This window comes from Pseudomonas sp. S30_BP2TU TE3576, from assembly GCF_050436025.1.
Lineage (GTDB): Bacteria > Pseudomonadota > Gammaproteobacteria > Pseudomonadales > Pseudomonadaceae > Aquipseudomonas.
Window position 1 is genome coordinate 5622995 of the sequence record NZ_JBNDLK010000001.1, and the last position, 53901, is coordinate 5676895.

Annotated in this window: 59 protein-coding genes and 4 pseudogenes (1 of these 63 running past the window's edge); 33 read left to right on the top strand and 30 right to left on the bottom strand. The window is 58.8% G+C overall.

Annotation, left to right across the window (positions count from 1 at the left end; genetic code table 11):
- Positions 1-54: 54 nt before the first annotated feature.
- On the top strand, positions 55-627 hold the full coding sequence (locus ABIA48_RS25710) for a hypothetical protein (protein WP_429492267.1): 573 nt from the start codon (positions 55-57) through the stop codon (positions 625-627).
- A 70-nt stretch (positions 628-697) separates the two neighbouring features.
- On the opposite strand, the gene ABIA48_RS25715 is transcribed toward ABIA48_RS25710, so the two are convergent.
- A complete protein-coding gene (locus ABIA48_RS25715) occupies positions 698-976 on the bottom strand; it encodes a DUF2790 domain-containing protein (protein ID WP_429492269.1) in 279 nt (92 codons plus the stop codon).
- Positions 977-1517: 541 nt separating this feature from the next.
- Between ABIA48_RS25715 and ABIA48_RS25720 the strand changes: the two genes are divergently transcribed.
- Positions 1518-1970, top strand: a complete 453-nt coding sequence (locus ABIA48_RS25720; protein ID WP_429492271.1) for a cupin domain-containing protein — start codon at positions 1518-1520, stop codon at positions 1968-1970.
- A 7-nt stretch (positions 1971-1977) separates the two neighbouring features.
- Here the strand turns inward: ABIA48_RS25720 and ABIA48_RS25725 are convergent, their stop codons facing one another.
- Positions 1978-2865, bottom strand: coding sequence for a LysR family transcriptional regulator (locus tag ABIA48_RS25725; protein WP_429492273.1), 888 nt, complete (start codon positions 2863-2865; stop codon positions 1978-1980).
- Between the two features lie 206 nt (positions 2866-3071).
- Between ABIA48_RS25725 and ABIA48_RS25730 the strand changes: the two genes are divergently transcribed.
- From ABIA48_RS25730 to ABIA48_RS25755, 6 genes are all read left to right on the top strand, one after another.
- Complete coding sequence (locus tag ABIA48_RS25730; protein ID WP_429492275.1) at positions 3072-4472, top strand: MFS transporter; 1401 nt, start codon at positions 3072-3074, stop codon at positions 4470-4472.
- A 157-nt stretch (positions 4473-4629) separates the two neighbouring features.
- A complete protein-coding gene (locus ABIA48_RS25735; RefSeq protein ID WP_429492276.1) occupies positions 4630-6633 on the top strand; it encodes an aminotransferase class I/II-fold pyridoxal phosphate-dependent enzyme in 2004 nt (667 codons plus the stop codon).
- 27 nt (positions 6634-6660) lie between these two features.
- Positions 6661-7443, top strand: a complete 783-nt coding sequence (locus ABIA48_RS25740) for a transporter substrate-binding domain-containing protein (protein ID WP_429492278.1) — start codon at positions 6661-6663, stop codon at positions 7441-7443.
- 140 nt (positions 7444-7583) lie between these two features.
- The gene (locus ABIA48_RS25745; RefSeq protein ID WP_007981895.1) at positions 7584-8297 is read left to right on the top strand and encodes an ABC transporter permease; all 714 of its coding nucleotides are present in this window, start codon (positions 7584-7586) and stop codon (positions 8295-8297) included.
- Between the two features lie 18 nt (positions 8298-8315).
- Positions 8316-9014 carry an ABC transporter permease subunit gene (locus ABIA48_RS25750; protein WP_429492280.1) on the top strand — a complete coding sequence of 233 codons (699 nt, stop codon included), beginning with the start codon at positions 8316-8318 and terminating at the stop codon, positions 9012-9014.
- Positions 9014-10018, top strand: a complete 1005-nt coding sequence (locus ABIA48_RS25755; RefSeq protein WP_429492282.1) for a DMT family transporter — start codon at positions 9014-9016, stop codon at positions 10016-10018. Before ABIA48_RS25750 ends, ABIA48_RS25755 begins: the two co-directional genes overlap by 1 nt.
- On the opposite strand, the pseudogene ABIA48_RS25760 reads toward ABIA48_RS25755, so the two are convergent.
- Positions 9974-10459 (bottom strand): annotated as a pseudogene (locus ABIA48_RS25760) (TetR family transcriptional regulator C-terminal domain-containing protein); the annotation flags it as partial. The gene ABIA48_RS25755 and the pseudogene ABIA48_RS25760 sit on opposite strands and share 45 nt — an antisense overlap.
- Before the next feature lie 171 nt (positions 10460-10630).
- Here ABIA48_RS25760 and ABIA48_RS25765 point away from each other — a divergent pair.
- The gene (locus tag ABIA48_RS25765) at positions 10631-11647 is read left to right on the top strand and encodes a succinylglutamate desuccinylase (RefSeq protein ID WP_429492284.1); all 1017 of its coding nucleotides are present in this window, start codon (positions 10631-10633) and stop codon (positions 11645-11647) included.
- 74 nt (positions 11648-11721) lie between these two features.
- Here ABIA48_RS25765 and ABIA48_RS25770 read toward each other — a convergent pair whose 3' ends face one another.
- From ABIA48_RS25770 to ABIA48_RS25780, 3 genes are all read right to left on the bottom strand, one after another.
- The gene (locus ABIA48_RS25770) at positions 11722-12480 is read right to left on the bottom strand and encodes a hypothetical protein (protein WP_429492285.1); all 759 of its coding nucleotides are present in this window, start codon (positions 12478-12480) and stop codon (positions 11722-11724) included.
- 171 nt (positions 12481-12651) lie between these two features.
- Complete coding sequence (locus ABIA48_RS25775; protein ID WP_429492286.1) at positions 12652-12870, bottom strand: hypothetical protein; 219 nt, start codon at positions 12868-12870, stop codon at positions 12652-12654.
- Positions 12871-13040: 170 nt separating this feature from the next.
- Positions 13041-13232 (bottom strand): hypothetical protein, encoded by a 192-nt coding sequence (locus tag ABIA48_RS25780; RefSeq protein WP_429492288.1) that lies wholly within the window; start codon positions 13230-13232, stop codon positions 13041-13043.
- Between the two features lie 154 nt (positions 13233-13386).
- On the opposite strand from ABIA48_RS25780, the gene ABIA48_RS25785 reads away from it, so the two are divergent.
- Positions 13387-13845, top strand: coding sequence for an HvfA family oxazolone/thioamide-modified RiPP metallophore (locus ABIA48_RS25785; RefSeq protein WP_429492290.1), 459 nt, complete (start codon positions 13387-13389; stop codon positions 13843-13845).
- 474 nt (positions 13846-14319) lie between these two features.
- Here ABIA48_RS25785 and ABIA48_RS25790 read toward each other — a convergent pair whose 3' ends face one another.
- The 3 genes from ABIA48_RS25790 to ABIA48_RS25800 all read right to left on the bottom strand — a co-directional run bounded on the left by ABIA48_RS25790 (position 14320) and on the right by ABIA48_RS25800 (position 15475).
- Complete coding sequence (locus tag ABIA48_RS25790) at positions 14320-14649, bottom strand: DHCW motif cupin fold protein (RefSeq protein ID WP_007992577.1); 330 nt, start codon at positions 14647-14649, stop codon at positions 14320-14322.
- Between the two features lie 109 nt (positions 14650-14758).
- Positions 14759-15133: a tautomerase family protein gene (locus tag ABIA48_RS25795; RefSeq protein WP_429492292.1), complete on the bottom strand. Its 375-nt coding sequence runs from the start codon at positions 15131-15133 to the stop codon at positions 14759-14761.
- Positions 15134-15139: 6 nt separating this feature from the next.
- Positions 15140-15475, bottom strand: a complete 336-nt coding sequence (locus ABIA48_RS25800; RefSeq protein WP_310062414.1) for a carboxymuconolactone decarboxylase family protein — start codon at positions 15473-15475, stop codon at positions 15140-15142.
- A gap of 110 nt (positions 15476-15585) precedes the next feature.
- Between ABIA48_RS25800 and ABIA48_RS25805 the strand changes: the two genes are divergently transcribed.
- The 4 genes from ABIA48_RS25805 to ABIA48_RS25820 all read left to right on the top strand — a co-directional run bounded on the left by ABIA48_RS25805 (position 15586) and on the right by ABIA48_RS25820 (position 19656).
- A complete protein-coding gene (locus ABIA48_RS25805) occupies positions 15586-16473 on the top strand; it encodes a LysR substrate-binding domain-containing protein (protein WP_429492294.1) in 888 nt (295 codons plus the stop codon).
- A 351-nt stretch (positions 16474-16824) separates the two neighbouring features.
- Positions 16825-17769, top strand: a complete 945-nt coding sequence (locus ABIA48_RS25810; protein WP_429492296.1) for a chromate resistance protein ChrB domain-containing protein — start codon at positions 16825-16827, stop codon at positions 17767-17769.
- Positions 17762-19120, top strand: a complete 1359-nt coding sequence (chrA, locus tag ABIA48_RS25815) for a chromate efflux transporter (RefSeq protein ID WP_429492298.1) — start codon at positions 17762-17764, stop codon at positions 19118-19120. The genes ABIA48_RS25810 and chrA overlap by 8 nt, the downstream gene beginning before the upstream one ends.
- A gap of 83 nt (positions 19121-19203) precedes the next feature.
- A complete protein-coding gene (locus ABIA48_RS25820) occupies positions 19204-19656 on the top strand; it encodes a chromate resistance protein ChrB domain-containing protein (protein WP_310064641.1) in 453 nt (150 codons plus the stop codon).
- A gap of 203 nt (positions 19657-19859) precedes the next feature.
- Here ABIA48_RS25820 and phnE read toward each other — a convergent pair whose 3' ends face one another.
- The 6 genes from phnE to ABIA48_RS25850 all read right to left on the bottom strand — a co-directional run bounded on the left by phnE (position 19860) and on the right by ABIA48_RS25850 (position 25906).
- Entirely contained in the window at positions 19860-20627 is a 768-nt protein-coding gene (phnE, locus tag ABIA48_RS25825; protein ID WP_429492301.1) for a phosphonate ABC transporter, permease protein PhnE, read from the bottom strand.
- On the bottom strand, positions 20624-21451 hold the full coding sequence (locus tag ABIA48_RS25830) for a PhnE/PtxC family ABC transporter permease (RefSeq protein ID WP_429492303.1): 828 nt from the start codon (positions 21449-21451) through the stop codon (positions 20624-20626). Before ABIA48_RS25830 ends, phnE begins: the two co-directional genes overlap by 4 nt.
- Entirely contained in the window at positions 21445-22242 is a 798-nt protein-coding gene (locus tag ABIA48_RS25835) for a phosphonate ABC transporter ATP-binding protein (RefSeq protein ID WP_429492305.1), read from the bottom strand. Before ABIA48_RS25835 ends, ABIA48_RS25830 begins: the two co-directional genes overlap by 7 nt.
- The gene (locus ABIA48_RS25840) at positions 22239-23090 is read right to left on the bottom strand and encodes a putative selenate ABC transporter substrate-binding protein (protein ID WP_429492307.1); all 852 of its coding nucleotides are present in this window, start codon (positions 23088-23090) and stop codon (positions 22239-22241) included. The genes ABIA48_RS25835 and ABIA48_RS25840 overlap by 4 nt, the downstream gene beginning before the upstream one ends.
- Positions 23091-23354: 264 nt before the next feature.
- Positions 23355-24533, bottom strand: coding sequence for a trans-sulfuration enzyme family protein (locus ABIA48_RS25845; RefSeq protein WP_429492309.1), 1179 nt, complete (start codon positions 24531-24533; stop codon positions 23355-23357).
- A complete protein-coding gene (locus tag ABIA48_RS25850; RefSeq protein ID WP_429492311.1) occupies positions 24530-25906 on the bottom strand; it encodes a pyridoxal-phosphate dependent enzyme in 1377 nt (458 codons plus the stop codon). Before ABIA48_RS25850 ends, ABIA48_RS25845 begins: the two co-directional genes overlap by 4 nt.
- Before the next feature lie 277 nt (positions 25907-26183).
- Here ABIA48_RS25850 and ABIA48_RS25855 point away from each other — a divergent pair, with 277 nt between their 5' ends.
- The 7 genes from ABIA48_RS25855 (at position 26184) to ABIA48_RS25885 (ending at position 32547) form a co-directional block, all read left to right on the top strand.
- Positions 26184-27545 (top strand): flavin-containing monooxygenase, encoded by a 1362-nt coding sequence (locus ABIA48_RS25855; RefSeq protein WP_429492313.1) that lies wholly within the window; start codon positions 26184-26186, stop codon positions 27543-27545.
- Positions 27545-27955, top strand: a complete 411-nt coding sequence (locus ABIA48_RS25860; RefSeq protein WP_003201555.1) for a RidA family protein — start codon at positions 27545-27547, stop codon at positions 27953-27955. The genes ABIA48_RS25855 and ABIA48_RS25860 overlap by 1 nt, the downstream gene beginning before the upstream one ends.
- Before the next feature lie 10 nt (positions 27956-27965).
- Positions 27966-28640 carry a DUF1028 domain-containing protein gene (locus ABIA48_RS25865; protein ID WP_429492315.1) on the top strand — a complete coding sequence of 225 codons (675 nt, stop codon included), beginning with the start codon at positions 27966-27968 and terminating at the stop codon, positions 28638-28640.
- Positions 28633-29802: an acetylornithine deacetylase gene (gene argE, locus ABIA48_RS25870; protein WP_429492317.1), complete on the top strand. Its 1170-nt coding sequence runs from the start codon at positions 28633-28635 to the stop codon at positions 29800-29802. Before ABIA48_RS25865 ends, argE begins: the two co-directional genes overlap by 8 nt.
- Before the next feature lie 35 nt (positions 29803-29837).
- Entirely contained in the window at positions 29838-30878 is a 1041-nt protein-coding gene (locus tag ABIA48_RS25875) for an ABC transporter substrate-binding protein (RefSeq protein ID WP_007987073.1), read from the top strand.
- 297 nt (positions 30879-31175) lie between these two features.
- Positions 31176-31322: a hypothetical protein gene (locus ABIA48_RS25880; RefSeq protein WP_429492987.1), complete on the top strand. Its 147-nt coding sequence runs from the start codon at positions 31176-31178 to the stop codon at positions 31320-31322.
- Positions 31323-31506: 184 nt separating this feature from the next.
- On the top strand, positions 31507-32547 hold the full coding sequence (locus tag ABIA48_RS25885; RefSeq protein WP_429492319.1) for a GGDEF domain-containing protein: 1041 nt from the start codon (positions 31507-31509) through the stop codon (positions 32545-32547).
- 24 nt (positions 32548-32571) lie between these two features.
- On the opposite strand, the gene ABIA48_RS25890 is transcribed toward ABIA48_RS25885, so the two are convergent.
- On the bottom strand, positions 32572-32931 hold the full coding sequence (locus ABIA48_RS25890; protein ID WP_204930681.1) for a cupin domain-containing protein: 360 nt from the start codon (positions 32929-32931) through the stop codon (positions 32572-32574).
- A gap of 13 nt (positions 32932-32944) precedes the next feature.
- Positions 32945-33295 carry a hypothetical protein gene (locus ABIA48_RS25895; protein WP_429492321.1) on the bottom strand — a complete coding sequence of 117 codons (351 nt, stop codon included), beginning with the start codon at positions 33293-33295 and terminating at the stop codon, positions 32945-32947.
- On the opposite strand from ABIA48_RS25895, the gene ABIA48_RS25900 reads away from it, so the two are divergent.
- On the top strand, positions 33281-33850 hold the full coding sequence (locus ABIA48_RS25900; protein WP_429492323.1) for an aldehyde dehydrogenase family protein: 570 nt from the start codon (positions 33281-33283) through the stop codon (positions 33848-33850). The two genes, ABIA48_RS25895 and ABIA48_RS25900, sit on opposite strands and share 15 nt — an antisense overlap.
- A gap of 98 nt (positions 33851-33948) precedes the next feature.
- Positions 33949-34086, top strand: a pseudogene (locus ABIA48_RS25905) (hypothetical protein); the annotation flags it as partial.
- A gap of 6 nt (positions 34087-34092) precedes the next feature.
- Here the strand turns inward: ABIA48_RS25905 and ABIA48_RS25910 are convergent.
- Positions 34093-35307 carry an aldose 1-epimerase family protein gene (locus tag ABIA48_RS25910; protein WP_429492325.1) on the bottom strand — a complete coding sequence of 405 codons (1215 nt, stop codon included), beginning with the start codon at positions 35305-35307 and terminating at the stop codon, positions 34093-34095.
- Between the two features lie 362 nt (positions 35308-35669).
- Positions 35670-36317: a glutathione S-transferase family protein gene (locus ABIA48_RS25915; protein WP_429492326.1), complete on the bottom strand. Its 648-nt coding sequence runs from the start codon at positions 36315-36317 to the stop codon at positions 35670-35672.
- A gap of 113 nt (positions 36318-36430) precedes the next feature.
- On the opposite strand from ABIA48_RS25915, the gene ABIA48_RS25920 reads away from it, so the two are divergent.
- Positions 36431-36997, top strand: coding sequence for a TetR/AcrR family transcriptional regulator (locus ABIA48_RS25920; RefSeq protein ID WP_007995252.1), 567 nt, complete (start codon positions 36431-36433; stop codon positions 36995-36997).
- 134 nt (positions 36998-37131) lie between these two features.
- Here the strand turns inward: ABIA48_RS25920 and ABIA48_RS25925 are convergent, their stop codons facing one another.
- From ABIA48_RS25925 to ABIA48_RS25935, 3 genes are all read right to left on the bottom strand, one after another.
- Positions 37132-37707, bottom strand: coding sequence for a hypothetical protein (locus tag ABIA48_RS25925; protein WP_429492329.1), 576 nt, complete (start codon positions 37705-37707; stop codon positions 37132-37134).
- A 388-nt stretch (positions 37708-38095) separates the two neighbouring features.
- Positions 38096-38836, bottom strand: a complete 741-nt coding sequence (locus ABIA48_RS25930) for an NAD-dependent epimerase/dehydratase family protein (RefSeq protein ID WP_008047277.1) — start codon at positions 38834-38836, stop codon at positions 38096-38098.
- Between the two features lie 952 nt (positions 38837-39788).
- The gene (locus tag ABIA48_RS25935; RefSeq protein ID WP_429492331.1) at positions 39789-40613 is read right to left on the bottom strand and encodes a helix-turn-helix domain-containing protein; all 825 of its coding nucleotides are present in this window, start codon (positions 40611-40613) and stop codon (positions 39789-39791) included.
- 106 nt (positions 40614-40719) lie between these two features.
- Between ABIA48_RS25935 and ABIA48_RS25940 the strand changes: the two genes are divergently transcribed.
- Both ABIA48_RS25940 and ABIA48_RS25945 read left to right on the top strand, forming a co-directional pair.
- Positions 40720-41034: a DUF2834 domain-containing protein gene (locus ABIA48_RS25940; RefSeq protein WP_429492333.1), complete on the top strand. Its 315-nt coding sequence runs from the start codon at positions 40720-40722 to the stop codon at positions 41032-41034.
- Positions 41031-41459 carry an MAPEG family protein gene (locus ABIA48_RS25945; RefSeq protein ID WP_429492335.1) on the top strand — a complete coding sequence of 143 codons (429 nt, stop codon included), beginning with the start codon at positions 41031-41033 and terminating at the stop codon, positions 41457-41459. Before ABIA48_RS25940 ends, ABIA48_RS25945 begins: the two co-directional genes overlap by 4 nt.
- Before the next feature lie 98 nt (positions 41460-41557).
- On the opposite strand, the gene ABIA48_RS25950 is transcribed toward ABIA48_RS25945, so the two are convergent.
- Together ABIA48_RS25950 and ABIA48_RS25955 are read right to left on the bottom strand one after the other, a co-directional pair.
- Positions 41558-42364: a lytic transglycosylase domain-containing protein gene (locus ABIA48_RS25950; RefSeq protein WP_429492337.1), complete on the bottom strand. Its 807-nt coding sequence runs from the start codon at positions 42362-42364 to the stop codon at positions 41558-41560.
- Positions 42364-42663, bottom strand: a complete 300-nt coding sequence (locus ABIA48_RS25955) for a cupin domain-containing protein (protein WP_429492946.1) — start codon at positions 42661-42663, stop codon at positions 42364-42366. The genes ABIA48_RS25950 and ABIA48_RS25955 overlap by 1 nt, the downstream gene beginning before the upstream one ends.
- A gap of 301 nt (positions 42664-42964) precedes the next feature.
- Here ABIA48_RS25955 and ABIA48_RS25960 point away from each other — a divergent pair, with 301 nt between their 5' ends.
- Complete coding sequence (locus ABIA48_RS25960; protein ID WP_429492339.1) at positions 42965-44014, top strand: DUF3592 domain-containing protein; 1050 nt, start codon at positions 42965-42967, stop codon at positions 44012-44014.
- A gap of 231 nt (positions 44015-44245) precedes the next feature.
- Positions 44246-44464, top strand: a pseudogene (locus tag ABIA48_RS25965) (transposase domain-containing protein); the annotation flags it as partial.
- Positions 44465-44590: 126 nt separating this feature from the next.
- On the opposite strand, the gene ABIA48_RS25970 reads toward ABIA48_RS25965, so the two are convergent.
- Entirely contained in the window at positions 44591-44980 is a 390-nt protein-coding gene (locus ABIA48_RS25970; RefSeq protein ID WP_116264669.1) for a MerR family transcriptional regulator, read from the bottom strand.
- A gap of 73 nt (positions 44981-45053) precedes the next feature.
- On the opposite strand from ABIA48_RS25970, the gene ABIA48_RS25975 reads away from it, so the two are divergent.
- Positions 45054-46133: an SDR family oxidoreductase gene (locus ABIA48_RS25975; RefSeq protein ID WP_429492341.1), complete on the top strand. Its 1080-nt coding sequence runs from the start codon at positions 45054-45056 to the stop codon at positions 46131-46133.
- A gap of 167 nt (positions 46134-46300) precedes the next feature.
- Complete coding sequence (locus tag ABIA48_RS25980; protein ID WP_429492343.1) at positions 46301-47200, top strand: DMT family transporter; 900 nt, start codon at positions 46301-46303, stop codon at positions 47198-47200.
- Positions 47201-47350: 150 nt separating this feature from the next.
- Here the strand turns inward: ABIA48_RS25980 and ABIA48_RS25985 are convergent, their stop codons facing one another.
- From ABIA48_RS25985 to ABIA48_RS25995, 3 genes are all read right to left on the bottom strand, one after another.
- Positions 47351-48703 carry an SLC13 family permease gene (locus tag ABIA48_RS25985; RefSeq protein WP_429492345.1) on the bottom strand — a complete coding sequence of 451 codons (1353 nt, stop codon included), beginning with the start codon at positions 48701-48703 and terminating at the stop codon, positions 47351-47353.
- A gap of 171 nt (positions 48704-48874) precedes the next feature.
- Positions 48875-49669: a methylmalonyl-CoA decarboxylase gene (scpB, locus tag ABIA48_RS25990; protein ID WP_429492347.1), complete on the bottom strand. Its 795-nt coding sequence runs from the start codon at positions 49667-49669 to the stop codon at positions 48875-48877.
- Positions 49666-50895: a CaiB/BaiF CoA transferase family protein gene (locus ABIA48_RS25995; protein ID WP_429492349.1), complete on the bottom strand. Its 1230-nt coding sequence runs from the start codon at positions 50893-50895 to the stop codon at positions 49666-49668. The genes scpB and ABIA48_RS25995 overlap by 4 nt, the downstream gene beginning before the upstream one ends.
- Before the next feature lie 181 nt (positions 50896-51076).
- Here ABIA48_RS25995 and ABIA48_RS26000 point away from each other — a divergent pair, with 181 nt between their 5' ends.
- Both ABIA48_RS26000 and ABIA48_RS26005 read left to right on the top strand, forming a co-directional pair.
- The gene (locus tag ABIA48_RS26000) at positions 51077-52021 is read left to right on the top strand and encodes a LysR substrate-binding domain-containing protein (protein ID WP_429492351.1); all 945 of its coding nucleotides are present in this window, start codon (positions 51077-51079) and stop codon (positions 52019-52021) included.
- A gap of 155 nt (positions 52022-52176) precedes the next feature.
- A complete protein-coding gene (locus tag ABIA48_RS26005) occupies positions 52177-52311 on the top strand; it encodes a hypothetical protein (protein WP_429492353.1) in 135 nt (44 codons plus the stop codon).
- Positions 52312-52333: 22 nt separating this feature from the next.
- Here ABIA48_RS26005 and ABIA48_RS26010 read toward each other — a convergent pair whose 3' ends face one another.
- Positions 52334-53293, bottom strand: coding sequence for an HlyD family secretion protein (locus tag ABIA48_RS26010; RefSeq protein ID WP_429492355.1), 960 nt, complete (start codon positions 53291-53293; stop codon positions 52334-52336).
- 3 nt (positions 53294-53296) lie between these two features.
- Positions 53297-53669 (bottom strand): annotated as a pseudogene (locus ABIA48_RS26015) (DUF3302 domain-containing protein).
- Between the two features lie 151 nt (positions 53670-53820).
- Here ABIA48_RS26015 and ABIA48_RS26020 point away from each other — a divergent pair.
- Positions 53821-53901, top strand: partial view of a hypothetical protein gene (locus ABIA48_RS26020; protein ID WP_429492357.1) — the 5' end (the start) only. Its footprint extends 582 nt past the window's final position; only the first 81 of its 663 coding nucleotides appear in the window; its start codon is at positions 53821-53823; its stop codon lies beyond the right edge, outside the window.

Below are 53901 nucleotides of genomic sequence, written 5' to 3' on the forward strand. Positions count from 1 at the left end.
TTCAATCCAGCGAAGCAGGGAACGCAGCGCCCAAACAAGAATAAGGTCAAGGCAATGCTCAAAATGCTTCTCGTATACGGTCATCTGCTCGCAACGTGTATGGCCCTGGGGAGGGTGTTGCAGGCTGATCACAAGCTTTGGAATTGGCGCAAGGAAATGCTGGACCGGGCGAGGCTTGAGTATCTTGATGAAACCCGGAAGATTGTCAGCCTCGCACTGTTGGCCCTTTGGGCAAGCGGATTGTTGCTGGTGCTTCAGGGTTATCTCAATGAAGGCGAAGCCTATCTGCTCAATCAGAAACTCTGGGCGAAGGTGACGGTCGTCGCGCTGCTTAGCCTGAACGGTGCATTGTTGCATCGAGTCGGTTTCCCGCTGCTGCAGAAGGCTCCATTCGTCGCACTGCGCAGCGCAGGCCGTGCGCGGCTCGCCTTGTTGGGGGCGCTTTCCATGAGCGGTTGGCTATTCGCCGCTTTCCTGGGGGTGGCTCGGGCCTGGAATAACGTTTTGCCTTATCTGCATGTGATGGGCGCATTCACCGCATTCTCGTTACTGGCTTGTTGCGTGGCACTTGCAGTCGCCAGTAGGGCGGGCAGTGTCGATGCGCAAAAAAACTCGGTACCGGGGTAGCCATCACTAGCGAGTCGGGGTTCAGGCCTACGCCGTTCAAACGAAGACCAGAACCCTGTCGACGAGCGGATCAGGCAATGCTCGTGGGGGTGGCCGGGTTTGCGCCCCATTCGAGGAAACGGATCTTGTGAACCTCGCCCTCGCTGTCTTCGTAGACCAGGGTCACCGGTACCATGCCTGTCTTATCGGATGTATCGGTGCGCTGCAGCACCCTCTTCACATCGATTTCCATCCCGTAGTGGTACTCGACGGCTGAGACATGCGCGCCGGGTTCTTGCAGGCCGTTCTGGTCGAATACACTTGGTGCGAGACTGGAAATCACGGCACTTACTACTGTTGCTATGTTCATAAGGCTGTACCTCTACTGACGTTCGCTTGACAAGGACTTCATGTGACCCACGGAGAAAGTGAAGTTCACTTCACCGCGACGAACGCGCCAGCCTGAAAAGCCTGTAGTGGCTGCAAACTCCCGGCAATTCCCCGCGCTTGACGCCTCTCGACCATTCGTCCTTTAACCCCCGTATTTGTTGGTCAAAGTCCGTTTCTGTGGGAGGTCATAACATGTCATGACTTACTTTCACGCAGGGCGAACCAGCGCCTCCATTTCTGTCGGCTCAAGCCGAGCGATAGCGAACGGGTGAATGCTGGTTGTCCTTGGGTGATCAGCATTCACCTCAGCAGTGCCTCCTCATCCCGCAGGCGAACAAGACCATCGACGTGACTGGCGTTACAGGTTTGTATCTGCAGGTATCCGCAACGCTCGCTGTTACCCGGGCATACAAAACCGGCGTTTCCTGACACCCGGGCGATACACAGCGGCCTTCAAATGGAACCACCGGCATCGCGTCACTTTCGGCGCGGCTTGGCGTGGTTCAACTGGAGGAAAGACAATGTCGCGTATCAACCCCCGTCACACCATCGGCAGGCTTGGTTTGGTGCTGGCCGCCGCCGGGCTCGCCACCGCCGCGAGCCTCTCTCAAGCCCAGGAAGCGCAGCCGGCCCCGGCGATGAAAAGCTGGCAGCAGGGCCTGCATCGCACGGACCTGGTTCGCGAAGACCTCGGCGCCGCCGATCGTGAAGTCCTTCAAGTGCGGGTGGACTTCGATCCGGGTGTGGCATCGCCCAAACATGCTCACCCCGGTGTCGAGGTGGCGCACGTGATCAGCGGCACTTTTGAATATCAGTTGGAGGGGCGGGCACCGGTGACGCTCAAGGCCGGTGATTCGTTGTACATCCCCGAAGGCGTCGCGCATGTGGCGAAGAACGTGGGTCAGGGCAAGGCATCGGAACTGGCGACCTACATCGTGAAGAAAGGCGAGTCGCTGCTGATCCTGAAGGAGTAGGCGAGGGTCATTGCCGACTGCACACCTCCCACACACAGTTGCGTAACCAGCGATGCGCCGGGTCGGCGTCCATGCGCGGGTGCCACAGCATCGAAACCGTGATCGACAGCGTGGGGAACGGCAGGGCAAAGCAGTGCATCCCCTGGCACAGGTTGCCGACGTGCCGCTCCGGTACGCTGGCTACCAGGTCTGAAGCCCGCGCCAATGCAATCGCCGAAGAGAAGCCAGCGACAATGGTGACGATGTCCCGCTTCAGTCCCAGCTCATTCAAGGCGTCGTCCATGACGCCTTTTTCGTGGCCTCGGCGTGAGACCAGAATGTGTCGGGCGTCGGCATAACGAGCAGGTGTCATCTCACCTTGAGCCAGAGAGTGACCCTGGCGCACGACGCCAATGAACCGGTCACGAAACAGCATCCGGGTCCGCACTTCCGGGCTGGTCGCTTCACCGATCACACCGGTTTCCAGATCCACCGAGCCCTCGCGCAGCAGGGTGCTGTCCTTGTTCAGCTTCTGCACGAAATTCAAGCGGACACCGGGTGCCTCCTGGTTGATGCGGGCGATCAGTAGCGGTCCGAAATTTTCCACGAAGCCATCGCTGGTGCGCAGGGTGAAGGTGCGGGCCAGTTGATTGAGGTCGAGTGCTTCGGCGGGGCGCAGGACGGCTTCGGCGTCCTGCACCAGCACGCCGACGCGTTCGCGCAACTCCAGCGCCCGGGGCGTGGGCACCAGTCCGCGCCCGGCCCGCACCAGCAGCGGATCGCCCGTGGTTTCGCGCAATCGCGCCAGCGCCCGGCTCATGGCTGACGGGCTCAGGCGCAGACGCTGCGCGGCGCGGGCCACGCTGCCTTCTTCGAGCAACACGTTCAGGGTGATCAACAAATTCAGATCGGGCATCGAATGGGTTCCTGTGGGAGCGGGCTTGCTCGCGAAAGCGGTGTGCCAGTCAACGTTAATGTTGAAGCTGATGGCCCCTTCGCGAGCAAGCCCGCTCCCACATTAGATGGCGTCTGGTGCATGTATAAAGTGCAAATGCTGCGTCTTCCGCCATGTTATGGCTGGGCTTAGGCTCGGGACAACCTAATTTGCGGAGCCGCGAGAAAATGAAGTCCATATCGATCCGGGGCGCATTGTCCGGACTGTCGTTATCCATGTTGCTGTCGTCCCTGGGCACGAGCATTGCCAACGTGGGTTTACCGACATTGGCCGAGGTGTTTTCAGCGTCGTTCCAGGCGGTGCAGTGGGTGGTGCTCGCCTACTTGTTGAGCATCACGGCACTGATCGTCAGCGTTGGACGGCTTGGCGATCTCATGGGGCGACGGCGATTGCTGTTGATCGGCATTGCCGTGTTCACCGTCGCCTCGATCCTGTGCGCCCTGGCGCCCAACCTGTGGTCGCTGATTGCTGCCCGGGCCTTACAGGGCATCGGCGCGGCCATCATGATGGCGTTGACCATGGCGCTGGTGGGCGGGGCGGTGCCCAAGGAACAAATGGGCAGCGCGATGGGCGTGCTCGGCACGATGTCGGCGCTAGGCACTTGCCTGGGGCCGACGCTTGGCGGCGTGTTGATTGCCCAAGTGGGCTGGCAGGGGATTTTTTTGCTCAATGTACCGTTGGGTGTTTTGGCTATCGGGCTCGCCTGGCGCTTTTTGCCGGTTGATCGCCATGCGATGCAGTCCACCCGGCCAGACTTCGACGCGCTCGGTACGCTGGTATTGGTCCTGACGCTGTTGGCTTACGCGCTGGCAATGACCCTTGGACGCGGCAGCTTCGGCCCGCTCAACACGGCACTGCTGCTGGTCGCCGTAATCGGCTTGATTCTGTTCGTGTTTGTCGAGCAGACGGCCGCGTCGCCGCTGGTCAAACTGTCGATGTTGCGCAATCCGCAGCTGAGCGCAGGGTTCGCCATGAGCATCCTGGTGACCACGGTGGTCATGGCCACCCTGGTGGTCGGCCCGTTCTATCTGTCGGGGGCACTGGGTTTGAGCGCAGCCAGTGTCGGGCTGGTGATGTCGGCCGGTCCGATGGTGGCGGCATTGGCGGGTGTGCCTAGCGGGCGGCTGGTCGACCGATTGGGTGCGCAGCATTCCAGCACTGTCGGGTTGATTGCCATGTTGACCGGCGCTTGCATCCTTCCCTCTGTGCCGATGAGCGTCGGTGTAGTCGGCTACCTCGCGCCGCTGATGGTCCTCACGGCCGGTTATGCGCTGTTCCAGGCGGCGAACAATACCGCCGTGATGGCGGACATTGCGCCGCAGCAACGTGGTGTGATTTCCGGTTTGCTCGGCCTGTCACGCAACCTGGGGCTGATCACCGGCGCTTCGGTGATGGGTGCGGTGTTCGCCTTCGGCACGGCTGGCAGCAACATCCTGGACACACAACCGCAAGCGATAGCGCAGGGGATGCGGGTCACGTTCGCCGTCGCGGCGGCGTTAATTGTCTTTGCGCTGGTCATCGGGGCGTACAGTCATTTTGTGTCACGGCGCCTGGCACCTTCGTGCTGAAAAACGGCGCGACTGTCGTGAAAACGACCTGTTTGCGCTGAACGCGAAGCCTTGTGAGTTTTCTGTTGAACGAGTGTTCAGTCTCGACTATGTTGAGGGCCACCTTCCCCCGGCTGGTTGCGGGCTTGCGTTTCTTCAATTCGAACGAGGCACTGGCATGCGGTTTTCACCCTTTGTAGAGCGGATCAGTGGCCAAGGCGTTGCCGCCTGGGATATTCACTACGCGGCCAACGCGGCACAGCGCAAAGGCGAGGACGTGATCATCCTCAGCGTCGGCGACCCGGATTTTCCCACCCCCGATTTCATTACCGATGCCGCCATCCACGCCTTGCGCGAAGGGGATACCCACTACACCGAAATCGCCGGCCGCCAGGCTCTGCGCGAGGCCATTGCCGGCCGCTACAGCCAACTGATCGACCGCGAACTGCAGGCATCCAACGTCATTCTCACGGCCGGTGCGCAGAACGCCTTGTTCGCCGCCTCGATGTGCCTGCTCGGTGCCGGCGACGAAGTGATCGCCCTCGATCCGATGTACGTCACCTACGAAGCCACGCTCAAGGCGTCCGGCGCCACGCTGGTGCGGGTGCCCTGTGCGGCGGACTCGGGTTTTCGCCTCGATGCCGCCGTACTGGCCAAGGCCATTACCCCGCGCACCCGGGCGATTTTCTTCTCCAATCCGAACAACCCCACCGGCGTGGTGCTGGGTCGCGAAGAACTGCGAGCCATCGCCGACCTCGCCATCGCCCACGACCTGTGGGTGGTGGTGGATGAGGTCTACGAGAGCCTCGCCTACGAGCGTGAACACTTGAGTCTGGCGGCGTTGCCGGGCATGGCCGAGCGCTGCGTGGTGATCGGCAGCCTGTCGAAATCCCATGCCATGACCGGGTGGCGCATCGGCTGGGTCGTGGCCAATGAAGCCCTGGTCAATCATGTCGAAACCCTGGTGCTGAGCATGCTGTACGGCTTGCCCGGGTTTGTCATGGAAGCGGCGCTCAAGGCCGTGCAGTCCCACGACGAAGTCACTCACGGCATGCGCGAGATCTATCGTCGGCGCCGCGATCTGGTGGTGTCCGGGCTGGCGGATTGCCCGGGCATCAGCGTGCTCAACCCGGATGCGGGCATGTTCGTGCTGGTGGATGTGCGCGGCACCGGCCTGACCTCGCTGGAATTTGCCTGGCGCCTGTTGCGCGAAGCCGGTGTCTCGGTGCTGGATGCGGCGGCATTCGGTGAGCCGGCCCAGGGTTTTGTACGGCTTTCGTTCACCCTGAGTGAAGAGCGACTGGCCCAGGCCTGTCAGCGCATTCGCGGCTTTGTCCAGGTGCTCAATGGTGAAGCGCCGAGGCCGGTGATCGGCGCGGTGACCAGTACCGCGACGGTCGAACCGGCCGCGGTCAAGACCATGATCGAGGTCGATCGCCTGCACAAACGCTTCGGCAATATCGAAGTGCTCAAAGGGGTTTCCCTGACGGCCCGCGAGGGCGAGGTGATCTCCCTGATCGGTGCCAGCGGTTCAGGCAAAAGTACCTTGCTACGCTGCATCAACATGCTCGAAGTGCCGGACCAGGGACGCATCCTGGTCGATGGCGAAAGCATTCACCTTAACCAGAATCGTCCCGGCGCACCGCTGGTGTCGGACGCCAAACAGCTTGTTCGCATAAGGTCGAGCCTGGGCATGGTGTTTCAGAACTTCAACCTCTGGCCCCATCGCACGGTGCTGGAGAACCTCATCGAAGCGCCGACCCAGGTCCTGCGGGAAAGCCGTGCGGAGGCCACCGAACGGGCCGAAGCCCTGCTCGAACGCGTCGGGCTTGCGGCCAAGCGCAACGAGTACCCGGCGTTTCTCTCCGGGGGACAGCAACAACGGGTGGCCATCGCCCGGGCCCTGGCCATGCGGCCCAAGGTCATGCTGTTCGATGAACCCACCTCGGCACTCGACCCGGAACTGGTAGGGGAAGTGCTGCGGGTGATCCGCTCCCTCGCCGAAGAAGGCCGGACCATGATCCTGGTGACTCATGAAATGGCTTTCGCACGCGATGTCTCTTCCAAAGTCGCCTTTTTGCATCAAGGGCTGATCGAGGAAACCGGTTCGCCGGACGAAGTGTTCGTACACCCACGCAGCGAGCGTTGCCGACAATTCGTCAACGCTCATCAGACTCGCTAACTCATCATAAAAAGACGGGAAAACAACATGGGAAATCGACGTTTTGCAAACTGGTTGACCGGTGCGGCCTGCGTATTGCTGGCCGGCATGAGCGCAGCACAGGCGCAACCGATCAGGTTCGCGGTGGCAGCGGAACCCTATCCGCCGTACACCGAAAAGCAGGCCAACGGTGAGTGGAAGGGTTTTGAAGTCGACCTGATCCACAAGCTGTGCAGCGAAATGAAAGCCGATTGCGAGATCAAGGAAGTGGCGTGGGACGGCATCATTCCGTCGCTGCTGGCGAAGAAAATCGACGTGATCTTTTCTTCGATGTCGGTGACCGAAGAACGGGAAAAACAGATCGCTTTCAGCAAGGCCTACTACGACTCGGCGATTGCCGTCGTCGGCCCGAAAGAGGTATCGGTGAAGAAGTACCCGGATGACCTCAAGGGCAAGATCATCGGCGTGCAGAACTCGACCGTGAGCGCCAGCTACCTGAAGACCTACTACGAAAAAATTGCCGACGTTAAGTACTACGACACCCAGGACTCGGCCAACGCCGACCTGATTGCCGGCCGCATCGACCTGATGATGGCCGACGGCACTGCCATGGCTTCGTTCGTCAAAACCCCGGATGCCAAGGACCTGGCCTACCTCGGCACCGTGCCCTATGACCCGATTTTCGGCAAAGGCGTAGGCGCCGGCCTGCGCAAGGACGACACCGAACTCAAGGCCAAACTCGACAAGGCCATCCAGGAGTTGCTGGCGAGCAAGGACTACGACGACCTCTCCCAGAGCTACTTCGGTACCAGCGTGAAACCTGCGTTCTGACGAACTGAACGCAATCCCCTGTGGGAGCGGGCTTGCTCGCGAATGCGGACTGACATTCAACATTAATGTCGACTGACACACCGCTTTCGCGAGCAAGCCCGCTCCCACAAGGTCCGGTGTTGTTTTTACTGGAGGTTGATATGCCGGCAATGTTCGATCTGATCAATTTCACCGAACAGGGATGGGGCAGTGCGCTGTTGAAGGGGCTCTGGATGACCCTGCAGATTTCGGCCGGGGCCTTTGTGCTCGGGTTGGCCATCGGGCTGGTGGTGGCTTGCCTCAAGCTTGGCGCGCCGAAGCCGATTGCGGCGCTGATGCGCGGCTACACCACGTTGTTCCGGGCAGTTCCGGAATTGCTGCTGATTCTGTTGCTGTACTACGTCGGCTCCATGCTCCTCAACTCGCTGATGACCCGGCTCGGCTACGGCGTGGTGAATGTCAGCGGTCCGCTGGCGGCCATTGTGGTGCTGGGGCTGGTGCAGGGCGCCTATGCCTCGGAGATTTTCCGCGCAGCGATCCAGGCGATTCCCTTCGGCCAGATCGAAGCGGCCAAGGCGTTCGGCCTGAACGGTTTCGGTCTGTTCCGCCGGGTCACGCTGCCGATCATGGCGCCTTACGCCATGGCCGGGATGGCCAACCTGTGGATCAACCTGATCAAGGACAGTGCGCTGATCAGCGTGGTCGGCACCAACGAGCTGCTGTACACCGCCAAGCAAGGCGCGGGTTCGACGCGCCACTATCTGTTGTTCTACCTCACGGCCGCGGCGCTGTACTACGCGGTGACGCTGGCGTCGAACTATCTTTCGGGACGGTTGGAGCGACGCATTCGTCGCTGGATGCCTCTTGTTGACTGAACCGGCAGAGAGAATGAAATGATTCCAGCGTGGATAGTTGAATACGCGGCACTGTTGGGCCGGGGGCTGCAAACGACCCTCATTATTCTGTTGGTCTCCAGTGTGTTTGGTTACCTGCTGGCGGTGCTGGTGGCGCTGGCGCGGATCTCGAAAAACAAGGTGATCGCCAAGGTCAGCCTGTTCTACACCAGCGTGACGCGCGGCACGCCGTTGCTGATCCAGATCTACATCTACTACTACGGGCTGGGTAGCCTGTTTGCCCAGTTCCCGCTGATTCGTGGCAGCTTTTTCTGGCCTTATCTGCGTGATGGTTACTGGTACATCGTGTTCGCCCTGGTGGTGTCGATGGGAGCCTATGTCGGCGAAGTGATTCGCGGTGGCCTGCTGGCGGTGCCCAAGGGTGAGATGGAGGCCGCGTCGGCCTTTGGCATGACGGCGCGCCAGTCGTTGTTGCGAGTGCGCTTGCCTCGGGCCCTGCGTCTGCTGTTGCCGACACTGGCGGGTGAAACCGTGATGCTGCTCAAGTCCACAGCGCTGGCCTCAACCATCGCCGTGATCGATCTGCTCGGCGCCGCCAACGTGGTCCGCGCACAAACCTTGCAGGTGTACGAACCCTTGTTGCTGGTAGCCGGGGTCTACGTGTGCCTGACGTTCCTGATCGAGGCGCTGTTTGCCTTTGCCGAACGGCGCGGGACGCCGGTGCGCAGGTCGGCCTGATGAGTTCGTCGAAAGTCGACCGCTCGCTGCAAGGCATTGGCCTGTGCACCTTGGGCTATGCGTTCCTGGCGTTGCAGGATGCGGTCATCAAGTGGCTGGTGGCCGATTATTCAGTGGTGACCATCCTGTTCTGGCGCAGCCTGGTGGTGGTCGCCGCAGTGTTGCTGGCAGGGCGCATGCGCCTGATCCAGCGGGCCTGGCATTCACCCAGCCGACGCCTGCTGGTGGTGCGCGGTTTACTGTCGATTGTCGCCTGGCTGCTGTACTACACCGCGGCCCGGGACCTGACCCTGGCCGAGATGACCACCCTGTATTTCTCCGCGCCGATCATGGTCACGGTGCTGGCGGCGGTGATTCTCAAGGAGCGCGCCAGCGGCTGGCAGTGGTTCAGCCTGATCATCGGGTTTGTCGGTGTAGTCATTGCCTGTCGCCCCGACAACATGACCGATCCGTTGCCGATCGTACTGACCCTGCTGGCGGCGATGTGCTGGGCGTTCACCTACATCCAGTTGCGTCAGGTGGATGAACAGACCTCAGTGCTGGAGCAGATGCTGATCACCAATGTGGTGTTTGTGCTGTGCATGACGGTCGCGTTGCCGTGGACCCACACGCCGTCACCGACGCCCGCCTGGCTGAGCATGCTCGGCGCCGGTCTGGTGGGCGGTATCGGTCAGTTCCTGTTGTTCGCCAGTTTCCGCCGTGCCACCGCGACCTTGCTCGCGCCGTTCGAATACACCGGGCTGATCTGGGCGTTTGCCCTGTCGAGCCTGGTCTGGGGCACGCTGATGGATACGTCGCTGATGATCGGCGCCGGGCTGATCGCCGTCAGCGGCACCCTGGCGATGATCTTCGGCCGGCATTCGTCACAGGACGTCGTCGGTGCTGAATGCTCCGTGACGCAGCCCCTTTATCCAGCAACGGCAGATATGCAGTCCGTTGGCGGCGCTGAAGGTCTCGGGGTTCAGGCACCACTCGAGCCAGAGACCGTCGAGCATCGCCGATAGGCCGATGGCGGCCAGGCGAGTGTCGTGAATCACGAAGCCTTCGCTGGCCGCCAGGCCGTCGAGCAACTGGCGGATCAGATCGAGGTAGGCGCGATAGCTTTTTTCGTGGGACTGGCTGACGTGTTCGGAGTGACGGATCAGGCTCCAGAACACCACCCACACGCCGAGCAGTTGCGGGTCCATGACCCTGGGCGAGAACGAGCCGACCAGGAAGGCATCCATCTTCTGCGCGGGTGTTTGGGCTTGTTCGATTTCCTGGAGCAGGGCCGTGGTCAGTTCGCTTGCGAGCCGCTGGTAGGTGTCGGCGATCAGTGCCTCGATGCTGCCGAAGTGGTGGTTGAGCAACCCCACGGACACCCCGGCCTCGGTGGCGATGCGCCGTACGGAAATCCCGGCGTGACCGTCGCGACCGAGGCAGCGCAGGGTGGCGGCCACCAGCATTTCACGACGGTCATCGGGTTCGGCGCGGCGGTTTTTCGGGGCATCGTTTGTCACGAGGTTGTCCTTGGGTGAGGTTCCACGGTGTCGAGCTTAGTTGAACGCCTGTTCAATCACCAGCCTCGACAGCAGCGATACAACGTTTTTCAACGTTCATGACGGGAGGGAAAGCCAATGCCGCAGGACATTTCATTCAGTGTCAGTAACAACAACGGCGATGCCGTGCGGGTCGGTGCCTGGTGCTATGCCGGCAATGGCAGCGGGCCGAACGTGCACCTGCAGGCCGGGGTGCATGCCGATGAAATCGCCGGGATGCTGGTCCTGCACCTGCTGATGCAACGGCTACAGATCGCCGAAGCCCAGGGCCGACTCAAAGGCCAGGTGACCGTGGTGCCCCAGGCCAATCCACTGGGCATCGGGCAGTTTCGCCAGGGTCGGATCCTCGGCCGTTATCACGATGCGACCGGGCATAACTTCAATCGTTCGTTCGACCAGTCGGCGGCGATGGCGCGACCTTCGACCTGCGTTCAGCAATGGCAAAAGAAACTGGTGCAACTGGCAGCCCCGGCCGATGTGATGCTCGACCTGCACACCGACGACGAGGCCTTGCCGTACCTCTACGTACACCGCAGTTTTTGGCCACGCGGTCGCGAGTTGGCGGCAGCGATGAAGATGGACGTGGCGATCATCTGGGATGACGGCGGCGATGGATCCTTCGAAGAAACCATCATTGCCCCGTGGTTGCGCGAAGGCGTCACCGACAAACGCATGGCCGCGACCCTGGAGCTGCGCGGGCAGGGCGATGTCAATGATTGCCTCGCCGAACAGGATGCCGGAGGGCTGTATAACTGGTTGTGCGGTTGCGGTGTCATCGATGAGTCAGTGGCGCCTGCAGACTGGCCTGTCGAGGCCGTGGAAATGGGCCACATGGAAACCATCATCGCCCCGCAACCCGGCGTGCTGATCTTCGAAAAGGAGCTGGGAGATTTCGTCGAAGAAGGGCAGCGCTTTGCACGGATTCTCAGGACCCCGGGTGATCCGTCCTCCGAAGTAGTGCTGCATGCCGAGCAAGCGGGGCGCTTGGTCACGCGCTATCGCGACCGACTGATCGCCCAGGGCATGGGCGTGGCGAAATTCACCGGCAGCCGGGTGTCGCGTCACTGGAGTGGCGGGTTGCTGGACCCCAATTGAGTTTCAGGTCTGAAGATAGGTGGTTGCGGCTGCTGAGTTAGAAAGCTTCATGAGCAGCTGCTTTACCCTATTACTTAGTGCATGGCCACGTCGGTGAACTTGAGCATTAGATACTCACTGTTTTTATCCTGAAAACTCAGTTTGATCGCCGGGGTTTTGCTCAACTTGCTGTTGCTTTGCTGAAACAGCAACGTCACTCGTGTCGGTACGTTGCGAACCAGCTGAAACTGTCTGTAGTAGTAATCTTCGACTTGACCGACTCGTATCGATTCCGGTTTGAGCGGCCCGCCAGATTCGTCGAACATCCGTGTGCCATCTTCGAATCGAAAGCTGCGGTCCACATTGAGGTTGGTGAGTTCGAAGGTGCAGGTTGGCAATCGCCCGATATTCTCGCAGCCCAGCAGCTCAAAGCGGACATTGTCCAGAACTTCCATGCGTTTTCCGAGCAGGTTGTTGCCTTCGTTTTCAACCATTTTGGATTGAACCTTGGCAAACTCGAACGACGGTTTAGCGTATTCAGTGCCCAGAATGAAGAAACCGAAAGACAGACCGACCACCATGAAAAACTGAAGCGTTCCTCTGAGCATCGGTGTGAGGTTACGGATTTGCCAGCCAATGGAAATGGCGCTCAAAAACAGGAAGGTACTGACCACCAACACCACGCTCTTCCAGCTGATGAAACTGAAACCGAACACACTCGGGTCGGGGACGGCGTAGGTGATCAAAGCCCATAAACCACTTAGCACAACACCAAGGCCTGCCATGCCACGGGTGATCAGCGAAGTGATTTTTTGGGTACGAGTAACGGGTGCGAGTAAATCCTGCTGAGGCATCAACGGTGCCAACTCCTTGTTTTGTAGCCGGATCATCCGTTCTTGAGGGGACGGAGGGCTATTGCAATAGAAATCCCTGGGATGCCAAGGCAGGCATCAATTGTGGCACGTTGCCATTATCTAGTCATCGTGTGGAGGGTTCTTATCACGATAGCGTCGCGTTATAAATTTTCAGTGTCCGGAACTGTTGGCGAGTGTTTCAGCCAGGTAATCGGCAAACGCCCGCGCCGCTGACGTTGTTGAGGTGATGCCAAGACCTCCGGCGGCGGCCGCCGGCGCTCCGGTCGGTCCGCCGACGATTCGATGCTGCTCCAGATCGTTCGGCACCGTCGGCGTGCCGTGACGGGCGAGGTAGTGAGGGAGGCGGCTAAACCCTTTCCTGGCTGACACTGAAAATCCATGTGGGAGCGAGCTTGCTCGCGATAGCAATAGACCTGCCCGCATCAAGTTAAGGACTAATACCCAATTCCTGTAGGAGCTGGCGAAGCCTGCGATCTTTGATCCCGAAATACCCAGGCTCCCTCGCCACAGGCCATTGTCCTGGCTACAGGTAGCCGGGTTTATTCGGGCGGGTCGATTTGGTCCCGCACCGATTCGCCGTGATCTCCGGGCCTACGCTGATCAGGGTGCAGGGTGTGCAGGGTGTGCAGGGTGTGCAGGGTGTGCAGGGTGTGCAGGGTGTGCGGGGTGTGGCCTTGTATCGGCTTTCGTGTATCGCTGTGTATCAGGGCACGGAATCGGGATACAGCCATACAAAACCAGCGCTTTGCGGATACAGCCGGGATACACCACTGGGGCCAAATAGACCTGCCAAAGCGAGATGCACAACGTACCTCGCACAAGGTTTATTAACCCTTGTGGTACGACCAGAAAGGTCCAGCCACGCCTTTGCTCCGGAGTATCAACATGTCTCGTATCCAGTCGAACAAAACCCGTATTGGCCTGATCGCAGTTGCACTGGTCGGCGGTATCAATTTCGCTTCCACGGCGTTTTCCGCCGAAGCCTTGCCTCAGGGCTATCAATTGGCTTCCGCGGAAAAGACCAGCGAAGGCAAGTGTGGCGAAGGCAAGTGCGGTGCCGAAGCCAGCGCGCAAAAGACTCAGGCAGAAGGCAAGTGCGGTGAGGGTAAGTGCGGCGATGCCTCGTTCGCCCGTACGGACGCCGACCATGACGGCCGCGTTTCGCTCAAGGAATTGCTGGCGGTGGCGCCCAAGGGCACTGAGGAATTCAAGGCGATAGACGCCAACGGCGACGGTTTCCTGTCCGAGGGCGAGGTGTACAAATTCCGCACCAACCAGTTCACCTCCAACGGCAAGAAAGTACCGACCGAGCTGTATACCAAACTGAGCCAGGCTAAAGACTGATCAGCCGCAACGAAAAAACCCTTCCTGTGTTGACGCTCAGGAAGGGTTTTTTGCGTGGGCAGTACTGGTTTGGTCGCCGGGCGCGAAATTGCTCTCCACTTGACCACCAGTTTACATTTGACATGACCAGCTATTTGTATTCGTTCTGACGACCGATTGCGTCGGATTTAACCAGCAGGCTTTGTAACCCATGACCGGCAGAGAAAGGCCCAGAGTGTGTAAAAACGCTTCGCCAAAATTGAAGTGTGCGCGTCTACGTTAAATCTGAAATTTATCGGCACGTCAGCAGATGTGGATTTCGCGTAGAAGCGCGATTTCCAGTCCAGTTTTGAGTACCTGTCGCGCTCAAAAACGTTTTTACACACCCTCGGTCATATACGGTCTTTCGCACACGTATATTTCAGACCCCATGATTGCGGCTGCATTGGCCGCAAACGGATTGTATGGGCGCGTTATGCAGGTCCGCCCCCACGACTAATCCACAATGAACAACTTCGCCCCGGTGGTGGTGAATGACCGATGTCCCTCAGCATTATTACCCACCTGATAACTCATTCCCGGCGTCAGTGTGAACTGACGACCATCTTCCAGTTCAGTATGCAACTGACCCTCCAGGCACAAAAGGATGTGCCCCCTCCAACACCAATGATCGGCCAAATATCCAGGGCTGTACTCGACCATCCGCACACGCGCTGAACCAAACTGACAGGTACGCCAATAGGCTGTGCCTGTCTGACCGGCATGCGCCACCGGCTCTATCGTTGACCAATCGGTGGTACCGAATGGGATTGCAGTAAGATCCATGGTTGCCTCATCGAAATACAACAAATGCAGACCGTATCAATCTGGCGATGGTGCCGATAGACACAGACGGCCCGCATTTATGGGATACAGGCGCTGCACAACCCGAAGGCTAGTTGCCCCGCCCTCCACCAAACGACCACTCATCGCTGGCCGTAGTGGTGATCACCACCATGACATCCTCCGCGTTCAGTCCCGTCGTCCGCCCCAATTTATCGACCAGATCGCGGTAAAAACGCTGTTTGGTCTCAACGCTTCGAGGACGGCCTGCGGTAATCGCGATTAGCACAAAGTCATGGCTACGCGGCCCGCCCAGATAGTGGGGATCAAATATCAGCTCGCCGATCTCATGTTGGTGAATGGCCTGGAAGCGATCAGTCTTCGGCACTTCGAAGCTCTCGACCAAGGCGTCGTGCAAACCCTCAGACAATGCCTGTAAATACTCGGCCGACTTCCCGCGGTGCAGTGAAATTCGTGCAAACGGCATCAACGATTACTCCTGATATTTTGGAAGGCAAGCCTGCAGCTCACTGAGCAAATTCAGCGCCGATGCGGCTGTCGGCCAACCTGAATAAAACGCCAGATGGGTTATGACTTCGGCCAGTTCGTCGACACACAAGCCGTTATCCAGTGCACGTTTCAAATGAAATGGCAGTTGCTCCAGACGGTACATCGCCACCAGCGCGGCCACCGTCGCCAGACTGCGTTCACGGGGCTTCAATTGCGTACGCGTCCACATGTCGCCAAACAATACTTTGTCGGTCAGCTCGGCAAACTTCTGCGGGTAGTTGCTTTGGTGTTCTCGCCCCGTGACCATCGATGCATTCATGATGTTTTTCCCTCTGATGTCCCAATTTGACGGAGGAAAACTATCAAGTCGCAACAGTTCCGAATATCAGATTTAATTGCATAAATCATCCCGAATTAGTGGACTATTGAATGCGCCGCCCAACCTTCGATCTTGACGTATTGCGCACCTTCGTCACCGGCGTGGAGTTCAACAGCTTTGCCAAAGCGGCGGATCGTCTCGGTCGGTCGACATCTGCCGTAAGCGCTCAATTGAAGAAACTCGAGGAGCAGATCGGTACGCCGGTACTGGCTAAATCCGGTCGCGGACTGGTCTTGACTCCAACAGGAGAAACACTGCTCAGCCATGCCCGCCGGTTGCTGGAGCTGAACGATGGCATTTTCCAGACCCTGCATGAAAGCCAGACTGCCGGGTCCATACGCCTCGGGCTTCAAGAGGACTTTGGGGAACATTTCCTGAGCGATATCCTGCGACGCTTCGTCCAGACTTACCCGAGGGTGAATCTCGAAGTCAGGATCGCCCGTAATGCCGAACTGCTTGCTCTGGTCGAAAACGCAGATTTGGATCTGGCCCTGACCTGGGACACCGGGCACATGTCGCCCTATGCCACGCGTCTGGGCGCAACACAGATGCACTGGATCGGAGCCCGCGATACGCCACTGCTGACGGCCCTTGATGACTCACCGTTGCCATTGATCATGTTCGACGCGCCTTGCGTATTGCGCAGCGCCGCCACTCAAGCGCTGGATGCCGCGCAAATACCTTGGCGGATCGCCCTGACCAGTCCCAGCGTCGGTGGTATCTGGGCGGCCGTCGCCGCCGGATTGGGTCTGACGCTGCGAACCCGCATCGGGCTGCCAAGCCATCTCACCATTGTTTCTGGCTTACCCCCCGTGCCAAACCTTGGCTATGTGCTTCAAAGCGGTGGCGACGACCCAACACCAGCCACCCAACAATTGGCCGAATTGATCAAAACGAGCCTGCAAGAACAGGCGTTTCGTTTCACGATTACGAAGTAACCGAAGGCACCCGAGGGTTCAATTCGAGCAATACGGATGGAGAATAACGAAGCACTGAGGCGGTGGCCAATGACGGCTATGGGGCGGACACAGCCCTTGGTGACAGGCAGAAAACGCCAATAGCAATCGGTGGTGACAGGTTGAACTACAACCAATAACAGCCATTCACCGCCAACGCCTACAGCATGAGAAATGACTTTCTGACACTGTCCACATCGCTCAGCACCCATTGCCCCCTGCTTGCGCCCCCCTTCTCCGGGCGGTCTCGCCAAAGTCCTGGCAGGGCAGCTTTCTAATCGTCGAAATCAAGAGTAATGTAGAAATAACTACATAATAAATAGCTATCACTACATGAAAAATTGGCTAACCCTGATTCTTGGCTTGCCCACCGCCAATGCCACCGAGCGCATGCGCGCTTGGCGTGCTTTGAGAGCTGCTGGTGCGGCAGTTCTGCGTGATGGTGCTTATCTGCTGCCTGATACCGATGTTTGTCGTGAAGTACTGGTGTCTGTCGAGCGCGACATCCTGGCCATCAATGGCACCGCATTTATCCTGCCCGTCGTCGATCCTGACGGTGAGCGTTTTGTCGAGTTGTTCGACCGTAGCGATGACTACAGCAAGCTACACACAGAGATCGAAGAATGCCGTGGGCAGCTCAATCCTGAAAGCGCATTGGCCATCACGAAACAGGTTCGCAAACTGCGCAAAACCTACCAGCTGTTGACCAACATCGATTACTTCCCAGGTAAGCCGAAGCAGCAAATTGACGCAGCCTTGCAGGAGCTTGAGATTGCCGTCAGCAGAGCCCTGTCTTCAGACGAGCCACACAGCCGCAACCAACCCATAACGGCACTCAACCGTGGCGATTATCAGGGGCGTGTTTGGGCAACCCGTAAGCGTCCTTGGGTTGACCGCCTGGCCTGTGCTTGGTTAATCCGCCGCTTCATTGACCCTAACGCTCAAATCCTCTGGCTGGACTCTCCACAGGACTGTCCGGCCGATGCGTTGGGGTTCGACTTCGATGACGCGGCGTTCAGTCATGTCGGCAACCGCGTGAGCTTCGAAACTTTGCAAGCTAGTTTTGAGCTTCAAGACTCCGGCCTAAACCGCATTGCGGCTCTGGTGCATTACCTCGATGTCGGAGGCATTCAACCGGTGGAGGCTGCCGGCATCGAGCGCGTGCTCGCAGGGCTACGTGAAACCATTCTCCATGACGACCACCTGCTGACTGCTGCGAGCGCCATCTTCGACGGGCTGCTCGCCGGGTTTGTGAAAGAGGAACAACCCATTGAATAAGGTTTTGGCACCAACGGTTGAAGAAGAGCTGTCGAGGCCGGAAGCGATCAGTTTGCGTGAGGCGTTTTGGTTTTGGCTGAAACTCGGCTTTATTAGCTTCGGTGGGCCAGCAGGGCAAATTTCGATCATGCACCAGGAGTTGGTAGAGCGGCGGCGCTGGATATCCGAGCGCCGCTTTCTGCATGCCCTCAACTATTGCATGTTGCTGCCTGGGCCGGAGGCCCAGCAGTTGGCAACCTACATCGGCTGGCTGATGCATCGAACCTGGGGTGGAGTGATTGCGGGGGCACTGTTTGTGCTGCCCTCATTGTTCATCCTGATCGCCCTGTCGTGGATGTATATCGCGTTCGGCGAAGTACCCGTGGTGGCCGGGCTCTTCTATGGGATCAAACCCGCCGTGACGGCAATTGTGGTACAGGCGGCCCATCGAATCGGCTCTCGGGCATTGAAAAATAATTGGCTGTGGGCGATAGCGGCGGCGTCATTCACCGCCATCTTCGCGTTCAATGTTCCGTTCCCGTTGATTGTGCTGGGTGCTGCATTGATCGGTTATGTGGGCGGACGTGTGGCGCCCGAGAAATTCAGAGCCGGTGGCCATAGCGCTACGAAAAAATCTTTCGGCCCGGCCTTGATTGATGATGACACCCCATCCCCGGAACATGCCCGGTTCAGTTGGTTAAAACTGGCAATGCTGGCACTCATCGGCGTCGGTCTATGGGCATTGCCAATGGGGATTTTGACCCTCCTCTTTGGTTGGGAAGGCACCTTGACCCAGATGGGTTGGTTCTTTACCAAGGCGGCGTTGCTGACCTTTGGTGGAGCCTACGCTGTGCTCCCGTATGTCTACCAAGGCGCGGTCGGTCACTATGGTTGGCTAACCCCAACTCAGATGATCGACGGCTTGGCGCTGGGCGAAACCACACCTGGGCCACTAATCATGGTGGTGGCCTTCGTCGGTTTTGTCGGGGCCTATGTCTCGCAAGTATTCGGGGCCGATCAGGTGTTTCTGGCTGGCGCTGTCGCGGCATCCTTGGTGACATGGTTCACCTTCCTGCCTTCGTTCTTGTTCATCCTCGCGGGTGGCCCTCTGGTGGAGTCGACCCACAACGAACTCAAATTCACTGCGCCACTCACCGCCATTACCGCCGCAGTGGTTGGAGTGATCCTCAATCTGGCGTGTTTCTTCGGCTATCACGTGCTTTGGCCAAAGGGTTTCAGCGGCAACCTCGACTGGCCTTCAGCGTTGATCGCGATTGGCGCCGCGATTGCCTTGTTTCGCTTCAAACGGGGTGTCATCCAAGTGTTGATGGCCTGTGCGCTCGTGGGCTTGGCAGTGCATTTGCTGCGCTAGAGAGCGCCCGTTGATTAGCAATCTCTGGCGGGCATTGGGCTCGCCAGATCACGCTGCCTACCGAGCTAGGCAGGAGGTGTCTCATGAGGTGGGTTACCCGTGAACGACCCAAGATTGACCGGATTGCCTGTCCTTGGTTAATCACCCGTTTCATAGATCCACAGCCCGAGTTTCTATACGTACCCAGCGGCGATGTGCTGCGGATTGCAGCGGAGAAAGACGCTGCGCCCTACGACATTCCCGGCGTAGAACTGACTCATGAGGGCGAGCTATGCAGCTTCGATGCGTTCCTGAAGAAGTACCAGCTCAATGAGCCTGCCTTGCAGCACCTGGCAAAAATCGTACGTGGTGCTGATACCTCTCGCCTGGATCTGACACCGCAATCGGCTGGGTTGTACGCAATCTCACTAGGACTGTCGCAGTGCTTTGCAAACGACCATGAGATGCTGGCGCAAGGTCTGATCATGTATGACGCACTGTACGCTTGGTGCAAGGAATGCCAAGGTGAATCACATAACTGGCCTCCGCAGATGTGAGGAGTCCGGCTCACCGAAGCCCAGCCTGGCGCTGGGCTTTCTACATTAGTGACAGTGATCGACATTCAGCTGATTGTTGTGCCTGTAAATGTCTGCAACGGGTCGTTTTCTCTCAGTCATGCCCATGAAGCGTGGTGGTCAACTCCATACAAATGGCTGCCCGCTCGAATGTAATCGGATGAGCAAATCCATCCAATCCCCTATCAAGCCTTAACCCAACGCTGGCGACTCCAACTGCTCAACCCATCAACGGCAAACACCAACAGCAACATCGCCAGAATCACCGTGCTCGCCTGAGCCTCCTGAAACAGGCTGAGGCTGACATAAAGCATCTGCCCCAAACCACCGGCACCGACAAAGCCGAGCACGCTGGCCATGCGGATGTTGTTTTCCCAGCGGTACAGGATGTACGCCAGCAGCTGCGGAAACAGGTTGGGCAGGGTGCCGTAACAGAAGGCCCAGACCACATTGGCGCCCTGAAGGCGCAGCGCGTTGGCCGGTCCCGGCGGGGTGTTTTCCAACGCTTCGGCGAAGAGTCGACCGAGCACGCCGGTGGTGTGCATGGCCAATGCCAGGGTACCGGCGTTCGGGCCGAGACCGGCGGCCAGCACCATCAATGCGGCCCACACCAGTTCGGGAATGGCGCGCAGGCCATTGAGCACAAGACGCGACGCGCTCTGCAACAGCCAGCCGAAACGCCCGGCCGCCGGCAGCGCCAACAGCAGGCCAAACACCGCCGCGAGCAGGGTGCCCAAGCCCGACATCGCCAGGGTTTCCACGGCGCCACGGCCGATGGCTTGCAGGTGGCCGGCGCTCAGGTCCGGGCTGAGAAAGCGCAGCACGTAAGCGCCCATCTGTTTCAGGTTGCTGCTGCCACCCAGTTCACCGAGATCGATACCCAGATAGCTGAACGAGGCGACGACCGCTGCACCAATACAGAGGATCAGCAGCAGGTTGATCAGGCGATTCATGCGAACCTCCAGCGCAGCAGGCGGCTGATCTGATCGGCGAACAGCACCAATACGAAAAAGGTCAGCAACATGCTCGCTACTTCGCCGCCGGCGAACATGCGCAGCGACAGATCGATCTGCTGGCCCAGGCCGCCGGCGCCGACGAAGCCCATCACCACGGAAGCGCGGATCGCGCATTCCCAGCGATACACCGTGTACGACAGCAGCTCCGCCGCGACATTGGGCAGAATGCCGTAGCAGAAGGCCGCCAACCGGCCACTGCCGGCTTGCAGCAGCGCATGGGCGGGGCGCTGGTCGACCGACTCGAAGATTTCCGCATAGACCTTGCCCAGCATGCCGCTGTAGGTGATGGCAATGGCCAGCACCCCGGCCGTCGGGCCGAGGCCGACGGCGCGCACGAACAGCAAGGCCCAGACGATTTCCGGCACGCTACGCAGGAAGATCAGCAACCCGCGCACCGGCCAGCGCAACAGCCGACCCAGGGCGCTCGGGCGACCACCGCGCGAGGCCGCCGACAGCGACAGCGCCCGGCTGGCCAGCAGACTGGCGGGGATGGCCAACAGCAGGGCCAGGGCCATGCCGGCGGTGGCGATGGCCAGTGTCTGCAACGTGGCTTGCCACAGCAATTGCAAGAACTCTTCGCCATGGGCGGGTGGCCAGAAGGCCGAAACAAAACGGCCCATCTCACTCTGGCTATCGGCCTTGAACAGCACACCGAGGTCCAGTTCGCTGTAGCGGATACCCGGCCACAGCAGGGCAATGGCCAGCAGGGTCAGCAGCAGGCGCAGGCGCGTGGCCGGATCTCGTGTATCGCGCTTCAGCATCGGGGAATCTGCAGGATCAAGGGCACCACCGGAACGGGCGGCGATAGCAGTTGCTCGTTGGCGTAGAGCTTGTCGAGCAATTCGTGGTCGACGTCGCTGGCGGGAAGATCGAACAGGATCTGACCGTCACGCAAACCGATGATGCGTGAAAAGTGCGCCAAGGCCAGTTCCACCGCATGCAGGCTGGCGACCAGTGTCACGTTGTGTTCCCGGGCGTGGCGGCAGAGGACTGACAGGGTGTGGCCGGCCAGCACAGGGTCCATCGCCGACACCGGCTCATCGGCCAGCAGCACTTCCGGCGCCTGGTACAGCGCGCGGGCAATGCCCACGCGCTGCAGTTGGCCGCCGGACAACTGTTGGCACTGGGCGAACAGTTTGTCGCCCAGGTCGAGTTTAAGCAGGGCCGCGCGGGCGCCAGGCACATCCACCGGATGCAGCAGGCTTAGCAGGCTTTTGGCAAAACCCCACTGCCCAAGCTTTCCGGCCAGCACCGCCGTGACCACTCGCTGGCGCGGTGGCAGCGGTGGCGCCTGATGCACCAGGCCGATGCGTGCCCGCAGTTGCTGACGCCGATGCGCACCCAGCTGCCAGGCGTGCTCGCCGAGTACCTCGACCGCGCCGTTGTCAGGGCGCAGCGCGGTGGCCAGCACGTTGAGCAGGCTCGACTTGCCGGCGCCGGACGGACCGATAATGGCGACCTGCTCGCCGGCGCCGATGTGCAGGTCGATCTCATGCAGCGCACGCACGTCATTGCCGTGGGTGAGGCTGACCCGGTTCAGATGCAGTGTCATTTCAGCAGGTCGGCAGCGCGTGCGGCTTCCTCGATGCCCGTGTAGTTCTCAGGCTTGGTCTCGATGAAGCGGCTGGCGGCTTGCAGATCCAGAATCGCTTTTTGCTCCGGGTTGGCTGGGTCGAGCGCGAGGAAGGCCGTCTTGATTTTGCCAGCCAGGGCCGGATCGAGGGTGCCGCGCACGGTCCAGTTGTAATCGAAGTAGGCCGGCGTGGTGGCAAAGACCTTGACCTTGTCGGTATCGACCTTGCCGGCCGCGACCAGTTTTTCCCAGACGCTGGCATTGAGTACGCCGGCGTCTACTTTGCCGGCCTGGACCCAGGCAACTGTGGCGTCGTGGGCGCCCGAGTAACCGACGCGGCTGAAATAGCTTTCCGGTTTGATACCGTCCTTGAGCATGAAATAACGCGGCATCAAACTGCCGGACGTGGAAGAAACCGAACCGAAGGCAAAGGACTTGCCCTTGAGGTCGGCCAGCGACTTGACGGCCGGGTCGGCGGTGATGAATTTGCTGGTGAACCGGGCATCCTGTTCGCGCTGTACCAATGGAATGGCGTTGCCGGTTTTCAGACGCGCCTGCACGAACGTGAAGCCGCCCAGCCAGGCCATGTCGATGCGGTCTGTGGCCAGGGCCTCGACCACGGCCGGGTAGTCGGAAACCGGTACGAACTCGACTTTCATCCCCAGTTGTTGCTCCAGATAGGCACCTAGAGGCTTGAACTTGCGCATAAGTTCGGTGGGGGCTTCGTCAGGAATGGCGCTGACTTTCAATGTGTCGGCAGCCTGTGTCAGCAGAGCGGAAAAGGACAGGGTCAGGCCAACGGCCAAGGCCAGGGTACGGTTGAGCATGGAAGTTCTCCGGTTCAATAGCGGAAAAATGTCGATGCGCCTCGCACAAGCTGTTTGCTGCACGACGCTTCGTGAGGGTAGACGAAAACGCCGCGATTATAGGGACTCTTGCGTGCTTGACCAGCATTGCAACAGGAAAAGACCTGTGGGAGCGGGCTTGCTCGCGAAGGCAGTGTGCCAGTCAACGTCATTGCCGACTGATCCACCGCTTTCGCGAGCAAGCCCGCTCCCACAGGTTTTGCGGTGTCCCGCAATTCAGGTGACTTACATCCGCGCCAACGCCTGCGCCAGATCAGCACGCAAGTCTTCTACGTCCTCGACGCCAACCGACAATCGCACCAGCCCGTCACCGATGCCCAATTGTGCGCGGGTGGCGGCTGGAATGGTGGCGTGGGTCATGATCGCCGGGTGTTCGATCAGGCTTTCCACGCCGCCCAGGCTCTCGGCCAGGGCGAAGATCTGCACGTTCTCAAGGAAGCGTTTGGCGCCAGCCAGGTCGCTGTTGAGGTCGACGGAAATCATCCCGCCGAAACCACGCATTTGCCGTTGGGCCAGTTCGTGTTGCGGGTGCGATGGCAGGCCGGGGTAGTAGACCCGTGAGACTTGCGGCTGACGCTCCAGCCACTGCGCCAGCTCCAGCGCGTTGCTGCAATGTCGCTCCATGCGCAGCGCCAGGGTCTTCACCCCGCGCAGGGTGAGGAAAGCATCGAACGGGCCGGCGATGGCACCCACGGCGTTTTGCAGGAAACCCAAGCGCTCGGCCAGTTCGGTGTTCTGCCCGACCACGGCGATGCCGCCAATCACGTCGGAGTGCCCGTTGAGGTATTTGGTGGTCGAGTGCAGCACGATGTCGAAACCCAGTTCCAGAGGGCGCTGGATCCACGGGCTGGCGAAGGTGTTGTCGGCCACGCAGATGATGCCGCGTGCGCGGCAGGTGCGGGCGATGGCGGCAAGGTCAGCGAGGTTCAGCAGGGGATTGCTCGGTGTCTCGACCATGACCATCCGAGTGTCGTCTTGCAGGGACGCCTCGAACGCCGCCAGGTCCGTCAGGTCGACGTAGCTGAAACGGTGCCCGGCGCTGCGCTGGCGCACTTTGTCGAACAGGCGGAAGGTGCCGCCGTACAAGTCATTGCCCGAGACGATGTGCGAGCCGGCGTCGAGCAGTTCCAGCACCGTGGAAATGGTCGCCAGACCCGAGGCGAACGCAAACGCCCGGGTGCCGCCTTCGAGGTCGGCCACGCAGCGCTCCAGCGCCCAGCGCGTCGGGTTGTGCGAGCGCCCGTAATCCAGGCCTTTGTGTACGCCCGGGCTCTGTTGCAGGTAAGTGGAGTTGGCGTAGATCGGCGGCATCAGCGCCCCGGTCGAAGGGTCCGGCGTTTGCCCGGCATGGATCACGCGGGTGGCGAAGCCCCGTGGCGGGGCGTTTTCATCGTGCTGACTCATGACAGGGATCTCCGCAGGTGATTGAGCATGTCGGTTCGGGTAATCAGGCCGTGGAAACCCGAGGCATCCTGAATGATCGCCACCAGTCCACGGCCCAGTTCTGCCTCCAGCTCAGCCAGCGTGGCCGCGGGTGGCAGGGTTTGCAGTTTGTCGGTCATGGCACTGGCCACGGGTTTGCGAAAGTGCGCGGCGTCCTCGTGCACGCCCAGCAGGATGTCGGACTCGTCGATCACACCGACCAGTTGTTTGCCGTTCACCAGCACCGGCAGCTGCGATACATCTGCCAGGCGCATGCGCTGGAACGCGGTGAGCAGGGTGTCATCGGGGCCAACGCTGATCACCCGGCCATCCTCGAAACGCCGCGCAATCAGGTCGCGCAGATCGCCGTAGTGCTTGCGTTGCAGCAAGCCCTGATCGTTCATCCACTGGTCGTTGTAGATCTTCGACAGGTAACGCGTGCCGGTGTCGCAGACAAAGCTCACCACTCGTTTCGGTTCGGTTTGTTCGCGGCAGTAACGCAGCGCGGCGGCCAGCAGAGTGCCGGTCGAGGAGCCGCCGAGAATGCCTTCGGCGCGCAGTAATTGGCGGGCATGGTCGAAGCTTTCTTCGTCGCTGATCGAATAGGCGTGGCGCACGCTGGACAGGTCGGCAATCGACGGAATGAAGTCTTCGCCGATGCCTTCCACCGCCCACGAACCGGGGGTGGGGAGGGTGCCGCTGCGACTGTATTCGGCCATCACCGAACCGACCGGGTCGGCCAGGACCATTTCCAGCTCCGGTTGCACGCGTTTGAAGAAGCGGGTCAGCCCGGTCAGCGTACCGGCCGAACCGACGCCGACGACGATGGCATCGAGATCATGCTGGGTCTGCGCCCAGATTTCCGGCGCGGTGCTGTATTCGTGGGCCAGCGGGTTGGCGGGGTTGTTGAACTGGTCGGCGAAGAACGCATCGGGAATGTCCGCCGCCAGCCGCGCGGCGACATCCTGGTAGTACTCGGGATGGCCCTTGCCGACATCGGAGCGGGTGATGTGCACCTCGGCGCCCATGGCCTTGAGGTGCAAGACCTTCTCGGTGGACATCTTGTCCGGTACCACCAGCACCACCCGGTAGCCCTTGGCCCGGCCAACCAGTGCCAGACCGAGGCCGGTATTGCCGGCAGTGGCTTCAACGATGGTGCCACCGGGACGCAGGCGGCCATCGCGTTCGGCGGCATCGATCATTGCCAGACCGATACGGTCCTTGATCGATCCACCGGGGTTCTGCGATTCGAGTTTGAGAAACAGCGTGCACGGACCGGTATCGAACCGGCTGACGCGCACCAATGGCGTGTTGCCGATCAGTTCGAGCACGGCGGGGCGGGAGTTGTCAGGCATGTCGTCACTTCCTTGCACAAATACGCACTGGGTGGACAACGGTCTGCGGTGTGCCATCAGGCGTCAATCGCAGGCATTGCATCGCTAGGACCATAGGCCGGGATCGGGTCCGCCGCAACCTCATGCGGCCAGCCGGTTGCCTCGTCGCTTTTTCCTCGCCAGCGACCACAAAAAACATAATTTCGCTATTTCCCGGCTCCGAACAGAATGCGGCCAACACCCTGACACCGATAGCCGCAGCAGAAGAACAACAGTGATCAGAATCGAGGCGGCAGCCATGACCGACCTGAATCAAACCACCTTTCAGAAGTGCACAGCCATGACAGTTGATAAAACCGAAATTGATACGCTTGTTGTTGGCGCCGGCCAGGCCGGCGTGGCCATGAGTGAACACCTGAGCAAGCTCGGCGTGCCCCACCTCGTGCTGGAGCGCAATCGTATCGCCGAAGCCTGGCGCACCGGCCGCTGGGATTCGCTGGTGGCCAACGGCCCGGCCTGGCACGACCGCTTCCCGGGCCTGGAGTTCGACGGTCTGGACCCGGATGCCTTCGCCGGGAAAGAACAAGTGGCTGAGTACTTCGAAGCCTACGCCCGCAAGTTCAACGCGCCGATCCGCACTGGCGTTGAAGTCAGGAAAGTGCAGCGTAATGCTGATCGTCCAGGTTTCACTGTCGAAACCTCTGACGGTGTGATCGAGGCCCGGCATGTAGTGGTCGCCACCGGTCCGTTCCAGCGTCCGGCCATTCCGCCCATTGCTCCCGAAATCGCCGGCATCACCCAGATTCACTCCGCCCAATATTACAACCCGCAGCAACTCGCCGAAGGCGCGGTGCTGGTAGTGGGCGCCGGTTCGTCGGGCGTGCAGATCGCCGATGAACTGCAACGTTCCGGCAAACAGGTCTACCTGTCGGTGGGTGCCCACGACCGTCCGCCGCGGGCCTATCGCAATCGCGATTTCTGCTGGTGGCTCGGGGTGCTCGGTGAGTGGGATGCCGAGGCTATGCAGCCGGGCAAGGAGCACGTGACCATCGCCGTGAGCGGTGCCCGTGGTGGCCACACCGTGGACTTCCGCCGGTTGGCCCATCAAGGCATGACACTGGTTGGCCTGACCCAATCGTTCAACGGCGCGGTGGTGAGTTTCGAAGACAACCTCGCCGACAACATCCGCCGCGGCGATGAAAATTACCTCGCGCTGCTCGACAAGGCCGACGCCTATATCGAACGCAATGGCCTGGACCTGCCGCTGGAACCGGAAGCCCGCGTCATGCTGACGGACCCGGAATGTGTGACCCATCCAATCCTTGAACTGGACCTGGTCAAGGCCGGCGTGACCACGATCATCTGGGCCACCGGTTACTCCACCGATTACAGCTGGCTGAAGGTCGATGCCTTCAAGGAAAACGGCAAGCCGCAGCACCAGCGCGGCGTGTCGGCCGAGCCCGGCGTGTATTTCGTCGGTTTGCCGTGGCAGTCCCGCCGAGGCTCCGCGTTCATCTGGGGCGTTTGGCACGACGCCAAGCACATCGCCGATCACATCGTTAAACAGCACACCTATTTCAACTATCGGGATGCGATCCAGCGGCAAGCCGACGCCGCCCGTGCACCTATTCAGAAAGCCAGCCTCATGGGAGTTCGTTAATGCCTACTCATACCCGCATCCGCATGTTCAACACCAAAGACACCTACCCGAACCAGACGCTCGACAACGACCTGTGCCAGGCCGTCCGTGCCGGCAACACGGTGTATGTGCGTGGTCAGGTCGGCACCGATTTCAACGGCCAACTGGTGGGGCTCGGCGATCCGCGCGCCCAGGCCGAGCAGGCCATGCGCAACGTCAAGCAATTGCTTGAAGAGGCGGGGAGCGACCTGAGCCACATCGTCAAGACCACCACTTACCTGATCGACCCGCGCTACCGCGAGCCGGTGTATCAGGAAGTCGGCAAGTGGCTCAAGGGTGTGTTTCCGATTTCCACTGGCCTTGTGGTCAGTGCCCTCGGCCAGCCGCAGTGGCTGATGGAAATTGATGTGATTGCTGTCATCCCTGAATAAGGAATTCGCCATGACCTTTTCCATTGTTGGCCGCTGCGCCGAGACCGGCCAGTTGGGCATTGCCATCAGTTCTTCGAGCATTGCCGTCGGCGCGCGTTGCCCGTGGCTGCGTGCCGGGGTCGGCGCGGTGTCGAGCCAGAACATCACGCTGCCGGCCCTCGGCCCGCAGATCCTCGATGAACTGGCCAACGGCTCGGCGCCGCCCCAGGCGCTGGACCATTCATTGACCCGCAATGGCTACAGCCAATATCGGCAAGTGGCAGTGGTCGATGCCCAGGGCCGTACGGCGGTGTTCAGCGGCAACCATGCGTTGGGCATCAACAACGCCTTGGCCGGTGAGCAATGTGTGGCGGCCGGCAATCTGCTGGCCAACAGTCGGGTGATCGAAGCCATGGTCGCGGCGTTCGAAACCAGCGAAGGCTGCCTCGCGACCCGGCTTATGAACGCCTTGCAGGCCGGGCAGGATGCTGGCGGCGAAGCCGGCGCGGTGCATTCGGCGGCGCTGTCGGTGGTCGGTGACCTGACCTGGCCGATTGTCGACCTGAGGGTGGATTGGGCCGATGAAAACCCTATCGGTGAACTGGACAAACTGTGGAAAGCCTACGAGCCGCAATTGCAGGACTACCTGACCCGCGCCCTCAATCCGACCCTGGCTCCCGCGTATGGAGTGCCCGGCGATGAGTGAGTTGCGCAGCCGCGCCATGCTCGCGCGGTTGATCGGGTTCGCCACGGTCAGCCGCGATTCGAACCTGGAGCTGATCGAGTTCGTGCGTGACTACCTGCACGAACTGGGCGTGGATTGCGAACTGATCTACAACGCCGGGCGCACCAAGGCCAATTTGTTGGCTACGGTCGGCCCGCGTGTGGCCGGCGGCATCGTGCTGTCCGGGCACACCGACGTGGTGCCGGTGGACGGTCAGGCGTGGACGGTCGAGCCGTTTTGCCTGAGCGAGGCGGGCGGCAAGCTTTACGGTCGCGGCACGGCGGACATGAAAGGCTATCTGGCGTCGGTGCTGGCCGCTGTGCCGATGTTTCTGGCCAGCCCGTTACGCCGCCCGGTGCATCTGGCGTTTTCCTATGACGAGGAGGTCGGGTGCCTCGGCGTGCGCGGTTTGCTGGAAGTGCTGCCGCAACGCATCCCGGCACCGGCGTTGTGTTTGATCGGTGAGCCGACCGAACTCAAGCCGGTGCTCGGCCACAAGGGCAAACTGGCGATGCGTTGCCACGTACACGGTGCACCGTGCCATTCCGCCTACGCGCCTTACGGGGTGAACGCCATCGAGCAGGCGGCACGGCTGATCGGTCGGCTGGGTGAAATCGGTACGCGCCTGGCCGAACCGCAGCATCACGACGAACGCTTCGATCCGGCGTATTCGACGGTGCAGGTGGGTGTGATTTCCGGTGGGACGGCGTTGAACATCGTGCCGGAGAATTGCCGTTTCGATTTCGAAGTGCGCGCCTTGCCGGACTTTGCTCCGGAAGCGGTCGCCAATGAGCTGCAAAACTACGCCGAGCAAACCTTGCTCCCGGCGATGCAGGCGGTGAAAGCCGACACGTCCATTCGTTTTGAAAAAATCTCGGCCTATCCGGGCCTGGCGACACCCGCCGACAGCGCCGCAGCCCGGCTGATTGCCCAGCTGTGCGGCAGCGACGATTTCAGCACCGTGGCCTTTGGCACTGAAGGCGGGCTGTTCGATCAAGCCGGCATTGCGTCAGTGGTCTGCGGTCCCGGCAGCATGGATCAGGGGCACAAGCCCGATGAATTCGTCAGCGTTGATCAGATGGCGGCCTGTGACCGCTTGATGGATCGCCTGGCGGCTTACTTGAGTGAATCCGAACACCCATAACAACAGCGGGCCGACCAGCCCCGAGGAAGCGATCCATGTCCAGATCCTTGCGTTGCAGTGTTCCGTTTGCCCTGGCGTTGTTGAGTGCCAGTGTGTGGGCGGCCCCCCAGGACCTCACCGTGATTTCCTTCGGTGGTGCTACCAAACAGGCCCAGGATAAAGCCTATTTCCAGCCCTTCAACGCCAGTGGCGCGGGCAACATCATCGCCGGTGAGTACAACGGCGAGCTGTCGAAGATCAAGGCTATGGTCTCCGCCGGTCACACCAGCTGGGACGTGGTGGAAGTCGAAAGCCCCGAGCTGTTGCGCGGCTGCGAAGAAGGCCTGTTCGAGAAGCTCGATGCGGGACGCTTCGGTGATTCGGCGAACTTTGTCCCGGGTGCGCTGACCGAGTGCGGGGTGGCCACTTACGTCTGGTCGATGGTCATGGCCTACGACCAGAGCAAGCAGGCCAAGGCCCCGCAATCCTGGGCGGACTTCTGGAACGTGGCCGACTTCCCGGGCAAGCGCGGCCTGCGCAAGAGCGCCAAGTACACCCTGGAAATCGCGTTGCTGGCCGACGGCGTCAAGGCGGACGACGTGTACAAGGTCTTGAACACGCCCCAAGGCGTGACGCGGGCCTTTGCCAAACTCGACCAGATCAAGCCGAACATCCAGTGGTGGGAGGCAGGCGCGCAACCGGCGCAGTGGCTGGTGGCCGGGGACGTGGTGATGAGCGCGGCCTACAACGGCCGGATCGCCTCGGCGCAAAAGGAAGGCATGAAGCTGAGCATCGTCTGGCCGCAGAGCCTGTACGACCCGGAATACTGGGCGGTGGTCAAAGGCACGCCGAACAAGGCGTTGGCAGAAAACTTCATCGCGTTTGCCAGCCAGCCACAGACGCAAAAGGTGTTTTCGGAAAACATCCCTTACGGCCCGGTGCATCGCCAGACCTTGCCGCTGCTGCCCAAGGACGTGCAGGAACAACTGCCGACCGCCGAAGCCAATCTGGCCGGTGCCCGGGCGGTGGATGCGGAATTCTGGGTCGACCACGGCGAAGAGCTTGAACAGCGCTTCAATGCCTGGGCTGCCCGGTAATTCAGGCACCGCAGTACCCCTGTGGGAGCGGGCTTGCTCGCGAAAGCGGTATGTCAGTCACATCGATGCTGGATGTGCCGCCGTCTTCGCGAGCAAGCCCGCTCCCACAAAAGTGCGGCGCACGCAGGCCCCTGTGGAAACGAGCCTGTTCGCGATGAGGCCATCAGAACCAACACCTTTGTTGACTGATCCACCGCAATCGCGAGCAGGCTCACTTCCACAAAAGTACGGTGCACACAGGCCCCTGTGGGAGCGGGCTTGCTCGCGAAAGCGGTATGTCAATCACATCGATGCTGGATGTGCCGCCGTCTTCGCGAGCAAGCCCGCTCCCACAGGGATTTCATCGGGCATTTCGTCGACTTGGTGCTGGCCTTGCTGGTGGTGCTGGTGCCGTGGACCGCGATCAACCTCATCGACTTCTACGCGATCCACAAGGGCGACTAGGACATCGCCTCGATCTTCCGCGTCGGCGGCAGAACATGGCCGGGTTGCTGCCAACCAACGGTTGATCGGGTATCCGGCGTATCGGGTTGAACGGTTGTGAGCGTCAGGGATGGTCGTTTGTCGGGCGTATGGTTATGCTCAGCGAGTTTGCCAATCGTCAATGATTAACAACCACAGTGAAACCATGAGCCAATCCGACACGCGTGCGACTGTTCTAGCGCTGTATCCAGAAGACTCCCGCGAGGCGGCGGCGTTGCTCAAGCAGGCAGTGCCGCTGATGGTTCGTCACAACATTCCGCCCAACCCGGTGCACTACGCGCTCTGGTACACCTACAGCAAGGGCCAGGAACCGGAACTCAACCGGCACCTGGACCGGGTGGTCAACGACTTCGACTGTTTCCCGCCGGAGTCGGCGACCAAACTGTTTCGCGAGTACATCATCCGCGATGAATTGGCGGACGCCCGCTCCGGGCAGCAGGAAGCGATCAACCTGGTCGACGACATGGAGCGCGATGTTTCGCGCAGCGTGAAAGGTAACCAGAACTTCCAGGCCAGCCTCGGCCAATACCTGCAGATGCTCGAAGACCCGGCCAGCGAGCGCTTGCCGAGCATTCTGATCCAGCTGCAACAGAGCACCCAGTTGATGCAGGGGCAGCAGGAACACTTCCTCGCCCAGTTGCAGTCGGCGCAGCATGAAATCAAAAGCCTGCGCGACAAGCTGGAGCGCGCCCAACTGGCCGCGACCCTCGATGGCCTGACCGAATTGCTCAACCGCACCACCTTCAACCGCCAGCTTGAACAGGCGATGAATAACGCGGCGACCGGCGTGGCGCTGGTGATGCTGGATATCGACCACTTCAAGCAATTCAACGACCAGTACGGCCATCCGTTGGGCGACCGCGTGCTTCAACACGTCGCCCAGGTGTTGCGTGACTCGCTGCCCGCCGTAGCCTTTGCGGCGCGTTACGGTGGTGAGGAGTTCTGTGTCGTGCTCAAGGATTGCCCGGATCTCGCCACTGCCGGTGCTTTTGCCGAACGGCTGCGTCTGAAAATCCAGTCGCTGCGGGTCAAGGCCCGGGGCACCGACACCGTGCTGGACACCATCACCGCCTCGTTCGGCGTGGCGCACGCCCAACCCGGCGACACACCGGAAAGCCTGCTGACCCGCGCCGACGACGCGCTGTACCAGGCCAAGCGCAACGGGCGCAATCAAGTACATCAATAGACTGACGTACCCGTCACTACCGGGTTATCCGAGAATGAAGTACACCTTGCGCACTGGCGTGAGGTTTTCCCACGTGCCGTTGAATCCACTGGCTACGACGAAAGAGTCTCCCGGCCCGAACGTTCGGCTGGTGCCTTCGGCATCGGTCAGTCGCACTGTGCCTTCCAGAATGTGGCAAAGCTCATCGTAATCGCACTGGCAACGTTCCCGGTGCGGGCCAGCCTCCCAGATGCCGGCCACGGCGTTTTTCTCCGGTGCCACAAAGTGCCGCCAACTCTTGCTGCGATAAGGCGCATCGACCACGGCCGGGTCGTTGATTTCAGTTTCACGGGGTGCAAGGTCGCGGGCGAAGTCGATGACGTGCCGGGGCAGGGCTGTGGGCATGGTGGTCTCCGGGTCAGGAATCGAAACCGATGCCAAAGGCATCGAATGTCTTGAGCAGCAGGTCGCGGTGCCCGTCGCGGTCCTCGCGTGCCAGTGAGCGCTGGGCCAGTTTCACGCCGACATAACGCAACGGTTCGGGCGGAAAACGAAACGGTGCCTTGGAAGTCATCAGCAACTCGGTACGTTCGGTGCGCTCGCCGGCCAACAGGTCGAGCATGTTCAGCGCGGCGAAGCGGCTGGCCGATACACCTTGCCCGGTGAAACCCAAGGCATAGGCAACGCGGCCCTGATGTTCGCAACCGGTGAACATCGTGGTGCGTGCGGAGGTGTCGATGATGCCGCCCCAGGCGTGACTGAAACGCACACTGCCCAGGGCCGGGAAAGTCTGGTGGAACTGCTCGGCCAGGCGTTGAAAGCTTTGCGGACGCTGGTCAGTCAGGGGCAACTGGACAAGGTGCTGGCGGCGATTACAGCCGGTCAGCAAGAGGGGGCGCGGCTGGTTTCGGGCGGTGTGCGACCGGATTATCCGGAAAAGGGTTATTACCTGACGCCAGCGATTTTCGCCGATGTTCCTGAAGACAGTTCGGTATGGCGTGAGGAAATTTTCGGCCCGGTGGTGTGCTTGCGCGCATTCGACACGGAAGCCGAAGCGATCCGTTTGGCCAATGACTCGCCGTTCGGCCTGGCGGCAGCGGTCATGTCCCGGGACATCCCGCGCTGCGAACGGGTCGCTCGCGGTTTTCGCGCCGGCATCGTGTGGGTCAACTGCTCGCAACCCACTTTCGTCGAGGCACCCTGGGGCGGTTACAAGCAGAGCGGCATTGGTCGCGAATTGGGCGAGTGGGGCTACAACAACTACCTGGAAACCAAGCAGATCACCCGCTACAACGGCGAACCCTGGGGGTGGTATCTGAAGTGAATTGAACGCAAACCGGCCTGCCGCAGAACAGGGGCAGGCCATTTTTCCCGATCTGTGTGCCTATGTGTGTCATTGCATCGAGTTGACCACCCGTCTACGAGCGTTTAACTCTGTCGTTGCGAGCAGCCCATCGACTGCTCAAGGTCGCGCGCACGCTGGCGGACCTTGAACAAGCCGACGGGACCAGACGCGAACATTTGGCCGAGGCGCTGCAATATCGGTCGACAATGCTCTAGCCGGTGTCACCCCTTGGTCAGATCAACCAACGGCGTCTGCCGCACCTCAGTCTCGCGCCCACCCTGAATCTCGCTCACCTGCTTCAAGGCCTTGTCCACAGCCGCCTTATCCGCCAACAAGCTGTAGCTGATGCTGAACTGCTTGTGTTCCTTCGGCCCAATTGTCGGTACCAGATTCAGTGGCCGCTGATAACGGCGGTTGTAGGAAAAACTTGTCCCCGGCTCCAGCCCCGTGACATAGCCCTGGCCTTGAGTATCGGTGTTTTTCCACAGGGAAAACACCGGCAGTGTCTGAGTGTTGAAGCCGACCGAAACGCCCAGGCTGCCGGCCTTGTTATGCAACACGGTCAACGTATCGCCCTTGGCATCGGCATACGGCACCACGTTGTAAACCGTTTCGTCGTAGTCCTTGGTCGGTGCGCGGTAGGTTTGCCAGTCGGGCAGATCGCCCTTGGCCTTGTCGTTGAACGGCGACACCTGTTTCACCGGCGCGGCGAAACGAGCGCCCTGCTCCAGGAACGGGGTGCTGAAGTTACTGTGATACAGCGCCTGGTATTCCTTCGGATAGTCGCCGTTGTTGGTCAGGGTGTCGTTGAGGGCGAACACGACGCTGCCGGGTTCGGTGACCAGTTCGGTCGCGACGGAGAAGTCGACCTTCTTGAACGCCTGCTCTTTCAGTTCGCCGCGCAGGGTGATGGCGTACGGTGGTTTTTCATCGATGTGCAGGGTGACTTTGTTCGCAGGAATGTTGGCGGCCCGACCGTGCAGGGTCAGCAGTTCGCCATTGTCGACGCCGGGGTGGCCAACCCATTCGTATCCGCAGCGGGTGACCAGCTCGTTGAAACCTTCCAGCCAGCCCAGACCACCGCGGCCATTGAGTTCGATGAAGGACGGATTGACCACTTCCTTGACCGGCGAATCCCAGCCCATGCGCACATTACCGACCGAGGCCTGCAAGACGTTCATTCCGCGAGTCGGCACTACCGAGAGTTTCATCGTGCCGTTATCGATGTCGACGATGCTGACGCCCTCCTGCCGACCACCGTGCAAGGTGCGCAGGGTAACGCTGAAGGGTTTGTCGGTTTTTATGCCGAGTTGCTGGCTGGTGGTCTGCCAGTTCTGGGCGGCTTTGTCGGTGTCGAGCAGAACGTAATCCCAGGCCATGGCGTGGGAGGCAGCGGACAGTGCGCTGAGGGCAACAAAGAGTTTGAGCGGGGTCATGGCAGCAGCCTTTCTTGGATTTGTGCCATTTTTATAAACTTGATGAAACGTTTCAGCAAGCTTAAAAAGCGACACAGCGCCGGAAAATGCCAAGAAAGATTTGGGACAGATCGGAAAATTGAGTCGACGCCATCGCGAGCAGGCTGCTAAGGCGCTGGGTACTTTCACGCAACGTGCCGTGAAAAGTGCTCAGTTGATCGGCCAGTAACCGCGCCTCGCTCGTCAGATGCTCTTCGCGGAGCGTCCAGCGAGCGCAGGGCAAACACGGTACTGCCGCTGATAGCCGATTTCTGCCCTTCGTGACAGGCAGTAATCGGCCAGAAGCGGCCCTTGGGCGAACGATAAGTCCATCATTTTCTGCATTAACTAAAGTTCGGTTCGGTCAACACATTGCGCCCTGACTGGCGCAATCGCATGCGAAAAAGATAATCACGAAGATTTGATGTTTTTTTCAGCCACTGCGCACTTTCGGGCACGCGTTCCAAATAATCGAGCATAGGCGTCAGGATGGCGTCCGCCATGCTGTAGTCCGCCCCGCAGAAAAATGGCTGCCCGTCTAAATGCTTCGCCAGCAGCCCAAGTGTCTGGATCGCCATTGGCTCGGCGGTAGCCACAGTTTCTCTATCGATAGGGCGTGACGGCTGCGCAGGTGAAACCAGCAATAAAAGATAACGACGTATCAGTCGATCATCGGCATACATCGCCAGGGCAGCGGACCACTGATCGACTTTTACCTTCTGGGCCAAGTCTGCGGGTCTTAGAGAAGTATGCGCAAAGGCTTCATCCAGGTAGCGGCAAATAGTGGTTGTTTCGATTACGTTCCGCTCTCCATGCAGCAATACCGGGACCTTGCCAAAAGGATGCAGTGCTTTGTGTTCAGGGCTGTGGAGCGTGATCGTTTTACCATCCACGTGCATCCCGTGTGTGTAATCCAGCGCTTTCTCTTCGCAGTAAAGTCTGACACTACGTACGAAGGTGCTAAATCCAGGTCCCAGTATGTGCAATCTCATGAGTAGCTCCTTGAGGGAAGAGTCGGCAATTCTGGTCGGTATGACTTTATGTTCAAGAACATAAAGTCCCGTTTTGTCATACTCCATCTCACGCTTTACTGAGGAGAAGATGTATGCCCTGGCCTGCTACACAGCGCGCAACCACTCGACAGATGATTCTGGATAGCGCAGCGCGACTCTTCGCACTGGAAGGTTTCGAAAAAGTCAGTATCGACTCAATTATGGAGAGTGCCGGATTGACCCGGGGGGCCTTCTATAGTCACTTCGCATCCAAAACGGAGCTTTACACTGAAGCTATTAGAAATGCCGCGAACGCGGGGGGCGCGATACTGGAAGAGGCTGGTAAAGACGGTTTACAACAGGTAGTGAAAGACTATCTGCGCATGGACCATCGGGATGCAAGCCGTATGCACTGTCCGTTAGCTTTCATGGTCAATGATGCTGCTCAGCAGGACGGAGCCATCCAGGAGAGCTACACCCAAGTGCTCGCAGCTTTCATTACACGCTTGGAATCCGGACTGAAATCGACAACAGAGACGGATACACGCCAGCATGCTGTGCAAATTGCCGTAGGGATGATTGGTGGCTTGGCACTAGCTCGAGCTGTGGCCGATGACCAGTTGGCGCAAGAGATTCTCACAGCCTGTCAACAGGGATGTTTGCAGCTCGTTGAGCTATGACATGACTTAGCAAGCAACGAAACGACCGTGTTGGGTCGCACGCTGCCCCACGTCAGAGGCAGAAATCGGCCAGAAGCAGCCAGTTGCGACCGACTGCAAACGGTCAGCAACTCGCTGCTTGGCCATGGCAGAGTTCAGCTACGTGTTGACGACCTCCGACCCAGAACGTTAGAAACCTCAAATAAAACCAGCACCCACATCGACAAAGAGAGCACAAAGTACGCAACGCTCGCCCCGATTATCAACAATCTACTTTCCCACATCGCCCTAAACACATGATATGAGAAGTGCAACTCACTATTTGGCAACGCTTGAAAAATAGGCAGTAACAAGAATACTAGTATGACCCCAACAGTCAAAATTCTTGATAAATAGCTTTTTCTCTCAACAGCCTGAAAAGCATGCGTATGAAGACGAGTCAACGACATCACAATGGCAGCAACCCAAGACAGAATAATCGCCATAGAAAAACCAACCATTACTACCAATCTATAACTTGATCCTTCACTAAAACCCCCAATATCCTTGTATCCAACCAATATCATCTGCTGGACGAGCAACCACCATCCATCCTTAGCCGTATCTGGCACAACGGCACCGACCGTAACCAGTAAAAGGATAAGCAATACAACAATCAGTTTTGCCTGCCTTATACTGAAAACAGGAAAAAAAATACTTACTCTACCGTGTCCGCCACTGTCGTCAGACATAACCTAACCTCAGTTGATACCTGTGTAATGTGATCGAGATATCAGGTGCTAATGCGAGCGTAGACAAGAAAATTCCGGCAAGTTAAAAACGCTTAGATCAAAATGCTATCATTCATGTCGGGACGAAGAACTGTTGCTGGCAAAATTGTAAGGGGCTGAGTTGCACCATTGGGTGGATCGAGCGTTCGCATCGCAAATAAGCGAGCAACCTTGCAAGAGAGACTCTACGAATGACCGCTTCGGGTCGATTTCAGCCGGTTCCAGCAGGCAGCTATTGGCCGGTTTCTGCCGGTTCCCACCGTCAGCTCTGGGTCGGTTGCGGCCTGTCACGAAGGGCAGCAACCGACCCGAAGCGGACAGTCGAAGGGGCAGCAATTAATGAAGTAGTTCAGTCAGGTTGAGCGTGTCCTTCCAGAATCTCAAATCCATCATCAAAGGGAGCGTACCCCACAACTTTTCTGGTCTTCTCGATAGAAAGCCGCTTATATCTGTTATCTGAGACCCCGTGGATAACATGAAATCCGCTCAGCTCGGCCTCGACGCAATTACTAAGTAGTGCGACAACATCCCTGATACTAATAAAAGCAGCTACATCCCTGTGACTGTGGTTTTCCCCTTGGTGAAATATAGCTACGTTTGCAATACGGACTGCAATTGTTGTCATTTGACCATCGTTTGCATACATCGAAGCCAGAGCTTCCCCGAACGCTTTGCTGACCCCGTATAAATTGCCTGGCTTAGGTGCCATACATTCATGTACCTGGACATCCTCTGGATAACCTTCGATAGCCTGAGCGCTGCTCGCAAATATAAAGCGCTCGCAGCCTTGAGCCTTTGCGGCGAATAGCATGTTGTAGGTACCCACAATATTCACAGGGAGCAGGGATGTCATGAAATCGGCGTCTGGGCGAGGGTCAGCAGCTAGATGAATCACTGTATGTATGCCTTCGCAAGCTTCAAGGCAACTGGCTTGAACGCTGATGTCGAGAGCGAAACGTTGTGCCGATTGCGGAAGTGTTGATACATCTATGTCGGCTAAACGCAAATCTGACTTATCGTAATGCGCTTTCCAAAAAGCGCTGCCGATTCGGCCCGCAGCACCTGTGATTAAAATTTTTCGCGCGTTCATTTCAGCATGTCCTTATGGTAAACGTCACTGTAGCTTCCCAGCGCCGTGGTCGGTTGACAACCTCCAATGAGAGTAACAAGCGTCAACACGTCCGTTTCTGGCCGATTGTTGCCTGTCGCCAAGGGTAGTAAACCCTTTGCAGACATTCATGAAGATTAAGCTAACAGGCGAGAAAAAGTGCAATTTTTCCGAGTCCAGTGAGCGAAGCGAGCGTTTTGAGTCGATTGTTATGAGTTACTTCACTCGGTTCTTTGGTGTGGCCAATAATGATATGTTTATATACATACTGGGCCCGTAGCGCAACCTAGCCATAAAATGATTGGAAGGCAAGAAGCGACAAATATTGCGCCGCCGCATATTACGTAGGTGATATATATAGTTGATTTAAGCTTAAATTGCGCCAGAAAAATAGACGCCATAACTAGATAAAAAGCAAGTGAGGCGAAAATAGCCACACTAATTGGATGCTTCTGAATTGTTAAATGAAGAATTAGCTCTAGGGTGGTAAAGGCTAAAACAGAAGCAATGATTGCAAAGGCTATGTAGAATGGCGCCTGGTTGCTCTTTAGTGTTTTGGCAAATCTGAATACATGAAGTGACGAGATTGATAAGGCAGTTATTATCAGCGCTGTGAATACTAGGACATATGGCGTTATTGGGTAATACACGTGCAACTCCTAAATCCTATTAGGCGACATCGCTGTCGCGTTCAAAGGCGACGGTATGCCCTATAACGTTTCTTGTCGTCCTGGAAGCCATTGTCTAGCCTAGAAGGAGTCGCAGTAAACGCAACATGACCCAGAGAGAAACGCTGCTGGGATGAGGCTAAGCTCATCTGCGGTAAAGGTTCAGCGCAGAAGGGAAGCTACCTATTTGCGACTAGTCTGTCCACCGACCGCTTCTGGCCGAAAACAGACTTTCGTGAATGTCCGCTATTGGGTTGTGCGGCCATTCATGATTGGCCGTCATCCGCGTTCCATTCTTCGAAGGCATGCATCATCCTGCGCTTGGTCATCACATCGGCAGGTATCAAATGTTCGATTCGCAGCGACTCCACGGTGATGTCCAGGGGCATGCCGAAGGTAGTGAAGGTTGAGAGAAAGCTCAACTCTCCATCCGGGGTGCACACACGGGTCAGCAGCAAAGGGCTGACAGGGGGTGTCTGCAAGGCAATGGCTGGAGCTGGCAGGTTGCGCAAGCGCGTTGCGAGCGCTGGATTGCCAACTGACTCTCTAGAGGCGCGCTGCCACGCAGCAGCACGGATCTCCTGTGCATTGGCCAACCGATCACCGAGTCCGCCGGGGCAGAGCAGTGTTTCCAGCAGATTGAAACCTGACGCCACGCCCTGTGCCACCCCCGCCATCGCCAACAGTAGCCCCGTGCTCACGTTCGCAGCAGTGATATCCCAGTTGCTGTCGATAACGATGGCTGGCGCCGGATTGTTCGCACGCAGGATGTGATCGATGGCTTTGTGTACCATTTCCAGGGCGGGCGCATCGAGCGACGTTGCGGCGTAGCGGGGCGCGTACCCAGCGGCAAGAAAGACTTCGTTGCAGTGATTCAGCGGCGCTCCAAGGGCCGAAAGTATGGCGTGCAAGGTACTTGTGCTCGCCTTGGCGCGGCCGGTTTCGACGCAGCTGAGGTGGCGCTGCGAAACCCCGGCCATGAGTGCAAGATCGAGCTGGCTTAGCCCTGCCTGCCGACGTAGGTGGCGCACGTGCTGGCCCGCCGTTGTGGCCGGCGGGGGATGTTTATGATGGAACAGGTGATTACTCATGCTTCGCCTCTGACGTCCTTGTGCTCGGCCTTCATGACCTCACAGGTCATTGAGCGCCAGCAACCCTGCCACTACTGTGCCAGGAAACCCTACCAAGGACAGGACTATGGTACCTCGCCTCATTGCGCTGGCATCGCTGGTGCTTTTTTCGATGTATACCGGCTGGACGATGCTGAATGCTGAGCAGTCGCTGTTGGCCTTTGGGCTTGAGCTGATTTCCCGACCTGACACTGCCCAGTTGGTCATCGACTTGTACCTTATGGCAGCGCTGGCCTGCATCTGGATGGCGAAAGACAACCGATCGCGAGGAGGTTCACTCATGGACCTGCTTCCCTACCTGATACTGACTGCTGTATTTGTTTCCGTGGGGCCGCTGCTGTATCTCGTAGTCAAAGGCTTTAATAGGGCGCGCCAGGCATGACCAGTGCCTTGACCGTCTACGCACTCTGTGTGGTTGTGCTGTTCCTCAAGATGTTCGCGGTCTCCTGTTATCAGGGCTTTTTCCGCCTACGCTTCAGGGCATTCACGAACACAGAGGACGCCGCTGTTTTCAATCGAATCGCTCGTGAAAAGGAGCTTGCGCAAGTGACTCGCGCGGCAAGGGCCTGGGCGAACGACCTGGAAAGCATCCCCGCATTCTTCGCGCTGGGTGGGCTCGCCGTTGCCATGAATGCACCTGCTTCCATCACGGCATGGTTGAGCGTTCTGTTCACCATCGCCAGAGTCCTGCACACGTTGGCATACCTGAAGGGCGTCCAGCCTTGGCGCACCGTTTTCTATGGTGTCGGGATTCTGTGTCTCTTGGGCTTCTGCGCGACGATCACCATTAATGTGCTGATGTCATGATCGGACGGGCCATGGCTTTGCCTTTGTTGAGTGTACGTTCGCTTGAACCATTCCCCGGCCCGGCGTATTACCTGTTCCGGGTTATGCGCCCTGCGGTACTAGCGATGGTTGCGATAGCGTTCGGTCAAGGATTGCACGAGGGTGACGTAGGATTGCGTCTCGGCGTAGGGAGGCACCCCGTTGTACTCGACCACCGACGCTTCACCGGCGTTGTAACCTGCCAACGCCAGCATCTGGTTGCCGTTGAAGCGCTTGAGCAGCCAGGCCAGGTAGCGCACGCCGCCACGAATGTTCTGTCGTGCGTCGAACGGATCGTCCACGGCGAAGCGCTCGGCGGTGGCGGGCATCAACTGCATCAGCCCCTGGGCGCCGGCTTCGGAAATGGCGTTGGGGCGAAACGCCGATTCGGCATGTATCACTGCGCGGACCAGCGCCCTGTCGACACCATAATGACCCGAAGCGGCTTCGATCTCCCGCCGATAGGAATGGGTGTCCAGGCGCAGTGAGGTGACCTTGAAATCCTTCGGCGCCATGCACAGATAGCAACCCTTGATGTAATAGAGCTCAAGGACATCGACCCGTGCCGAGATCCCGACGGGGCGCCGGCTCACATATTGACGAATACCCCTGTGGATGAAGGTGAACACCCGAATCCGCACCGCGCCTGAGTCGTCGTTCCGCACAAGCCGTGGCAGGGCCATTGCCTTGGCGCCGACACCGGCGCCCGTCATGCCATTCAGGCGAGTGCAGCGGGCGCTGGCGATGGCTTGGCTGGTGTAGCTGATGGCTCCGTCCCTGGCTTGGCACTTGAACATGGCGCTGGCGCACAGTGGAGCGACCAGCAAGGTCAGCTCGATGCAGCCAAGAAGGCTCTTGCGAGCCCATCGCCATGCTCTGGAACTCATCAAATCGCTCCGCGCCGCAGGTGGCCGATCAGGCCTGGAGCGCCTGGCCCGGGCGCTGCCTTTGGAGGGCCTATTCTGCGTGACCCGCCTTTTGTTCTGATAGTTATACCCCTTGTAACCGGCCTTGGAGCTTGCGTTGACGTACGGGCTGCCGGCGTTCCCAGGCGAGGCGCAGGCGTGATGTTTTCCCAGGTTCCCTTGAACCCCGCCGCCGCCACGAACGAATCCCCTGGCCCGAAGGTCTTCGCCACGCCGTCCGCATCGGTCAGGCGCACGATGCCTCCGAGGATGTGGCACATCTCGTCGAAGTTGCACTCGCATCTCGGTCTACGCAGTGACCGAAACACGCCTGCTTCCTGCAAAGACCCAGCGGTTCATCACTCCTCAAGAACCTCGATTTTGGTTGACTGACTTCCTCAGGGCGTGAAGCTGCCGGTGGGAACCGCCAGAAACCGGCCAGGAGCGCAAGCGCGGGAAGTTGCATTGCATTTGAGTATCTACGGACTAACCTCAGTGCATCATTACACCGCACGCAGGGGGACTTGCCGCCAAGGTGTCATTTCCCAACTGACCTCCATTTCATGTTAGCCAAGGAGCCTTATGAAGACCTTCTTGCTCTTGCTAAGGACGGCCCTGTTCATTGTTTTATTTTTCTTTGCCTTGCTCTGCCTTCTCGTGTCTCTTTCCTCGTACAAGGAGGTGGACGAGACGAAGACTTGGCAGAAGTTGAATGCCACTGTCGCCACTGTCTCCATTTCTGAGGAGATGCGCAGTAAGGGTATGACCTATTGCCCTCTGGTCAACGTGACCTTTGAGTTGAACGGACAGCAATACACTTATCCGCTCGAAATATCGCAGCGGCCCTGCAGGACCAGCCTGGAGTCGGTCGAAAGATCAGTTGCAACATACAGGGAAGGAAAAGTGATCGAAATTCTTGTCGACCCTGCAAAGCCGGATAGAGTGAAGCCAGGTACTTACTCGCTGGGTGGGGGTTTTTACGTCGGCGTTTTTTTGGGCACGCTAACCTTTATCGGGGCCGTAGCTGTCCTGGTGTTTCCTGCTAAGAAATCTGTCAAGTTGACGCAAGGAGAAAGCATTTCACATTCAACTTTGAGCAAGAAAGAAGTTCAGAAAAAAGTTCGCGAGCTACTCGCCGCCGGCACTGCAAAGTCGGAAGTGTTTTCACAACTCTCCGGGCAGGGTGTAAAAGACAGTCAACTTGCTTACTTTATAGCCTCGTATGCAGATCCAATTCGTTGTGACGAGCACGATCGCAAGGTCAATATTCTCATCACGATAATGCTCGTCCAGGCTTTGATTGCATTCATTCTGGGATTGGACATCGGCGCCAGGATGGGACCAACGGCCAAATGGGTTATGGGTTTTTCAATGATCTTGATTCCCTTGTTTTTGGTATGGGGCTTCTACAACCATCGCGTCGGCGCCTACAACGCGTACATAATCCTTGCGCTTCCCCAATTCCCAAGATCGCTTGAGAGGTTTACATCGAATCCGCCAACAGCCGCTATCGCATTAGCTATAAGTATCGCTATCCTGGCTTTTGTTTGGTACGTCCGAGGAAAAATCTTTCCAGACTTCGTCTTCGTCAGTCCCAGGAAAATCAAAGGCAAGTACATATTTTCGGGCTGACCCATCATGCCGCCGGACCTGCCCGAACGGCGGTTCAGGCCAGTGAGTTCAATCGTTAGCGAAGACTGCTTCGGGTCCAGGCTGTGTGAAAACGCCTGCGATTGTCTAACCTTCAGATCGTCGAGATCGTGGCGGGGACGATCATGAAGCGATTCATTAAAGGTGAGGCTCGGACGCAAGTCACGTTGCTGCCATGTGTCTAGCAAATCCGGAGCAATTCACTGATGTGGAAATCAAATCCGGCCATGGGCTTTCGGGCGTTCAAACTGGCTATTCGCGGGCACCTTACGCAGCGGCAAACGTGCGGCTGCGATTATGGGTTTGAACCAGTCGGCACGGTTTAACGGCCATGTTCCGTATGCGTATTTAAAGGGCGTGCTCACGCGACTGCCGATGCAGCGGCCGAGCGAGATTATCGAGTTGCTGCCGCATAGATGGGCGCCCGTTTAACCACACAAGGTCTTTTGGGCGGACGCTTACTATCCAGGGTCCGGCCACAAGGTTTTAGAAAGTGCGTAAGCGATGGGCTTGAAACTGGAAGCAGGCTGCAGCTTCCGTTTCCCGGATGCTGACAGTTCAGTTGGAAGAGTTGTTGAGCTGCTGAAGCTCAAGTTGCCTGGCAGCACTGGCTTCGAGGTTTGCACGCTCTTCATCCAGATACCGATAAATGCTTTGGAAGTTGGCGATTTTCTGTTTGATTTCTGCCATCTTCTTTTCAATCAGCTTAGCGCCGTCAGCACAATCGATCAGCTTGTTCCGCTGCGCATCCAGAATCTCGCCTATTTCCCCCAGGGAAAACCCCATGCTTTGCGCGCGCTGGATAAAGTCCAGATCCTGCAGAGTTTGCGCTGTGTAAACGCGATAGTTGTTAGTTTGCCGCAGCGGTGAAATCAGGCCGATTTGCTCGTAGTAACGCAGCGTATGGCGGCTGGCGCCGCTGCGGGCCTCGAGTTCGCCGATTTTCATGAAAACACCGCTTGACTATAGAGTTGGGTCGATAGTTTACGCTTGATTTCTCACCTTAAACAAGGAGCAGGAAATGAGCGTGGAGTGCTTTGTCACGGGGGGCACCGGCTTCATCGGTCAACATTTGGTGGCGTACCTGAGTGCAAAAGGTCACACCATTCGGGTGTTGATGCGTCGCCCAGAGCGACTCGCTGCACTGCGCGAGCAAGTCGACAATTTGGGAGGGTGCGCAACCCGGGTATTTGCCGTAGCTGGCGATCTGGAACGGGACAACCTCGGGCTGAGTCTTGCTGACCGGGAAGTGCTAAGGCATGCCAGAGTCATATTCCACCTGGGCGCCCACTTCGCATGGGGGCTTTCAGTGGAGCATTCTCGTGCGGTGAATGTGGAAGGGGCAAAGCGCGTGGCGCTGTTGGCGGCTGAGCAAAAAAGCCGGTTAGTGATGATTGGCGGCTACATGCTGAAAAATCATGAACATCTGCAACGCATCGGCATTGATCCTCGTTATCCGCAGCTGACGAATTGGCCTGCCGTCTACCGACGTGTCGGTGGTTACGAGGGGAGCAAGCTGGAGGCGCATTTTGCGACCCTGGAGGTCATGTCCACCAAGGGCGGGGAGATTACCGTTGTCCACCCCGCGACGGTTTGTGGCCACAGCCGCACGGGGCATATCCTTGACGGTCAGCCGCTGGTGGAGCTGATACGCAACCTTGTGCAGAGAAAGCTGACTGCAGTGCCCGGTACCGCCGCGCACTGGCTGCCACTGGTCACCGTGGATTACCTGGTTGAGCTGGTGGCGGTTTGTGCTTTTGATCCTACCATGGTGGGCCAGGAACTGCTGGCGCTTGATGACCAAACTCCCAACTTGCGAGAACTCCTGGTACAGGTGGCACAACCTTTGGGCTTAAAGTCTCCCAAGCATTACATTTCACTCCGATTGCTGAAGTTGCTACTGAGTATTCCTCCCGTCGCGCGGTTTTTGAATACAAAACCCGAAGCCTTGGACTTTATCCAGACCACTCGTTTTGATACAGCGGCGGTCGAGCAATTTGCCAACAGGCATGGAATAGCCAAACCGGATATACGTCAGTCTTTGCAGCACACTGCAACGTTCGTCAACTCATATTGCATAGCCAAGGGCCAGGCCCTCTGACTTCTCCCTTGGCGGCGACAAGAAGGCGAATAGCATCCTACTGGGCGATCCGGCTTATGCCACAATAAATACCGGGGTTGGTGGGATCTTCGTATCCTCAAACTTTGCGCCGTCGATGTAGGGCGGCATTCTATCGAACGACAATTCAGCGACAGGGATCGTCATCAATGCAATCTACTTTCAGCAAAGGCGTCATATTTGCACTCTCCGCTGCGGCACTGAACGCAACGATCGGTGTACTCAGCAAAGTACTCATGAGTAATGGTTTCACCGCTAGCAGTGTCGCTGTCATCAAGACCGTACTGGGTTGCGTGCTGCTCTCGATCTTATTGTTTTTCCTCAAGCGCCCGGCGGCGTCGACCAAATGGACTCAGGCGGCTATCTGCGCATTCCTTGGCATCTTTGTGCTGTTCCATTTCGAAACGTCCGCCTATCGACACTACGCTGCGGCAGGTGTGGTGGTGGTGCTGATGGCCAGTGCCTCAATTTCCTCGATCATTCTGGGGCGCATTTTCCTCAAGGATGCCATCACCGCGAACGCTACCGTTGGTGCCGCACTGGCTATCGCCGGGATCTCGGTGATCTTCGGCGGCGACCTGCAGCAGGGCTTTACCCTGCAAGGTGCTGCGCTCGCCTCCATGGCCGGCTCCGGCTATGGGGCCTTTTCGGTTGCCATGAAGCGTATGGGGGTGTCGGGGGGGCTGCACTTCACCCGACAATTGTTGTTCTTTGGCAGCCTGTACCTGTTGATGCCGGCTGCGGCCGATGGTTTCGCGATGGGCGAGCTGTCGCCGCTGGCGATCGCTGCGCTGCTGGCGCTGGCCACGCTGCCGACAATCCTGGGCTTCTTCTGCACCACCAAGGCCATCGAGTATCTCAAGCCATCCCAAGTGCAAGCGCTGGAGCTGACCGAGCCACTGTTCGCCGCGCTGCTGGCGTTTGTGGTGCTCAATGAAGTACCGCGCGAAAGTCTGTACGCGGGAGCGGCACTGATCATCGTCGGCCTGTGTTTCTCCAATGAACTAATCCGCTTGGGCAGCAAACCATCCGTCCCTTCGACCGAGTGAGCTATTTTCGGATCCTGATTACTTTGGCAATCAGTGGTTTTCGACCCTGGCTACAGGGGTGAAGGCGCATGTCCAGTTTGTGCTGAGTTATCCGGGACGGGGGGCGGAAAAATGGAGTCCGTCAGGTTGATCACGGCCTGACCCGATAGCTCAGAGCGCCCCGGGCACCACCAGGGTCAACCAGGCAACACAGGGTCCCACCAGGGCAACCACCGCGCTGTAGATCAGCAGGCTGCGCAACACTTTTTCTCGTTCCTGCGGGGGGGTATTGGCAACCACCAGCGCACCATTGGTGGAGAACGGGCTGGTGTCGACGATGGTGGTGGAAATGGCGATAGCCGCAACCACGCCGACCGCACTGATGTGGCCCTGGCTCAAGAATGGCACGGCCAGGGGAATGATCACCCCTAGCAACGCCGTGGACGAAGCGAAGGACGAGATAATTGCGGCAGTGAAGCACAGCAGCAAAGCGACCAGCAGCGGTTCACCCAAGCCGGAGATGCCATGGGCGACATAGTCGATGGTACCGATGGTCTGCATCACTCCGATGTAAGTGATGATCCCGGTGATCAGCAGAACAGTCGACCAGCTGACCTTGTCAATGGCCGCCTTCTGCGCCTTGGGCGCGAACATGGCCAGGACTACCGCGACCGTCATGGCCACCAAGCCGATATTGAACTTGAACACTAATGCCGAGATCGCCAGAGCCAACAGCCCGACCAGCGTCGACAGCTTGGCTCCGTCCAGGCCGCTGAGGGTCTGTAGTGGCGCACCGGCACCCGTCAGGTCTGTACGATGATAAGCAGGGGACGCCGGCGTACCGCCGTGGCCAAGAATGGCCAGCGATGCACCAGCAGCATGCAACTCGGGACCGGGCAGAACCGCCACCAATGACAGGCGAGCGCTACGTAAACCACCGAAGACTACGAATACCACCATGGCAATCCCCAGGTTGAACAGCAGGCTGGCGATGAACAAAGTGAACGGTGCATAAGGCAGCCCGGAAGACGCAACGATCTGATTGGTTATGCCACCGAAAATACTCACAGGGGAGAAACTGCCGCCTTGAGCGCCGTGAATCACCATCAGCCCCATGAGCACCGGGTTGATGCGGTACTGCACGGCGAAGTTGAGAGCAATAGGCGCGAGGATCGCTGCCACCGCAGGGCTCAGCGCACCGAAACCGGTGAGCAGCGCCGCCACCACGAACATCACCCAGGGTATCCAGGCGACATGGCCACGCACCATCAACACTGCCCGTTCGATCAGCCAGTCGATGGTGCCGTTGTTCTGGGCGATGCCGAACAAATAGGTGACACCGACCAAAGTCAGGAACAGGTCACTGGGAAAGCCGGCGAAGATGGTCGCCGATGTCATGTCCATTATTACCGAACCGACGATAAAGGCCGCTGCGAACGCCAGCGCGCCCATGTTGATGGGCAACACGCTAGCGATGCCGAAAATGACCACCAGCACTAAAATTGACAGAATTTCATTATTCATTTCAATCTGACTCCCCGCATTCGGACGGTCCCGCAGGTATCGTCCTTGTTGTTATTTTTTCGGGATGTTTAGCAACCGACTCACGTCGGGCCGGGCGTGCGCCGAAACGAGAAAGCGTGCCTTGCCTGCGAAGTCGGTCGTGCAAACACAGAAGCTTTCAACGCTGTCGTGCTAATTGCCATTGAATGCGGCTGGCCGGCGCTCGGCAAAGGCTGCCAGTCCTTCGCCAAAGTCAGCACTTGCGCAGGCTTGTCGGCGCAGTTCGGCAATCTGCTCCATCGCCTGCACCGGAATCGGTTGCAGGTCTTCGAGGATACGCAATTGTTCCTTGACCGCCGCAACGGCCAGCGGTGCTTTGCCGGCGATGCTGTGTGCCAGTTCCAGCGCGGTCGCTTCCAGCACATCAGTGTCGACCAGTCGATTGACCAGACCAAACCGTTCCGCCCGCTCCGCGTCGAGCTTCTGTGCAGTGAAAAACATCTCCTTCAACACATGAATCGGCAAGTTGTTGAAGAAGCGCAGCAATCCACTGGTGGTGTACGGCAATCCAATGTTCACTGGAGTCATGGCAAAGCTTGCGCTGCGGTCCGCGACGACCATGTCGCAGCTCATTGCCAGATCCACCGCGCCGCCCCACACCGAGCCGGACACCAGGGCAATCACCACGCCGGGATAGGCGCGGATGCGGCGCAATACCTGTTCGAGCGGTTTGCCATAGGCAATCGGGTCGCGGTCGTGTTGCAGTTCGCGGATATCGTGGCCGGCACTCCACACGGATTGGCCGACTTCGCTACCGAGGATCACCACCGGGATGCGTTGTGACGCCAGGGCGACGAGGCTTTCGTCGAGCGCCATCAGCAACTGCGCGCTGAGTGCATTGCGGTGTGTGGGGTTGCTGAAGACCAGCCGCGCGATGCGTTCATCGACCCGGTTGACGGTCACGGTTGTGGAAGAGGCTGGATTCATTGTGTGGCTCCTGTCGATTGCGCGCCGGTCATGTCATCGGAGTTCTGGAACACTATTTTCGCGGCGAGCAATGCGTTGATTGATGCAGTGTCGAAACCGGCTTCGCGCAATACTTCGACGGTATGTTCGCCAAGCAGTGGCGGTGGGCGGCTGACAACACTGTCAGTGTCGCAGAACACCGGGGTCACTACCTGACGCAGTGCACCAAGTGTCGGGTGTGTGAGTGTCTCGGTCAGTTGGCTGTGCAGCACCTGCGGGTCGTCGAAGACCTCATCGAGTGTGTTGATCGGGCCGGCGGGTAATCCTGCGTCGACGAACAGCGAGGTCCACTCGCGTTTGCTGCGGGTTTTCAAACGACTTTCCAGAATTTCTCTCAGTTCATCACGTCGTTCGACCCTCGCTTCATTGGTGGCGAAGCGCGGATCGTCCGGCAGCTCGGGTAAATCGAGCAGTGCGCACAAACGCCCCCACATGGCCGAGGTGATCGGCGCCAGATTGAGCGGGCCATCTTTTGTCTGGAACACGCCGTAAGGTGCAATCACCGAATGGGCGTTGCCGGTGCGGCGCGGCACATCCCCCAGGCTGAGGTAGCGTTGGCCGTGCACACTCAGCAACCCGACCAGACTGGCCAGCAGCGACGTGCTGACATGTTGGCCACGCCCGGTGCGCTCGCGCTCGAGCAGCGCGGCCAGCACCGCTGTCACCAACCACATGCCCGAAGTCAAATCGCCGATGGCGGTGCCGGTGCGTGTCGGGTCGCCATCGACGAAACCGGTCAGGCTCATCAGCCCCGAGTAGCCTTGGGCGATCTGGTCGAAGCCCGGCCAACTGCTCATCGGCCCGTCGGCGCCAAAGGCGTTAATGCTGCCCATTACCAGTCGCGGATTGCGGGCGCTGAGCACCTCATAACCGAGGCCCATGCTTTCCAGCGTGCCAGGCTTGAAGTTCTCGATGACGACGTCGGCGTCATCGATCAGCTGCTGGATGGTGGTCAACCCTTCGGGATTGCGCAAGTCAATGCACATGCCGCGCTTGTTGCGGTTACACGATAAATAGTAGGTGCTCACGCCTCGGTCGAAGGGGCCCCAGGTGCGGCTCATATCGCCAGTCGGGCCGGGCTCGATCTTGATCACATCGGCACCGAGGTCTGCCAGCACCATGGTGCAGAACGGCCCCGACAGTGCGCGACTCAGGTCGACGATTTTCACGCCTTGCAAAGCTTGCATAGGATTCTCCGTTGAAGGGTTGAATACGGGCCATTGCGCCAGGGCCTTTGAAGCACTACTCGCCTTTGACGACCGTGAGCGCTTCGTGTTGTGCGACGAGTCTAGGCGCCGTATCTCATATCCTTCAAATATGATATTCCTCTACACTCATCGGAAAATAATATGGCTTGGGAGGGTACACATGGACCTGCGCCAGTTGCGGTATTTCATCAAGGTGGTCGAGTGCGGGAACATCACCCGCGCCAGTGAAACACTGCATATCGCGCAGCCAGCCATCAGCCAGCAGATGCGCAACCTGGAACAGGACATGGGCATGCAACTGCTCGAGCGCAGCGTGCACGGTGTTGTTCCCACGGCGGCCGGGCAAACGCTTTATCGGCATGCCATCGAACTGCTGCGCCAGGCCGACGGCACCCACGAACTGCTGCGCCAGGACGCCGAATTCCCGCAAGGCAAAGTCTCGGTCGGCATGCCGTCGAGTACGGCGCGTATGCTGGCAATTCCGCTCGCGCGCACGATTCGCAGCCGTTATCCGGGCATCAAGTTGGAATTGATCGATTCTCCGAGCGCCGAACTCGGACGTCTGATCACGGTAGGGCGAGTGGCACTGGCGGTGAATGTCGATGCGGTCGAAACCCGGGGGGTGGCTTTCCGGCGGCTGTTAACCGAAACGCTGTACTTGGTGGCGTGGCCGGAATTTCCATTACCGGATGAACCGGTGTCGATTGAAGCATTGGCAAAGATGCCGCTGGTGTTGCCCTGTGCTCCGAACACCATTCGCAGTCGGGTCGAATTTGCACTGCAGGAGGCCGGCCTGAAATGCGAGGTTGAATTCGAAGCCAATTCCACCGACCTGTTGTTCTCAGCCGTCAAGGCGCAGCTCGGTGTCACGATTCTGCCGTGGGCCGCGGCCCATGTTGAGCTTGTGCAACACAGGCTCAAGCTGGCCAGGATCGATCATCGGCTGTTCAAGCGGGATCTGTCGCTGTGCTGGCATGACACGGTTGTAGAGAGCAATGCCGTGCAGAAGGTCAAGTCGACCATTTTCGAGCTGTTCGAGGAATTCGAGCGGCAGCCGGGGTGGGCAGATGAACAGGTCAAAGGAAAGAACCTCCAAGACTACTGACGGGCTGCTTTGGGTCCAGGCTGTGTGAAAACGTTTTGGAGCAGGTTTGACAGTCAGGACTGGAACGAAAAGCGCATTCCTGCGCAAATTTCCAGTCTTACTGGTTAACCAAGCGATGGCAGATTTCAGTAGCAACGCATACTTCGAAACAGCGCATGCGTTTTCACACAGCCTGGGTTGTTCTCTGCCGGTCCGGAGTGCACCAGCCGTTCAACCGGGGAAATCAGTCGCTGCAACTGCGCGATCAGGCCGGTTCACTGAACCAGCAACTGACCCAATTCAAGGATTGAGCCAGTTGCTATCGTTGCAGGGTTAGTGGAACGGGAAGATGTAGTTCATCCATGCAGCCATGCGCAGCAGGATTTTGCGCATCATCGCGATGTGATGGAAATGCTGGCTGTACAGCGCCGCCTGGCCGTAGGCCCCGCCCGGCATCTGGTTGGCGTACTGGGCATAGTCGGGATCGGTGATTTCAATGATCACTGGAACCCGGCCGGCCGGTGGTGAACCGGTGAAGCCGATCAGCGTGCCCGACGGTTGAACCTGGCCTTCGGCGATGACCGAAATCACGTTTTTGACCTTGCCTTCGAACACCTTCCCGGGAATGCCGTCGAAAGCGACTTCGGCCTCGTCGCCCTCTGTCAGACGCAACAGGCTGTTCTGGCGCATCCACGCGGCGAAGTAATGCCCTTCGGCGGGAATGAAGACCATCGAAGGGCGCAGCGGCAACTTGGTCGCCATCATGCCCGGACGCAGCGAAACGTGGGTGACGAAGCCTTTGCTCGGCGCACGGACCGTGGTGTTGTCGAGTTCGTACTGCGCATTGTCCAGTTGTGCCTTCAGGTCATCACTGCGAGCGACCACAATGTCCAGTTCCCGTTGGGTACTGAAATTACGCTTGATCAACTCGGTGATCCGGGCGCGATCGGCCTGGGCAGAAATCAGCTGTGCCTTGAGGGATTTCAGCCGATATTCGAAAGGCGCGGGATCAATGCGAAACAGCACATCGCCTTTTTCCAGGGGCTGGTTGGTCTTCACCGGCACGTCGATCACCTGGCCGCTGACGACGGGTATCACTGGAACCGATACAAAATAGGAACGCGCCACTTCGGAGTAGGGGTGGTTGTAGTTCATCGTGAAAATCATCGCGCCGACAATCACGATTCCGCCCAGCACCGCCGTGGGCACGGTCCATTTGTTCAATGGGATGCGGAAGATCTTGAAGATGGCTACGCAGATTGCCGCATACGTCAGAACGAGTAAAAGATCCATGACTCAATGGCCCTCGCCGAGATTGTCCGTTGGCACCCGGTTCGGTGTCGTGCCTGTCGCCGCTTCGAGGCGCTCGATCCGGCCTTGCAGTTCGGCGACCTGTTGTTCGAGGTGAACCACATGACTTTTGGGTGAATGTCCGTCACTGAAACCCCAGCCCCGGTCCTCTCGATAGGCCATCGCCCAGATCCACAGGAATGGCCAGAGCGCGTGCAAGGTGAACAGGCTGACCCAGCCAGTGGCGTGGATCGCATCCTGGTGAGGGTGGTTGCGGTGGACAGCCAATTTCATAGGGGATGTCGTGGAGCAGGATGATCCCGTAGAACAGGACAAGCCCGACAAAAACCAGCAGGCCTAGCGCGAAGTAATCAAGCATGAACCACTCCTCTTGAAGCCGGTAACGTGTGCGCATGAGTGTAGCCGTTCAAACTACACTTGACGGGGACGCGGATATTCAGCGTGAGCAACCGGTGCCTGGCCGAAGCGTCGACCGGTTTCGTGCAAGCACACACCGACGAGGTGAACTCATGCCAGCCAATGGTCAATTCGAGAGGGCGCCTGTACTTGACCCTGTCGAGCGCATTACCGAGGTGATCTTCGGCCTGCTG

Excerpts from the sequence above, each read along its gene's own strand:
- ABIA48_RS25710 (WP_429492267.1), top strand. The coding sequence starts at position 55 with ATGCTCAAAATGCTTCTCGTATACGGTCATCTGCTCGCAACGTGTATG.
- ABIA48_RS25715 (WP_429492269.1), bottom strand. The coding sequence starts at position 976 with ATGAACATAGCAACAGTAGTAAGTGCCGTGATTTCCAGTCTCGCACCA.
- ABIA48_RS25720 (WP_429492271.1), top strand. The coding sequence starts at position 1,518 with ATGTCGCGTATCAACCCCCGTCACACCATCGGCAGGCTTGGTTTGGTG.
- ABIA48_RS25725 (WP_429492273.1), bottom strand. The coding sequence starts at position 2,865 with ATGCCCGATCTGAATTTGTTGATCACCCTGAACGTGTTGCTCGAAGAA.
- ABIA48_RS25730 (WP_429492275.1), top strand. The coding sequence starts at position 3,072 with ATGAAGTCCATATCGATCCGGGGCGCATTGTCCGGACTGTCGTTATCC.
- ABIA48_RS25735 (WP_429492276.1), top strand. The coding sequence starts at position 4,630 with ATGCGGTTTTCACCCTTTGTAGAGCGGATCAGTGGCCAAGGCGTTGCC.
- ABIA48_RS25740 (WP_429492278.1), top strand. The coding sequence starts at position 6,661 with ATGGGAAATCGACGTTTTGCAAACTGGTTGACCGGTGCGGCCTGCGTA.
- ABIA48_RS25745 (WP_007981895.1), top strand. The coding sequence starts at position 7,584 with ATGCCGGCAATGTTCGATCTGATCAATTTCACCGAACAGGGATGGGGC.
- ABIA48_RS25750 (WP_429492280.1), top strand. The coding sequence starts at position 8,316 with ATGATTCCAGCGTGGATAGTTGAATACGCGGCACTGTTGGGCCGGGGG.
- ABIA48_RS25755 (WP_429492282.1), top strand. The coding sequence starts at position 9,014 with ATGAGTTCGTCGAAAGTCGACCGCTCGCTGCAAGGCATTGGCCTGTGC.
- ABIA48_RS25765 (WP_429492284.1), top strand. The coding sequence starts at position 10,631 with ATGCCGCAGGACATTTCATTCAGTGTCAGTAACAACAACGGCGATGCC.
- ABIA48_RS25770 (WP_429492285.1), bottom strand. The coding sequence starts at position 12,480 with ATGCCTCAGCAGGATTTACTCGCACCCGTTACTCGTACCCAAAAAATC.
- ABIA48_RS25780 (WP_429492288.1), bottom strand. The coding sequence starts at position 13,232 with ATGGCTGTATCCCGATTCCGTGCCCTGATACACAGCGATACACGAAAG.
- ABIA48_RS25785 (WP_429492290.1), top strand. The coding sequence starts at position 13,387 with ATGTCTCGTATCCAGTCGAACAAAACCCGTATTGGCCTGATCGCAGTT.
- ABIA48_RS25790 (WP_007992577.1), bottom strand. The coding sequence starts at position 14,649 with ATGGATCTTACTGCAATCCCATTCGGTACCACCGATTGGTCAACGATA.
- ABIA48_RS25795 (WP_429492292.1), bottom strand. The coding sequence starts at position 15,133 with ATGCCGTTTGCACGAATTTCACTGCACCGCGGGAAGTCGGCCGAGTAT.
- ABIA48_RS25800 (WP_310062414.1), bottom strand. The coding sequence starts at position 15,475 with ATGAATGCATCGATGGTCACGGGGCGAGAACACCAAAGCAACTACCCG.
- ABIA48_RS25805 (WP_429492294.1), top strand. The coding sequence starts at position 15,586 with ATGCGCCGCCCAACCTTCGATCTTGACGTATTGCGCACCTTCGTCACC.
- ABIA48_RS25810 (WP_429492296.1), top strand. The coding sequence starts at position 16,825 with ATGAAAAATTGGCTAACCCTGATTCTTGGCTTGCCCACCGCCAATGCC.
- ABIA48_RS25820 (WP_310064641.1), top strand. The coding sequence starts at position 19,204 with ATGAGGTGGGTTACCCGTGAACGACCCAAGATTGACCGGATTGCCTGT.
- phnE (WP_429492301.1), bottom strand. The coding sequence starts at position 20,627 with ATGAATCGCCTGATCAACCTGCTGCTGATCCTCTGTATTGGTGCAGCG.
- ABIA48_RS25830 (WP_429492303.1), bottom strand. The coding sequence starts at position 21,451 with ATGCTGAAGCGCGATACACGAGATCCGGCCACGCGCCTGCGCCTGCTG.
- ABIA48_RS25835 (WP_429492305.1), bottom strand. The coding sequence starts at position 22,242 with ATGACACTGCATCTGAACCGGGTCAGCCTCACCCACGGCAATGACGTG.
- ABIA48_RS25840 (WP_429492307.1), bottom strand. The coding sequence starts at position 23,090 with ATGCTCAACCGTACCCTGGCCTTGGCCGTTGGCCTGACCCTGTCCTTT.
- ABIA48_RS25845 (WP_429492309.1), bottom strand. The coding sequence starts at position 24,533 with ATGAGTCAGCACGATGAAAACGCCCCGCCACGGGGCTTCGCCACCCGC.
- ABIA48_RS25850 (WP_429492311.1), bottom strand. The coding sequence starts at position 25,906 with ATGCCTGACAACTCCCGCCCCGCCGTGCTCGAACTGATCGGCAACACG.
- ABIA48_RS25855 (WP_429492313.1), top strand. The coding sequence starts at position 26,184 with ATGACCGACCTGAATCAAACCACCTTTCAGAAGTGCACAGCCATGACA.
- ABIA48_RS25860 (WP_003201555.1), top strand. The coding sequence starts at position 27,545 with ATGCCTACTCATACCCGCATCCGCATGTTCAACACCAAAGACACCTAC.
- ABIA48_RS25865 (WP_429492315.1), top strand. The coding sequence starts at position 27,966 with ATGACCTTTTCCATTGTTGGCCGCTGCGCCGAGACCGGCCAGTTGGGC.
- argE (WP_429492317.1), top strand. The coding sequence starts at position 28,633 with ATGAGTGAGTTGCGCAGCCGCGCCATGCTCGCGCGGTTGATCGGGTTC.
- ABIA48_RS25875 (WP_007987073.1), top strand. The coding sequence starts at position 29,838 with ATGTCCAGATCCTTGCGTTGCAGTGTTCCGTTTGCCCTGGCGTTGTTG.
- ABIA48_RS25880 (WP_429492987.1), top strand. The coding sequence starts at position 31,176 with ATGTGCCGCCGTCTTCGCGAGCAAGCCCGCTCCCACAGGGATTTCATC.
- ABIA48_RS25885 (WP_429492319.1), top strand. The coding sequence starts at position 31,507 with ATGAGCCAATCCGACACGCGTGCGACTGTTCTAGCGCTGTATCCAGAA.
- ABIA48_RS25890 (WP_204930681.1), bottom strand. The coding sequence starts at position 32,931 with ATGCCCACAGCCCTGCCCCGGCACGTCATCGACTTCGCCCGCGACCTT.
- ABIA48_RS25910 (WP_429492325.1), bottom strand. The coding sequence starts at position 35,307 with ATGACCCCGCTCAAACTCTTTGTTGCCCTCAGCGCACTGTCCGCTGCC.
- ABIA48_RS25915 (WP_429492326.1), bottom strand. The coding sequence starts at position 36,317 with ATGAGATTGCACATACTGGGACCTGGATTTAGCACCTTCGTACGTAGT.
- ABIA48_RS25920 (WP_007995252.1), top strand. The coding sequence starts at position 36,431 with ATGCCCTGGCCTGCTACACAGCGCGCAACCACTCGACAGATGATTCTG.
- ABIA48_RS25925 (WP_429492329.1), bottom strand. The coding sequence starts at position 37,707 with ATGTCTGACGACAGTGGCGGACACGGTAGAGTAAGTATTTTTTTTCCT.
- ABIA48_RS25930 (WP_008047277.1), bottom strand. The coding sequence starts at position 38,836 with ATGAACGCGCGAAAAATTTTAATCACAGGTGCTGCGGGCCGAATCGGC.
- ABIA48_RS25935 (WP_429492331.1), bottom strand. The coding sequence starts at position 40,613 with ATGAGTAATCACCTGTTCCATCATAAACATCCCCCGCCGGCCACAACG.
- ABIA48_RS25940 (WP_429492333.1), top strand. The coding sequence starts at position 40,720 with ATGGTACCTCGCCTCATTGCGCTGGCATCGCTGGTGCTTTTTTCGATG.
- ABIA48_RS25945 (WP_429492335.1), top strand. The coding sequence starts at position 41,031 with ATGACCAGTGCCTTGACCGTCTACGCACTCTGTGTGGTTGTGCTGTTC.
- ABIA48_RS25950 (WP_429492337.1), bottom strand. The coding sequence starts at position 42,364 with ATGAGTTCCAGAGCATGGCGATGGGCTCGCAAGAGCCTTCTTGGCTGC.
- ABIA48_RS25955 (WP_429492946.1), bottom strand. The coding sequence starts at position 42,663 with ATGTGCCACATCCTCGGAGGCATCGTGCGCCTGACCGATGCGGACGGC.
- ABIA48_RS25960 (WP_429492339.1), top strand. The coding sequence starts at position 42,965 with ATGAAGACCTTCTTGCTCTTGCTAAGGACGGCCCTGTTCATTGTTTTA.
- ABIA48_RS25970 (WP_116264669.1), bottom strand. The coding sequence starts at position 44,980 with ATGAAAATCGGCGAACTCGAGGCCCGCAGCGGCGCCAGCCGCCATACG.
- ABIA48_RS25975 (WP_429492341.1), top strand. The coding sequence starts at position 45,054 with ATGAGCGTGGAGTGCTTTGTCACGGGGGGCACCGGCTTCATCGGTCAA.
- ABIA48_RS25980 (WP_429492343.1), top strand. The coding sequence starts at position 46,301 with ATGCAATCTACTTTCAGCAAAGGCGTCATATTTGCACTCTCCGCTGCG.
- ABIA48_RS25985 (WP_429492345.1), bottom strand. The coding sequence starts at position 48,703 with ATGAATAATGAAATTCTGTCAATTTTAGTGCTGGTGGTCATTTTCGGC.
- scpB (WP_429492347.1), bottom strand. The coding sequence starts at position 49,669 with ATGAATCCAGCCTCTTCCACAACCGTGACCGTCAACCGGGTCGATGAA.
- ABIA48_RS25995 (WP_429492349.1), bottom strand. The coding sequence starts at position 50,895 with ATGCAAGCTTTGCAAGGCGTGAAAATCGTCGACCTGAGTCGCGCACTG.
- ABIA48_RS26000 (WP_429492351.1), top strand. The coding sequence starts at position 51,077 with ATGGACCTGCGCCAGTTGCGGTATTTCATCAAGGTGGTCGAGTGCGGG.
- ABIA48_RS26005 (WP_429492353.1), top strand. The coding sequence starts at position 52,177 with ATGCGTTTTCACACAGCCTGGGTTGTTCTCTGCCGGTCCGGAGTGCAC.
- ABIA48_RS26010 (WP_429492355.1), bottom strand. The coding sequence starts at position 53,293 with ATGGATCTTTTACTCGTTCTGACGTATGCGGCAATCTGCGTAGCCATC.